Raw genomic sequence first — 55380 nt, 5'->3', positions numbered from 1 at the left:
GGCAGCGGGGTGATGCCGGCCGCGAGGAGCCCGTCGACCAGGCGGTCGTAGAAGTCGAGCCCGGCGGCGTTGGCGGGGCCCCGGCCGGTGGGCTGGACGCGCGACCAGGCGAGCGAGAACCGGTAGGTGTCGAGCCCGAGTTCACGCATCAGCGCGATGTCTTCGGGCCAGCGGTGGTAGTGGTCGCAGGCCGTCCGGCCGCTGTCGCCGTTCTTCACCGCGCCGGGGCGGTCGCAGAAGGTGTCCCAGACCGACGGGCCCCGGCCGTCCTCGTCGACCGCCCCCTCGATCTGGTAGGCGGCGGTGGAGGCGCCCCAGCGGAAGCCGGCGGAGAGGTCGTAACGGTCCGTCATGAGGGTCCTTCCACACAACACGAGTCACAAAATGCGAGCAGTGCTCATGTTAGGAAGGCGGAGAGTGCAGGTCCAGAGGCGAGGACACCCGATCCACCAACGCGCCACCGACACCACCAACACCCCGCCAGGACCGATCCGCGCCGGCGGTCATGGGCTCCGACCGAAGAACCCGGCCACAGGCCCCCCAGTGCTTCGATCGCAAGCATGGTTCGCCCCCCCACGCACGCCGCCGGCACCTCGGCCCCCGCTCGACCCCGGTGCCGCAGGTCGGTTCGCTCCTTTCAGGTCGGCGACTCGGCCGCGCGGCGGTTACGGGGTGCGCGCGTCAGTCCTCGGGGTGGCGGACAACGACGACCGGGCAGGGCGCGTGGTGGACGCAGTGCTGGCCGACCGAGCCGAGCAGGGCGGCGGTGAAACCGCCGTGGCCCCGGCTGCCGACGACCAGGAGTTCGGCGCCGCGGGCCGCGTCCAGCAGGCACTCGGCGGCGCCACCCTCCTGCACCCGGGTCCTGATCTCGACCGGGGCGTCGGAACCGGTCGCCTCGCTGACGCTGTCGTCGAGGGTCTTCCGTGCGATGCCCGGGAGGTCCTCGTAGGACTCGATCGGCACCGTCCACCCGGTGGCCACCGGATGCTGCCACGCGATCAGCGCCTCCACCACGGCGCCCCGCGTGCGGGCCTGGCCGACGGCCCACCGGAGCGCGTCGACCGATGCCGGCGATCCGTCGACACCGACCACGATCCGCTGCTCCGGTCCGGTCTGCTCGCTCACGTGTCTTCTCCTTCGTATTCCCGTTCGGTCTCAACCATCGGCATTGCAGCGACTGTTGCGAAGGACCGGACGGGTCCCGGAGGCCGGGACCTTCAGCCCGGCCCTTGCCCGGCACATGGCCGTGAGTTCCTTGCCGAAGGGAGTGCCGTGCGGTGCGGTCTCGGGGCCGCCGGTCCCGCCCGGACCGCGTGAGCGGCCGAGGCCGGAAATCCGCGCCATGCCCCTCAGCGCCCCTTGCGCGGGGGGACGACGATCAGTGGACGCTCCGCGCACTCGGCCGGAGCGTGGCTCACCGACCCGAGGAGCAGCCCTCGGAAGCCGCCGAGGCCCCGCGAGCCGACGACGAGCCACCGGGCCCGAGCGGCCTCGCCCAGCAGTGCTCCCCCGGCCGGGGAGCCCGGCGATCCGTCCACTCCGAAGACGACCAGCGGCCTGGGGGCATTCGCGGTGGTGTCCGCCGTCTCGCGGACGACCGCCACCTGGCAGGGGGCGGGGGAGCTGAGCGGGACGCCGATCGGCGGGAGCGAGAGCACCTGCTCGACAACCGGCCTGCGCTTGGCTCCGACGACCAGGAGCGAGGCGTCCGCGGCCTGCTCCAGCAGCCCGCGCGCCCGCGGCCCGTCGACCGCGCGGGTCTCGGTCGCCAGGCCGGGGTGCCACTGCTCGACAAGCCTGCGTGCCTGTGCCAGGACGATGTCGCCCCCGACCCCGAGGTGATCGTCCAGCGGTCGCGGGGTGTCCTCATCCACGTTGCCATGCGGCAGGACCCGAAGGTCCCGGTCCGCCGGTCCCGCGAATCCGGGACGCCATCGGGACCGTCGTTCCACCACCGGCGCCCAACGGCCCAACGACCCGTCGGCCGGCCCGGGAGCAAGCTGTCGTCAGCACCCCCGATCGATGGACTCGATCGCCCGGCACCAACCGCCGGGGTCGCCACTCATCCAGCTGATGGCGGTTCAGTGCACGACAGTTGAGGAGACATCCGATGCCCAAGGCCCATCTGGTCGGAGGCGGCATCGCCGCCCTGTCCGCAGCAGCCTTCCTCATCCGGGACGCGGGTTTCGCCGGCGGCGACATCCACGTCTACGAGGCGCAGGACGAAGTCGGCGGCAGCCTGGACGCGGGCGGTACGCCGGAGGCGGGGTACACGATGCGCGGCGGCCGGATGTTCGAGGCGCAGTTCCGCTGCACGTTCGACCTGTTGTCCGGCATTCCGTCGCTGGACGACCCGTCGAAGTCGGCCACCCAGGACATCTTCGACTCGCACGACGAATCCCCTTGGGACGACACCGCCCGCCTGGTGCGCGCAGGTGGCGAGATCTGCGACGGACACGCCATGGGATTCTCCGAACACCACCGGCTCGAACTGGTCAAGTGCCTGGCCACGCCCGAGCGGCTGCTGGACGGCAAGCGCATCACCGACTGCTTCGACGAGGGATTCTTCACCACCGACTTCTGGTACATGTGGTGCACCACCTTCGCGTTCGAGCCGTGGCACAGCGCCATCGAGTTCCGGCGCTACCTCAAGCGCTTCGTCCACCTCTTCCCGGAGTTCGAGACGATGTCCGGGATCTACCGGACCCGCTACAACCAGTACGACTCGATCGTCCGACCGCTCACGGCCTGGCTCCTGGAGCAGGGGGTCCACATCCACATCGGCCGCCGGGTCGCGGACCTGGCCTTCCGGAGCGGGCCGGGCACGAGCGTCGAGCGCATCCACTTCGCAGGCGCGCACGCCGACCTCCCCGTAGCCGAGGACGACCTCGTGTTCGTCACCAACGGCTCGATGACCGCCGACTCCGTCCTCGGCTCCCACACCGCCCCGCCGCCCGGCCCGGACACCTCCCGCAGCCCCGACTCCTTCCTGCTGTGGCACCGGATCGCCCACGGGCGCGAGGACTTCGGCAACCCCGAGGTGTTCGACCGCAGCCCCAAGGACTCCACCTGGGAGTCCTTCACCGTCACCGCCAAGGACCCCGCCTTCCTCGACTGGATGGAGACGTTCACCGGCCGCCCGACCGGCCGCGGCGGCCTGCTCACCCTCACCGACTCCCCGTGGCTGCTCACCGTCGTCGTCAACCGCCAGCCGGTCTACCAGCAGCAGCCCGAGGACGTATCCGTGTGGTGGGGCTACGGCCTCTTCCCCGACAAGCCCGGCACCTTCGTCCAGAAGCCGATGCGGGAGTGCAGCGGCGCGGAGATCCTCCAGGAGGTCCTCCAGCACCTGGCCGTCGATCCCGACACCGCCGAGAAGATCGCGGGAACCTCGACCGTCGTCCCCTGCCTGATGCCGTACATCACCAGCCAGTTCCTGGCACGGAGCCACGGCGACCGGCCCCAGGTGGTCCCGAAGGGCTCCACCAACCTCGCCTTCATCGGCCAGTACGCCGAGGTACCCGACGACGTCGTCTTCACCGTCGAGTACTCCGTACGCACCGCCTGGACCGCCGTCGCACAGCTCCTCGACCTCGACCGGCAGCCCCCGGCCGTCCACAAGGGCCACCACGACCCGCACATCCTTGGCCAGGCCCTGCACACCATGCACCGCAAGTAGCCCCGGCCGGCTCACACCGGGGAGGCGGGCACCGACCGCCTCCCCGCTCCACCCGCTCCACCCGCACGACCCGGCCCCGGCACCTCGGGGCCCGGCCGACGGTCCTGTCCCAGCACCACAAAACGACCGATCCACCGTGAAATCGACAAGGAGAGCTCGCCATGGCCGTCCACCACCCGCACCTCCCCCGATTCACCCACCGTCTCACCACGGGCCGGCGCCCGGTCGCGACCCGGCGCTCCGGGGAGGCATCAGGCACTGTCGCCCTGACCACCGGGGCGGGTCTCGCGGTCGCGGGCGCCAGGATCACCGTCGGCTCGGTCTTCCTCTGGGCTTTCCTCGACAAGACGTTCGGCCTCGGCTACGCCACCGGAGAGGCCGGCTCCTGGCTCAACGGCGGCTCCCCGACGAAGGGCTTCCTCAGCCACGTCTCGGCCGGTCCGCTCCAGTCCACCTTCCACGCCTGGGCCGGGCAGGCCTGGGCCGACTGGCTGTTCATGCTCGGCTTGCTCGGCATCGGCCTCGCCTTCGTCGGCGGCGTCGGGATGCGCGTCGCCGCCGGTGGCGGCACCCTGCTGCTGGCCATGATGTGGGCCGCCGAGTGGCCGCCCGCCCGCCACCTCGCCAACGGCGCCGCCAGCGGCTCCAGCAACCCCGTCGTCGACTACCACGTCGTCTACGCTCTGCTGCTCCTCGCGCTGGCCGCCCTCGGCGCCGGCGACACCTGGGGGCTGGGGCGCCGCTGGGCCGCCCTCCCGGTCGTCCGCGAGCACGCCTGGCTCCGCTGAGCCCCCACCGCCGTCCCGGAAGCACCGCACGCCGAGGCCCCGCTGCCGCAGCCGGCGGCACCGCCCCCGCCACGGGGAAGGTGTCGTCGGCTGCGTGCGACCCAGGGTGTCCGGAACGGACTCGCGGTCGCCCCGGGGCGGTCACCGAGGCCGAGCAGCCCTCCGGTACCGCACGAAGGTCCCGCTCACGCGTCCGGGACGACGGCGACCGGGCAGAGCGTGTGGTGCAGGACGGCGTGGCCGACCGGGCCGAGCGCGCCGACCAGGAGCACGGGCCGCCTGCCCAGCACCAGCAGTCGGGCCTTGGCCGACGCCTCCACCAGTGCCGGGCCCGCTCCCGCGCCTGTGCTCTCCGGGACGGCCTCGACCTCGGGGTGGGCGGCCTGCCACGGTGCGAGGACGCGGGCGAGGAGTTCGGCCTCGTCGTCCGGCAGGCCGGTGGCCGAGGCGTGCACGACCCGCAGCGGCAGTCCGTGGCGGTGCGCGGCGGCGAAGGCGAACTCCAGGGCCGCCTCGGCGGGTCGGCGGGCGTCCAGCCCGAGCACGATCTGCTCGCGCGGATCCGGACCCGGCGGGTCCACCGGCAGCACCACGGTCGGGCAGCCGGCCCGGGCGGCCAGGTGCAGGGCGGTGGACCCGACCCGCAGATCCGGGAAGCCGCCGGTACCGCGGGCGGCGACGACGAGCAGTTCGGCGTCCTCCCCCGCGGCCAGCAGCGCCGCGGGGGCGAGGTCGTGGACCTCGTCGGAGCGGATCTCCAACCGGGGGTACCGCACCGCCAGAACATGGCAGACCTCGTGCAACAGGGCATCAGGGTCCGGCCGGCGCCCGGCGGGCCGGCCGGGGAGCGGCTGGGGCGTCAGGGGCAGGGCGTGCAGGACGCGCAGCGCGCGGCCGAGCAGCAGTGCCTCGCGGGCGGCCCAGTCGGCGGCGGCCAGGCTGGGGTCGGAGCCGTCCACTCCGACGGCGACGGGTAGGTCCACGGTGCTGGTCTCCTGACGGTCGGCCCCCCTGGTTGGACGTCAGCTCTACCAGGTCCAGTCGGTGATCTCGGGCAGGTCGGTGCCGTGCTCCCGAATCCAGTCGTGGTGGCGGGTGCGCCGGTCGGCCATCTCCTGGCGCAGGGCGGCGGCCCGGGCGGCGAGGCCGGGTACCCGGTCGATGACGTCCATGACGAGCCGGTAGCGGTCGAGGTCGTTGCGGACCACCATGTCGAAGGGCGTCGTGGTGGTGCCCGACTCCTTGTACCCGCGCACGTGCAGGTGGGGGTGGACGGCGCGGCGGTAGGCGAGGCGGTGGATCAGCCACGGGTAGCCGTGGTACGCGAAGATCACCGGTCGGTCGCGGCCGAACAGGGCGTCGAACTCCGCGTCGGGCATGCCGTGCGGGTGCTCCTCGGCGGGCATCAGCCGGGCCAGGTCGACCACGTTGACCACCCGGACGGCCAGGTCGGGCAGATGGGTACGGAGCAGCTGGGCGGCCGCGAGGACCTCCTGGGTGGGAACGTCCCCGGCGCAGGCGAGCACGACGTCGGGTTCGCGGGTGCCGTCCTCGGTACCGGCCCACTCCCAGATCCCGGCGCCCCGGGCGCAGTGGACGCGGGCCTGGTCGAGGGTGAGCCAGTCGAAGCAGGGCTGCTTGCCGGCGACCACGACGTTGACGTAGTCGCGGCTGCGCAGGACGTGGTCGGCGGTGGCGAGCAGGGTGTTGGCGTCCGGCGGGAAGTAGACCCGGACGGCTTCGGGGCTCTTGTTGAGGACGTGGTCGACGAAGCCGGGGTCCTGGTGCGAGAAGCCGTTGTGGTCCTGGCGCCAGACGTGCGAGGTGAGCAGGTAGTTGAGCGAGGCGATGGGGGCGCGCCAGGGCAGGGCACGGGTGGTGCGCAGCCACTTGATGTGCTGGTTGACCATGGAGTCGACGATGTGGACGAAGGCCTCGTAGCAGGAGAACAGGCCGTGGCGGCCGGTGAGGAGGTAGCCCTCCAGCCAGCCCTGGCAGGTGTGTTCGGAGAGGATCTCCATCACCCGGCCGTCGGGGGCGAGGTGTTCGTCGACGGGCAGGGTCTGCGCCTGCCAGGCCTTGCCGGTGGCCGCGTAGACGGCCTGGAGCCGGTTGGAGGCGGTCTCGTCCGGGCCGACCAGGCGGAAGTCGCGGCGCTCGGCGGTGTCCGCCATCACCTGGGCCAGCAGGTCGCCCAGGACCCGGGTCGGCTCGTGCAGGGTGGCGCCGGGCTTGTCCACGGGTACGGCGTAGCGCTCCAGCGGCGGCATCGGCAGGTCGCGCAGCAGCAGGCCGCCGTTGGCGTGCGGGTTGGCGCCGAGGCGACGTTGGCCTTCGGGGACGCAGTCGAGGACCGGCGCCGCCGGGTGGCCGTTCTCGTCGAAGAGCTCCTCCGGCCGGTAGGAGCGCAGCCACTCCTCCAACTGCCGCAGGTGCGCGGGGTTGTCGCGGACCTGGTCGAGCGGGACCTGGTGAGCGCGCCAGGTGCCCTCGACCGGCAGTCCGTCCACCACGGCCGGGCCGGTCCAGCCCTTGGGGGTGCGCAGCACGATGAGGGGCCAGTGCGGTCGGCTGGTGCTGCCCTCGGCGCGGGCCTCGTGCTGGAGGGCGGCGATCCGCTCCAGTGCGGTGTCCATGGCCTCGGCCATGGCCCGGTGGACGGTGAGCGGGTCCTCGCCGGTGACGTACAGCGGGTCGTGGCCGTAGCCGCGCAGGAGTGCGTCGAGTTCCGCCTCGGGCAGCCGGGCCAGGACGGTCGGGTTGGCGATCTTGTAGCCGTTGAGGTGCAGGATCGGCAGGACGGCGCCGTCGTGCACCGGGTCGAGGAACTTGTTGCCGTGCCAGGAGGCCGCCAGAGGTCCGGTCTCGGCCTCGCCGTCGCCGATGACGCAGGCGACCAGCAGGCCGGGGTTGTCGAAGGCGGCGCCGTATGCGTGCGACAGCGCGTAGCCGAGTTCTCCGCCCTCGTGGATGGAACCCGGTGTCTCGGGGGCGACGTGGCTGGGCACGCCGCCGGGGAAGGAGAACTGCCGGAACAGCCGGGCCATGCCGTCCGCGTCCCGGGTGACGCTCGGGTAGGTCTCGGTGTAGCTGCCGTCGAGCCAGGAGTTCGCCAGCACGGCGGGCCCGCCGTGCCCGGGTCCCCAGACGCAGACCGCGTCCAGGCCCCGGGCCTTGATCACGCGGTTGAGGTGGGTGTGGACCAGGTTCAGGCCGGGCGAGGTGCCCCAGTGGCCCAGCAGGCGGGGCTTGATGTGCTCCGGGCGCAGCGGCTCGCGCAGCAGCGGGTTGGCCATCAGATAGATCTGGCCCGCCGCGAGGTAGTTGGCGGCCCGCCAGTGGGCGTCGAGCGCCCGGACCTCCTCGTCGGACGGTCCACCGGGGGCCGAACTGGGGGTTTCGGACATGGCTGCGCTCTCCTCGGAGTCTGCCGGCTTCACCGACCGCCGGCGGGCGGTCGGCCCTCATCGTCGCCCCGCGGCCGGATCCTCCGCAGGGCCGAACAGGCCACATTCTGCACGGGGAACGGGCCGGTGGTCCCTGCCCGTCCTGTGCCTCGCTCAAACGGCCCCGGCCCACCGCCCGCCGCCGGGACGTAAGGCCCGGGAATGGGGACCTAGCGGTGCTCGTCCTGGCCATGCCGCGGCACGACCAGCGTCTGCTCGACCTGGCCGGCGGCAATGGCGCCGGAAGCGGTCGAACCCGCTTCCGGCGCTCCGCTCCGGCGCGGTCAAGTCCCCGTAGTCGAGCCCGCTTTCACCCGCGTTACTGGTCGGCGGGAGTGATCAGGCCGTAGTGGCCGTCGTACCGGTGGTACAGGATGTTGCCGCGACCGGTCGTGGCGTCCGTGAAGAAGACGAACGGCAGGCCGCCCAGGTCGAGGCGGGCCACCGCCTCGGTGACGGTGATCTCGGGGACGCCGACGGTGCTCACCGGGATGCCCGGTTCGGCCTCGGGCGCCGGGCCGGCGGAGGAGATCCGGTACTCCCCCGTCGTCGCGTCCCGGTGGACGACGCTGTCGCGGCCCGTCGCCGTGTCGGTGTACAGGTGGAAGTCGTAGTCCATCGCCTCCAGTTCGAACACCGCCGCCCCCGCACTCTGCCGCGCGAGGCTGTAGGTCTTGTGCCGCTCGATGCGGCGCTCCTCCGTGCCCAGCACGCGGCGCTGCGGCCGGTGTTCGTGCCCGGGGGCCGCGGGCGCCTCGCTGTGGTGGCGGTGGTGGCGGTGGGTCCGCAGGCGAGCGATCCTGGCGTTCAGGCGGTCCTGGAGCAGGTCGACGGCCTCCTGCATGGTGGTGGCGGCGACGTGGGCGCGCACGGGCCGTCCGTTGAGGTCGACCGTGGCCTGGGCGATCGACGGCTTGGCGACCGCGTGGTTGGCCTCCTGGGTGAGCTTCACCCGGGCCGCGAGGACGGGCTCGTCGAGGCGTTCGAGCACCGCGAGCAGCTTGGTCCGGGCGTATTCGGGCGCGGCCAGGGAGACTTCGCCGCGGGTCGCGACCAGGACCTCGGTGGCGGGTCGGCTCTGCAGACGGGTCATCGCAGTTTCCTTTCCGGGTGGTTCTCAGACTGCCGCGCGCTGATCGGCCGGGCCGGGGGCTGACGGTCCCGTCGGCAGCGCCTTGGGTTCCGGTCCTGCGGCCGTCGGCAGTGCGCGGACCGTGGTGCCCGTGGTGCCGAGGATCGTGCCGAGGGCGTTGTCGAGGGGGCCGATGGCCGCGAGGCCACCGGTCCGTTCGGCGAAGGTGGCGGCGGCGTCGGCCTTGGGGCCCATCGAGCCCTCGGGCAGGTCGAGTGCGCGCAGGCGCTCGGGGGTCGCGGTGAGCAGCGGCTCGGGATGTGCCGAGCCCCAGCCGGCGAACACGTGGGTGACGTCGGTGAGGATCAGCAGCACGTCGGCGTCGAGCTGCTCGGCGAGCAGCGCCGCGGCCAGGTCCTTGTCGACGACGGCCTCGACGCCGCGGACCCGGCCGGTGTCCGGGTCCCGGGTGACGGGGATGCCTCCGCCGCCGGCGGCGATCACCACCGCTCCCGTGCCCAGGAGGGCCTGGATGGCGGGAAGTTCGACGATCGCCGTGGGTCGGGGCGAGGGGACGACCCGGCGCATCCGCGCACCGTCCCGGGCGGTGGTCCAGCCGCGTTCGATCTCCATCAACCGGGCCTGGCGGTCGGTGAGTTGGCCGCCGATGAACTTGGTCGGCCGGTGGAAGGCGGGGTCGTGGGGGTCGACTTCGGTGTGGGTGATCAGTGCGGTGACGGCGCGGCCGGGCAGCAGGCCCGTCAGTTCGCGGGCGAGCAGGGTGCCGATCATGCCCTGGGTCTGGGCTCCGAGGACGTCCAGCGGGTAGGGCGCGGTGAGCGCCGGGTCGGCCTCGCTCTCCTGGGCGAGGAGGCCGATCTGCGGGCCGTTGCCGTGCGTGATCACGACCTCGTGTCCGGCGGTGACGAGTGCGGCGAGCGAGCGGGCGGCGTCGTGGACGTGGTGCTGCTGGACGGCGGCGTCGGGGTGTTCGCCCCGCTGGAGGAGGGCGTTTCCGCCGATGGCGGCGACGATGCGCATGGTCACTTCTTCCCGAGGGTGGCGACGAGGACGGCCTTGATGGTGTGCAGCCGGTTCTCGGCCTGGTCGAAGACCAGCGAGGCGGGCGATTCGAAGACCTCGTCGGTGACTTCGAGGCCGTCGAGGCCGTGTTCGGCGGCGAGTTCGGCGCCGAGGTCGGTGCGGCGGTCGTGCAGGGCGGGCAGGCAGTGCAGGAACGCGGTGTCGGGGTTGCCGGTCGCCGTCATCGTCTTCGCGTTGACCTGGTAGGGCAGGAGCAGGGCGATCCGCTCGGCCCACCGGGCGTGGTCCTCTCCCATGGACACCCACACGTCCGTGTAGAGGAAGTCGGCGCCGCGCACGGCTTCCTCCACCTCGTCGGTCAGCAGGAACCGGGCGCCGCTCTCCTGACCGAGCAGCAGGCACTCGGACACCAGCTCCGGGTCGGGCCACAGCTCGCGCGGGGCGGCGATGCGGACGTCCATCCCGAGGAGGGCGCCCATGGCCATCAGGGAGTGGGCGGTGTTGTTGCGGGCGTCGCCGAGGTAGCAGAAGGAGATCTCCTCCAGCGGCTTGCGGCTGTGCTCGCGCATCGTGAACACGTCGCACAGGCTCTGGGTCGGGTGCCACCGGTCGGTGAGGCCGTTGTAGACGGGGACGCCGGCGTGGGCGGCGAGTTCGGTGACGGCGTCCTGGTCGAAGCCGCGGTACTCGATGGCGTCGTACATCCGGCCCAGGACGCGGGCGGTGTCGGCGATGGTCTCCTTGTGGCCGATGTGCGATCCGTCCGGGCCGAGGTAGGTGGTCATGGCGCCCTGGTCGGCCGCGGCGACCTCGAAGGCGCAGCGGGTCCGGGTGGAGGCCTTCTCGAAGATCAGGGCGATCCGGCGGCCGGTCAGCCGGGGTGTTTCGGTGCCCGCGCGTCGGGCGGCCTTCAGTTCGGCGGCGAGGTCGAGGAGGTGGTGGATCTCGGCGGCGGTGAAGTCGAGTTCACGCAGGTAGTGGCGGCCGTTGAGGTCGACGGTCATGACGGGTTCTCCTTGCCGGTCGGTTGGCGTCGGTCGGTTGGCGTCGGTCGGTTGGTGTCGGTCGCGGAGGGTCAGTTGGCGGGGTCGCGCTGGATGGGGCAGCTCATGCAGCGCGGGCCGCCGCGGCCGCGGCCGAGTTCGGAGCCCGCGATGGTGGCGATCTCGATGCCCTGCTTGCGGAGGTAGGTGTTGGTGGTGGTGTTGCGTTCGTAGCCGACGACGACGCCGGGTTCGAGGGCGAGGAAGTTGCTGCCGTCGTCCCACTGTTCGCGTTCGGCGGCGCGGGTGTCCTGGTCGGCGGACAGGAAGCGGACCTTGTCCAGGTCGAGGGCCTCGGCGAGGGAGGCGGCGAGGTCGGTGTCGGGCCGTACGTCGAAGCCGGACGGGCGTTCGGGGGCGGGGGTGAGGGTCCAGGAGCGCAGCTGGTCTGCGAGGCCGGGGTAGAGGGTGAAGGTGTCGCGGTCGATCATCGTCATGACGGTGTCGAGGTGCATGAACGCCCGGCTCTGCGGCAGGCGCACGGCTATCACCCGGTGTGCGGTGCCGGTCAGGAACAGTTGCTGGGTGAGGGTTTCGACGGCGGTGGCGGTGGTGCGTTCGCCCATGCCGATCATGACGATGCCCGGGGCGAGGACGTGGACGTCGCCGCCCTCCACGGTGAGGCCCGCGGGTGCGGTGGTGCCGTCGAGCAGCGGGGGCGCGGTCTCGGCGAACAGCGGGTGGAAGCGGTAGATCGCCGCGGTGTGCAGGGTCTCGCGCCGGCGGGCCGGCTTCGCCATCGGGTTGAGGCTGTAACGGGCGCCGATCCAGCAGGAGTTGTCGCGCGGGAAGAGGTGGTTGGGCAGTGGCGGGAGGGCGAAGTCCTGGTCGCCGAGGGTGTGCCAGTGCAGGCTGTGCGGGTTCTGCAGGGGGAGGTCGTTCTTGAGGACGCCGCCGATCAGGTACTCGGCGAGCGTGGCGCCGTCGAGCTGTTCGCACAGGTCCCGGACCGGTTCGACCAGGGCCGGGCCGACGACCGCGGGGGCGGCCACCCGGTCGAGGAGCCAGGACCGGGCCGGGGCCAGTTCGAGGGTCTCGGCGAGCAGGTCGGTGTAGTGGTGCACGCGCACGCCGTGGTCGCGCAGCACCTGGGCGAAGGCGTCGTGCTCCTCCCGGGCGCGCTTGGCCCACAGGATGTCGTCGAACAGCAGGTCGTCGACGTTGCCCGGGGTCAGCCGGGCCAGCTCCAGACCCGGTCGGTGCAGGATCACCTGGCGCAGGCGGCCGGCCTCGGAATCGACACGAAGGGTGGACATCGGTGGCGCTCCTCTCAAGGGAGTTCAGTACTGCAGGGGTTGTCGGTGCCGGTGACGCGCGGTCAGGGCGCGGCGCAGGACGGTGGGCAGGCCGGGCGGCCGGGCGGTGAGGGCCGCCTACGGCAGCTGCGGCGCCTCGGCAGGGCCGGTCTTGGCGGCCGGGCCGGGCACGGCGGTGGGGTCGGCCTCGGCGGCGGTGCCGTGGGTCGGGTGCGGGCGCTTCACCCAGATGTAGGCGGGGATGCCGAGCAGGATCGTGAACAGGCCGTAGTAGACGGTCTGGTAGCCGCTGCCCTGGATCGACCAGTAGGAGAAGGCGAGGGCGAGCACCGTGATGGTGATGTCCTTGATCAGCCGCCGCCGGTCGAGCTGCTTGCGGTCGTGCTGCACCAGCCAGTAGAGCTGGGCGGCCGCCGAGATCAGGTACGGGATCACCGCGGTCAGCACGCTCAGCAGCACGATCTCGGTGAACACCTTGGTGAAGCGGGTGTAGCTGACCACGGTGAGCACCGAGGCGAGCACGGTAGCCGAGATGATGCCGAAGGCCGGCACCTCGCCGCGCCCCTTGGTGCCGGCGAACACGGGCGGGAAGAGGCCGTCGCGGGCCGCCGCCATCGGCATCTCCGCGCAGATCATCGTCCAGCCGTTGAGCGCGCCGACCCCGGAGATGATCGCCGCGGCGGCGACCAGGTTGCCGGCCCAGTGGCCGCCCGCGATGTTGTTCATGGCGTCGGTGAACGGCGCGCTGGAGGAGGCGAGTTGGTCGTGCGGCACGGTGCCGAAGACGGCCAGGGTGCCGAGCAGGTAGATCGCGGCGCAGGCCAGCGTGCCGTATATCGTCGCCCTCGGCACGTTGCGCCGCGGGTCGCGCACCCGCCCGGCCGCCACCGAGGCGGTCTCCAGGCCGATGTAGCTGAACAGCGCGATCGCCCCGGCCGCCGAGATCGCGCCCAGCGCCGAGCCGCCACTGGCGTTGAAGGCCCCGAAGTTGCCGGACTTCACGAACAGCAGCCCGGCGGTGGCCATGAACGCCAGCGGCAGGAACTTCAGCACCGTGGTGACCACCTGGAAGGCACCGATGTTGCGCACCCCGGTCAGGTTGACGATCGCCGGCACCCACAGGCCGATCAGCGCGATCGCTGTCGACGTCCAGGTGTGGTGGCCCTTGTTGACGAACACCTCGACATAGCCGACCCAGGCCACCGCGATCGCCGCATTGCCGGCCCAGGCGGTGATCCAGTAGGACCATGCGGTCAGGAAACCGGCGAACTCGCCGAACGCCTCCCGGGCGTAGACATACGGACCGCCACTGCCCGGCACCCGCTCGGACAGCCGCCCGAAGGTGACGGCCAGCGCCAGCGCCCCGATGGTCACCAGCACGAACGCGACCAGCGCAATCGGCCCGTAGGGCGCGAGCGCGGACGGCAGCGCGAACACCCCGGTACCGATGATGCTACCGACCACCAGCGCAGTCGCCGCAGGCAGCCCGAAGGTCTTGTTCCCCTGCGCGGGTGGCTCGGCTGCTGGTCTTGCACGGTCGGGCGCGGACATGATCTGACTCCTTGGGCGATGGGCTGGGAGGACGGGACGGGACGCGGTGAGGGTTTGCCGTCCGCCGATAAAGATCTTCGATCGGCGAGGCGAAGCGACCCAGGGACCTACGGGCCCTGATCGTGCCGCCACCGGTCCCAGCCGCAACGGCCTGAAAGCCCCGGTCCCCGACCGGCAGCCGCTGTGACAGGTCTCGAACTGAAGGGCCGCCACCTGCTGGTTCGCCCCTGCCACACCCCGTCGAGGGCCTGTTCCACCTGCGCGCCCATCCGGTCCGGGGCCCGTGGCCTTTGCTGCGGACCCGTAGGTCCCTGTCAGGCGGGTGCCGGGGCGCGAGAGCAGCGGGGCGGTCGGCAAGCACAGGACGCCGCTTCACCCCAGCACTTGAGAGGGAGGAGGCCGCGGACCACCCGGGCCGCCTGCGGCAATCGGCAGGCGTCACCGCGTGGTGACTCACATCCCGGCTACGTCACCCCGAGGCAAGTGGGGCAGTCCAGTCATCTCAGACGATCTTCAGCTATGACAGGCCGCCGGGGTAGATTGTTCTGTCCGCTGCGGGAGCGGGCACGGCACATGGAGATGACATGGCGGACAACGTGGCAGGTCAGACGAATGCCCCGGTGAAGGTGTTCCTGTTGGATGACCACGAGGTGGTCCGCCGCGGCGTCCACGACCTGCTGGACGCTGAGCCCGATCTGACCGTGGTCGGCGAGGCCGGCACCGTCGCGCAGGCGCTGGCCCGGGTGCCGGCGCTCCGCCCCGATGTGGCGATCCTCGACATGCGGTTGCCGGACGGCAACGGGGTGACGGTCTGCCGGGAGCTGCGTTCCCAAATGCCTGAGCTGGCCTGCCTGATCCTGACGTCGTTCGATGACGAGGAGGGCCTGCTCGACTCGATCCTGGCCGGCGCCTCGGGCTATGTCCTGAAGCAGGTCAGCGGCACCGACCTGGTCTCCGCCGTGCGCACCGTCGCCTCCGGGCAGTCCATGCTGGACCCGGGCGCCGCCACCCGGCTGATGGCCCGGCTGCGCGCCGACGCCGCCCCCGAGCCGTCCAACGTGCCCCAACTCACCGACCGCGAACGGGAGATCCTCGCGCTGATCGGCGAGGGCCTGACCAACCGGCAGATCGGCCAGCGCCTCTACCTCGCCGAGAAGACCGTGAAGAACCACATCTCCCGGCTACTGGCCAAGCTCGGCGTCGAGCGGCGCGTCCAGGCCGCCATCATTGCCACCCAGACCCTCGCCGGCCCCGGCCACCACCACAATGCGGGCCGCCCGGCCTAGCGAACCACGCCCGTGCAACGGCTGGCGGCGCGAGCTGGGCGACCTGGGCGACCGGCACATCGTCAGCGAGTGCCGGTCGCGTCAGGGACTTCCGGTCAGCTGTGACTGCCGCTGAGGGGGACGATCCATTCGAGAACGGTGCCGGCCGGCTGATTCGCGACGAGGGTGAAGGTGCCGCCCAGTTCCTCGGCACGCGAGCGCAGGTTGGCCAGTCCGCTGCGGCGTGTGACGGCCGGGTCGATGCCCCGGCCGTTGTCGCTCACTCGCAGGCACAGATCCGCGGCGGTGACTTCCGCACTGACATCGACGGCGGTGGCGTGGGCGTGCCGGGCCACATTGGAAAGGGCCTCGCCCAGTACGGCCAGCAGTTGGTCGGCGAACTCGGTGGACACGTCGGTGTCCAGGAGGCCGGTCATCCGCAGCGCCGGGGCGAAGCCGAGCGCCTCGGTGGCCCGCTCGGTGGTTGCCACCAGTCGCGAGCGCAGACCCTTGCCATCCCTGTCCTGCTTCTGCTCGCGCAGGGCATAGATCATGGAGCGGATGACCCGGATGGTGTCGTCCAGGTCGTCTCTGACCCGCCGGACCCGCTTGTGCACCTGCGGCCGGTCGGCAAGCAGGCCCAGGGTGGACTCCAGTGTCAAGGCGCCGCCGAACAGCCGCTGGATGACGAGGTCGTGCATGTCGCGGGCAATACGGTCGCGATCCCCCTGTACCTCGCGTTCGGCACGGGCGGCGGCCAGCTCGGCCTGGGCGGCGAGCTGCGCGGTGATGTCCCGTGCCACGGTGGAGAAGCCGATCAACGTGCCGTCGGCGCCGGACATCGCCGAGACGGTGACGGCCACATCGACCTCGGTGCCGTCCGATCGGCGCCACCGGGTCTCGTGCGGCTCCGCGCGTCCACCGGCGCGGATCTCCGCCACTGCGGCATGGAGAGCGTCCATCGCCCCACCGGGCAGGAGTACGCCGGCCGGCTGCCCGACGATCTGCTGCTCGGTATGGCCGAACAGGCGTTGAGCGCCCGGGTTCCAGGTCTGGACGAGGTGGGTGGGCGCAGGATCGACGCAGATCATGGCGTCATCCGAAGACGTCACGATGGCCGCGAGCCGGGACGCCGCGCGCTGGGCCGCCTCGAGTTCGGTGTGCAGCGCGATCAGGCCCCGGTTGGTGTCGTCGAGCTCCTGGCGCAGGTCGGCGATCAGCTCCGCGCTGTCGGCGGGCTGGGTGTCGCGGAGCTCTCCGATGGCCAACTGTCCTCCGTCGTCTGTCATATGCCGGGCATCATCATGGCATGCCGCTGCGATCGCGGACCACGAGCACGGTGGCGTCGTCAGAGGGCCGTGCGTGGTCGCGGTGCACGACGGCGGCGATGATCGCCGGGTGGTGCTCCAGCAGGCGGGGGTGGTCTTCCAGGTTCCAGCCGGAGCGGATCCCGTCGGACGTCAGCACCAGGGTCGAGCCGGGTTCCCAGCGGCAGTGCTGGAGGTGTGTGCGCGGAACGGGGAGATGGGTACCGAGGGTGCCCGGGCGGTCCAGTAGATGGACCGAGCGGTGACCGTTGGTGATGATCCGTCCGGTGATGTTGCCGACCGCCGCGTAGCTGAGCTCGCCGTTCGCAGGGTCGATGACGCACGCGCCCAGGACACCGCCCCGGGTGGCGCGCATCGCCTGATGGGCTCGCCGGATGAAGTCGTCGAGGGCGGTGACCGGGCCGTGCTCGAACGTGGTGATCGCGGCGCTGGCCGCCAAGGCAGCACCGGCGCCGTGGCCGAGGCCGTCGACGACCAGGGCGGTCAGCCGCTCGCCAGGCGTGACCGACCACGCGTCTCCGGACTCGCCGTCACCGCCCAGCGGGACATTGACTCCGCCGAAACGCCAATGCCCTGCCGTGCCTGAGGGGTTGGCGCCCAGCCGGGCGTAGACGACCGTGCCTCCCCGGGTGGAGTACCAGTCGAACTCGGCGGAGTTGCGCCGCACGACGCCCAACCCGGCATTCAGACCGCCACGACGGTTCGAGGACGGCACCAGGTCCACCGGGGGAGTGAGGGACGCCGCTGTCATTCCCGGGCCGCGGTCGACAGAGATGAGCTCGATCCCGTCTGCGGTCTTGCGGGCCAGCACGTATCCCCCGGGGTGGGCGTGCCGCACGAGGTTGGTGCCGAGCTCGGTTGCCACCAACTCGGCCACGCCCGTAGGAAGGCCGTGCTGGCCGACTGCCATCCGGGCGACCGCCCGGCGCAGGGCACCCACGTCCTCCTCTGCCTCGATTGCATGGAGGCGGTGTTCGTTCTCGCTCATTGCCGCACTCCTGTTACCGCTGCCACTTCACGATCACCACGGTCGTGCCCGAGTCGGCGTCCGATGTGAGGGTCAGGTCGTCCACCAGCCGTCGCGACCCCGGCAGGCCCAGGCCCAGGCTGCCCTTGGTGCTGAAGCCGTCGGTCATCGCCGCCTCGATGTCGGCGATGCCCGGACCGTCGTCGGCGAAGGTGACTCGCACTCCCCGGCGCCCCTGCTCGTACACCTGCTCGGCACGGATCCGGCCGCGGCCCCCGGTGGCGTAGTTGAGGATGTTACGAGCCAGCTCGCTTCCGGCCGTGATCAGTTTGGTCGCGTCGACCAGGCCCAGACCCACCGCCTCGGCCTCGGCACGCAGGACCTTGCGGACCCGGATCAGATCGGCCTCATGGGCGATCGCGAAGACGGCCGGCTCGGCGTCCGTTGTGGTATTCCAGGTCACGGCCGGACCGCACCGTTCTCGGCGCGGCGCAGCCGCTGCAGCAGTGCCAGGCCCTGCTCGGCGTTGAGCGCCGTGTCCAAATGGCCCATCGGAACACCCAGTTCCACCAGTGTGATGGCCACCGCGGGCTGAATTCCCACGATCGCGGCTTGGGCTCCCAGTAGCCGGATCATCGCCACGATTCGCGCCAGCACCCGTGCGATGAACGAATCGACCATGGTCAGCCGGCTCACATCGATCAACATCCCGGATGCACCGGTGCGCGCGACCTCCCGGGTGAGCTGCTCCTCGATCTGGACCACGGTCGTGTCGTCCAGGTCGCCCTGCAACGCCACCAGCAGCGTGTCACCGATCCGCATCACCGGTACGACGTCGTCGCTCACAGCGAACCCCCCATGGACAGCGCCCGGGTGGCGGTCTCGGCGGTCCCGGCCCGCTCGGCCAGCAGCGCCAGCGCCAGTTGCAACGCGTCCTGCAAGGTGTTGCGCGACCGCAGGCGCCCCATGTCGATGCCCAGGTGCACCATGGACTGCGCGGTCTCCGGCCGCACCCCGCTCAGAATGCTCACCGCCCCCATCAGCGCAGCCGCCTGGACGGTCTTCAGCAGATGCTGGGCCACCTGGGTGTCGATGGTGGGCACCCCGCTGATGTCCAGGATCGCCACCTCCGCCTGAGTCTGGGCGATCTTCTCCAGCAGGCCCTCGGTCAGCCGGGTGGCTCGCAGGGTGTCCAAGGTCCCGATGATCGGCAACGCAAGTACCTTGTCCCACACCTGGATCACCGGCGTGGACAGCTCCAGGATCTCGTCGCGCTGGCGCTGCAGCCGCTGCTCGGTCTCCCTGCGCTCGGTGACATCGCGGATCGCTGCGGCAACCAGCAGACCCTCGGCCGTCTGGAGCGGGCTCAGGCTGATCTCGAGGGGGAACTCCGTGCCGTCCCTGCGCATTCCGGACAGCTGGAGTCCCGCGCCCATCGGCCGCAGCCGGGGGCCGGTGAGGAAGCCGTTGCGGTGGCCTACGTGGCGGTCGCGGTACCGCGGCGGTACCAGCACCTCTATCTCCCGGCCGACCAGTTCCCCGCGATCGAAGCCGAACAGCGTCTCGGTCTGCCGGTTGACCAGTACGATGCGCCCGTCCGGGCCGACGATCACCATGGCGTCCGGGGCCGACTCCAGCAGACCGTGGAACATCGACTCGGCCCGCGCACTTTCAGTGACATCCCGCAGGGCCAGGACGAAGCCGGTCACTGCGCCCTCTTCGCCCAGAACCGGCGTCAGAGCGACCCTGGCCAGGAAACGCTCGCCCCCCTTGCGGATCCGCCAGCCTTCAAAACTCCACCGGCGCTCTTCGCGTGCCGCGGCCAGTTCCTGATCCAGCAGTCCGGCGTCGCGATCCTCCGCGGTGTGCAGCACCGACACCGACCGCCCCACCATCTCGGCGCCGGTGTAACCCGTCATCGACGCGGCAGCGCGGCTCCAGCGAACCACCTGCCCACTTGGGCTGATCTTGATCAAAGCCTGATCGGTGACCGCGTCCAGCATGGACTCAAGCTCACGCACAGTCGCCTGGGGCTCCTGCTCACCTATCGACGGCGTCGTCGTCATAGTCGGCCCCATCTCCCCTCTCATACGGCCCGGGTCGGGCATCCACGGGCGACGTTGCGGTCCCGTCCGCGCTGATGGTACCGGGCGGACCCAGCATGCCGACGACCGACCACCGCGTCCCTGCTCGGCAGTCGGCCGCTGCTCCAACGGGCACCGGGTCGCGCCAGGTCACCGGGCCGTAAGGTGGCGGACGAGCAGCTCAACGCCCTCCGGGTCGAGGGTGGCGACCCGCCAGGTCGGCGAACAGGTCGGTGGCGGTGCGGGCCGTCTCCTGCCGGTGACTGGGAGCTCGGCGGGGAGGGTCGACGTACGACGGGCAGTCACCCCCGTTCCCCCGCCGGAGCGCCCTCACCGGTCGCCGGCCGGAACGGGCCCTCGGCGGCGAAGGCGTGGGCGGCGAAGCGTTCGCCCATGCGGCGGTAGGCGGCGGCGGAGGGGTGCAGGCCGTCGGGGAGGTCGGCCGTCTCGGTGGGGCCGAGCAGGTCGCGGCCGTCGAGGTGGTGCAGGTGAGGGTCGTGTGCCTGACGGAGTGCGACGATCCTTGCCAGCTCGTCGCGGACCACCTGCAACGACAGTGCCCCGCGGGCCAGTTCGGCCGGGTCGCCCAGTGCGGTGACCTTTCCGTCGCGGCCCGTCGTGGTCGGGCCGGGGTGGGTCTCGAGTGCGGGGCAGCTGACCGGGGAGATCACCAGCAGCGGGGTATCGGGGTGCCCGTCCCGGATGGTGTCGAGGAATCCGTGGACGGCCGGACCGAACGTCCGTAGCCGGAAGGTGGCCAGGCCCACGATGTTGATGCCCGTTTTGATGCTGATCAGGTCGGCGGGCAGGTCGCGGATGGTCCGGGCGACGTAGGGGTCCAGCATGTCGTTGCCGGGCTGGCTGAGGTTGGTGACTTCCACGCCCCCGAGCGACGCCGCCACCACGGGCCAGGTGCCGGTGGGGCCGTCGGCCTCGAGGCAGTGGCTGATGGAACTTCCGTGGTGCACCCACCGGCGACGACCGTCGGGCAGCGGCGCCAGGACCTCACCGTCGGCCCGGAGCGCCACCAGTTCGGTGGGGGTCTGCTGCGGCAGCCACAGTTCGACGTTCTTCATCCCGGCCGGCAGCCCGGCGAAGCGTGCCGTCCCAGGTTCTCCCGGGATCAGCCGCGGCGCTGCCCCAGGGGCCGCCATCCGCCACACGTTCCCCAACGGTGCTCGTCGGCGACCCAACAGCACACCGTCCACCGTCAGTTCGAGCATCCCGGTCGGCCGGGGGCGGGGGTCGCTGTCGAGCTGCCCGGTGGAGGTGAGGACCACGAACTCCAGCACCCGCGCATCGGTGCGGAACACCAGCCGCACCCCCGACGGCATCACCGTGCCCCCGTAGACCGACGGGTCCTGGTACTGCTCCTTCGTCCAGGCGGGCAACCGTCGCGGCATCACCCCCGCCGCCGTCGCCTCCAGGTCCAGCGCGCCCCGTACCTCCACCGGCCCGCCCGCCAGCGGGTACTCCCGCATCGTCACTGCCACCCCTCCTCGCCTCGGCCCCGTCCGGCCGGGCGGGTGCCCGGCCGGAGCCATCTGGCCCCTCCCCGAACCTAGCGACCCGAGTTGGAGATTTCGTGCTGATGGGACGGGAGTACTGGTCCGATGATCGGGGCCCGCGGGGATGATCCCCGGTGCGACCCGCAGCGGCCGCCCCCGTCCGGCTGCTCCCCCGGGGCCCGGCCGAAGCGTGGGGCCGCGGCCGTCGTCTAGCGCCGCACGTGCGGTGTGCTGCCCAGTACCCGCCGGCCCCTCGCTTCATCCGTGCGGCGGAACACCCGAAACCGGTGCTCCTGAAGCTCGTTGTCCTACGGATCCATCACCACCCGAACCGGGACAAACGGGAGAGCACCCTCATGAAGACCGCTTTCCGCGGCACCCTGCTGGCCTCCGCCCCACTGCTCGCCACGCTGCCGCTGATCGTCGACACCTCCGCCCGCGCCTACTCCGCCACACCCACCACCGATGCCACGTGCGTCCTCCGCGGCCACGGGGTCTTCACCGGCGCTGTCGATGCCGGCGGCACCAACCTTCCGGTCCCCGACACACTGGCGATGACGGGGACCGTGACCTGCGTGGATCCCGCCGGCGCGCCCGTGGCCTCCGGCGCCTTCGAACGGACCGTCACCATGCCGGCCACGGAGTGCACCGGCGACGAGCACGGGGACACCTCCACCACGACCGTCCACTGGAGCGACAAGACCGCCTCCACCTTCAAGTTCGACAAGACCGACGTCGTGAAGGTGAACGGCACCGCCTCACTGGTCGTCAGCGGCGAAGTCACCGGCGACAGCGCGGAGTTCGCGGGCGACACCCTCAAGGCGGTGGGCACCAGCTACGGCGCCGGCTGCGGCACCCCGGCCGGCGAAACCGCGCTCGACTCGACGCTCGTGCTCCGCCTCACCCACTGAAACGGCTCCTGAACGACCCCTCGACGCCCGCACCACGAAGGACGACCCGACATGCTCCCGGCCCAACTCACCAGCCCCAAGGCCCGCGTCTACGCGATGCTCGACACCGACGGCGACGGAACCGCCTCCCGGCACGACTACTTCGTCCGCATCGAACGAGCCCTCCGGGCCACCGACCGGACGCCGAACGACCCCCTGGTCCTCGCCGCCCTCGCGGCGGGCGAACGCGCCTGGGCCGCGATGGACGCCAACGGCGACGGCGTCATGACCTTCGCCGAGTACGACGCCTGGGTGGACGCGGACAAGTTCGACCACGTCTGCCGCCACGCCCTCGCCGCCCTGTTCGACCTCGCCGACGCGGACCAGGACGGCGCCCTGCGACGCTCCGAATTCACGGCGCTCCGCCAGGCCCTCGGCAACCGGCCCGACCACGCCGACGCCGCCTTCGACGCCCTGGACACCGACGCGGACGGCCTGGTCGGCCGCGACGAGTACCTGGCCTCGATCCGCGCCTACGTCACCGGCGACGGCTCCCCCATGGGCGACTCCCTGTACTGACCGCCCGCCCCCGGCACGTTCGGCGCCGGCGGACGATCACGGAAGGCAGCCGCCGGAGCGCGGCGGGCTGGTCGACCCGGCCCGGGCGGAGGGATCAGCCCCACGGCGGTCGGCCGGTTCCTTCCGCCCACAGCGCCAGGGCCCGGCGGTCAACAGCGCGGATCCCGACCTGGGCACAGAACGCGGCGGCGGCCTTGGTGAAGGTGCTGGTCGTGACGACCAGTGCGAGGTCGCAGCGGTGGACATCACGGTAGGTGCCGTTGACCTTCTGCACGTCCTGGGAGCCGACAAGCGTCTTCGGCCCGTACCGCTTGGCCTGGATGAGGATTCGCTGCCCGGCCGGGGTGGTCGCCAGGACGTCGGCGGCAAGGTCGCCGGCGCCGCCGACGACGGTGACCTTGGTGCAGCCGTCGCGCCGGCACAGCACCGCCAGCGCGTGCTCGAACTCCTTCGGCCCCATCGACAGGAACGCCCCGATGTGCCGCAGTTGCGCGACCTGCCCCTCGTGCTCCCGCCTCGACGCCGCCACCCGGCCGCGCACCACCACCACCGCGACGGCCAGGGCGGCGGCGAGCAGGCAGAGCAGGAGCATCAGGTGGTGGAGGAGCCAGCCGAGCATGAGCACGGCCAGAACGACCGCGGCGGTCGTGAGGGTGAACAGGACGATGCCGTGGTTGCGGGCCTGCGCGCGGCGGGCTGCACTGCGACGGCGGCGACGGACGGGCCTGCGTGCCACGATGCTCCCCCTCCGGACCAGGCTGCTGGCGGTGATCGTAAGGGGGTGGCGGCTTCCTGCGGTCGGATTCAGGCCCAACCGGCCGGGAGTGCAGGCGGGTTGGCCGGATCGAGGCGGTCAGCGGCCGAACGGCCGGCGACGGAAGCCGCTTGGGCGACGGACCGTCAGTTCTGCTCGGCGCGTGAGAGCGCCGGGAGCAGGTGGACCATCCACGGCAGCGCGACGCCGAGGAACAGCACGCAGGAGGATTCGCCCAACGCGGGGAACCAGCCCCAGCCGAACTCAGGGCCCTGCTGCTGATGCCAGGCATGGTGGTGCAGCACGACCGTCAGCACACCGACGGGGACCAGCAGCAGCCGCTGCCGGACGGCGAAAGCGGCGAGGGCCGGCAGGACCGCGGCCACGGCCCAGGCCTCCACGGGCCCGAATCCCGTGGCACGAAGGCCGGGGGCGAGCCCGGCAACGAGGCAGGCCCACACCGCCGCCGCTGCCGCGGTGGCGATGCCGGTTGCCAGCCAGGCCCAGATACCGCGGTGCGGTCGATCGGCGGGAGCGGTGGGAGCAGTGGGAGCGGTGGGAGCGGGGTAGGTGGTCACGGCCGGACCGTACCCGCCGCTGCCCCGTCACCGGCCGCGCCGCGCGCCCGGCTCGCCCGACCGAGCTACCCGGCTTCGGAGTCGGGGACGACACACCGGTGCGGAGGACGCGGATCGTGGCTGGCCCGCCACGCTCCTGAACGCGGGTACGTCACCGGCCTGCACCGCAGCCGCGCACCCTCCGGAAGGGGCGTGCGGGGCCGACGGGTTGACCCTCTCCTGGCGTCAGGGTTCAGCATGGGGGTGCGCGAGAGGAGACGGGTGTGACTGAGCGCGGCGCGAGTTATTCGGTGGGGCAGGTGGCGGGATTCGCGGGGATAACGGTGCGGACTTTGCACTATTACGACCGGGAAGGATTGCTTTCGCCGAGTGAGCGGAGTACGGCAGGATATCGGCTGTACAACGACCGGGATTTGGCGCGGCTCCAGCAGATTCTGTTCTACCGGGAGCTCGACTTCCCGGTGGAGGAGATCCGCAGCATCCTGACCGACCCGCAAGCCACCGCGCTCGGCCCGCTGCGCGAACGGCACCGTCAACTCAATGAACAGATAGCCAAGTTGCAGCGAATGGTGGAAGTCGCCGAGCAGGCCATCGAGATGGAACGGACGGGCGTGCGGCTCTCGCCGGAGGAGCGGTTCGACATCTTCGGTGAGGTTCGCTGGGATCTGAGCTATGCGACGGACGCGCAGCTGAAGTGGGCGGACAGTGCGCGGCAGCGGGAGTCGATGGAGCGGGCGGCCCGGCACAGCAAGGAGGACTGGCGGCAGCTGATGGCCGAATCGGCCGCGTGGCGGCGGGAGTTGATCGTCGCGTTCGAGGACGGTCAGCCGGCCGGGGGTGAGCGGGCGATGGATCTCGCGGAGCAGCACCGGGCGCATGTGGAGCGGTGGTTCACGGCGTGTCCGCCGGAGTCGCACCGGATGATCGCGGGCGACTACCTGACCGATCCGCGGGCGTTCGCGATGCTCGTCCCGCCGTCCGAGCAGCTGCCCGGGCTGGCGCAGTTCCTGCACGCCGCGATCGAGGCCAACGCCCGTCGCATCATGGAGGGTTGAAGCACAGATGCGCATTCTGATCACGGCGGCGGGTTCGCACGGCGACGTCGCACCGTACACGGGCCTCGGCGTCCGGCTGGCGGAGGCGGGGCACGAGGTCGCGCTGGCCACGCACGACAACTACCGGACGATGGTGGAGGGGTGCGGGCTGGAGTTCCGGCCGCTGCCGGGTGACCCCCAGGGCGGGCAGGGCCGGGGCGGGCAGGGCCGGGGTGGGATGCTGCGCCGGGCGAAGGAGTTCGTCGGGGAGCTCGGGCGCGGGATCGCGGAGGTGGCCGAGCCGGGGGCGGACGTGCTGCTGCTGTCCACGTCGACGGCGCCGCTGGGGTGGCACGTGGCGGAGGCGCTGGGGGCGGCCAGTGCGGGCGTGTACCTCCAACCGGTGGAGCCCACGGGGGAGTTCGGGCCGGTGGTGGGTGGCACCAGGTCGCTCGGACGGTGGGGGAACCGGGCGGCGGGACGGGCCGCGCTGGGGGTGGTCGACCGGCTGCACCGGGACGCCGTGGCGGAGCTGCGGGCCCGGCTCGACCTGCCGCCGCTCTCCGGGGCGGCGATGCGCCGCAGGCTGGTCCGCGAGCAGTGGCCGGCGCTGCACGGGTTCAGCACCGCGCTGGTCCGCCGCCCGGCGGACTGGCGGCCGGGGCTGGAGGTGGTGGGCAACTGGTGGCCGGCCCCCACCGGTGAACTCCCCTCCGTAGTAGAGGAGTTCCTCGCGGCCGGCCCGGCCCCGGTGTTCATCGGATTCGGCAGCATGGGCGCGGGCCAGGGCGAGCGCCTGGGTCGCCTCGCGGTGGAGGCGCTGCGCACGGCGGGCCGGCGGGGCGTCCTCCAGGCCGGCTGGGCGGGCCTGACGGCGGACGCGGACGACGTCCTCACGGTGGGCCGGCTCGACCACGCCGCGCTCTTCCCCCGGATGGCAGCCGTCGTCCACCACGCGGGCGCGGGCACCGCAGCGGCGACGCTCCGCGCCGGAGCACCCTCGGTCCCCGTCCCGGTGACGGCCGATCAGCCGTTCTGGGCCCGCCGGTTGACGGCAATCGGCGCCGCGGTGGCCCCGATCCCGTTCGCCGGTCTCACGGCGGACCGCCTCGCCGCCGCGATCCGCCTGGCGGTCGCCGAACCCTCCCACCGGGAACACGCGGCAGCGGCAGCCGACCGGATGGCGAAGGAGGACGGCGCGGCCCGCGCGGTCGACCTGGTCGCCCGACTGGCCCGAGCCGCCGCGTGAACGTGCCCCCGGTGACCCGGCAGAAGGCACCGAGGCCGGACGGAATCCGGCCCGGCAGGACGCCTCAATTCACCACCGCGGGACGGACGTTCACGGCGGGGCCGTGCCGGTCGCGCTCAGGCGTCGGAGTAGCTGAGGTCTCCGACCGACCAGGCGCTGATGTCGCCGATCGCGATGCGGTACATGCCGCCGGTGTGCGGGAGGCCGAAGTCGCCCTGGAGGATCCTCGCGCGGTGCAGGTGGAGGTGGGTGGGGCGGGCCGGCGGGGCTTCGGCGGGTGGGGCGAAAAGGGCGGCAAAGGGCTTCAGGTGGTCGGAGGCCTGGAGGACGTCGGCCACGCGTTCCCACCACAGGGCCACAGGGGCGAGCCTGCCGGTGATCACGGCGCCTGGGACGACCACCGTGAGGGACATCTGGTTGCTGTGCTCGGATTCGACCATCGCGGCGATCTCGACGAGCAGCCCATCGGGGTTCGACATGCTGTCCAGCGTAGGACACCCCCGAGCCCCCGGGCCGAACCGCCCGCCACCGCCACCGCCCCACAGCCCACCCCACGGCCCGCCGCACCGTCCGCGGCGAGCCCGTCGACAACCCCTCGACAGCAGGCATCGCACCAGGTCAAGGGCCGAACGTCCCTCCTCCGGGCGGCCGAACAGTCCATGATCAACTCATCTTCGCGGGTGGTTAACCTGACGTTCATGGAGTACACCAGCAGCGGCGCTCCGCGCACCGCCACCCTCACCCCCACCCCCATCGGCTCCCACGACGAGGACGCTTTCAGCCCGGAGTACGATCGCCTGCTCGCCCGCCACCACGCGATGCGATTGCGCCGCAGCATCCTCTCCCCGACCGGACAGTCATCCGGCCCGCGGCGGCCGGCTGTGCAGCTTCCGGAGCCCGGGGACCGGGACCTGATCGTGAGCCACCTGGCGCCGCTGCTGCCGTTCGACGCACTGATCGAGGTGCTGTACGACGCGATGTTCGTCCGGCGGCCGTTCCTGCGGCGGCTGTTCCCGGAGTCGATGGAGTTCCAGCGCCAGCACCTGGGGCACATGTTCCAGCACCTGATCGACCACCTCGACCGCCCCGTCGAACTCGACGCCAGGCTGCGGGCGCTGGGCGCGGACCACCGCAAGCTCGGGGTGTGGCCGGCGCACTACGAGGCGTTCGAGGAGTCGCTGATCACCGCGCTGCGGGTGCGCGGCGGGCGCGCCTGGACGGTGCAGGTCGAGGAGGCCTGGACGCGGATGCTGCGGTTCGCGGTGGCGGCGATGGTCGCGGGCGCGGAGGGCGCGGCCACCGAGCCGCCGTTCTGGCACGGCGAGGTGGTCGGGCACGAGCGGCGCCGCCCGGACCTGGCGGTGCTGCGGGTGCGCACCGGCGAGCCGTACCCGTATCGGGCGGGGCAGTACGCGGCGCTGGAGTCGCCGTTGCTGCCGCACAGTTGGCGGCCGTACTCGGTGGCGTGCGCGCCGCGCGAGGACCGGGTGCTGGAGTTCCACGTTCGCCGGACCTCGCCGGGCGGGCTGAGCGCGGCACTGGTGGAGGGCACGGGTGTCGGCGACCAGGTCCGGGTGGGGCCGCCGCGCGGCTCGCTCTCGCTCGACTTCGACGGGGCGGACCTGCACGGCGACGTGCTGATGGTCGGCGGCGGGACGGGCCTGGCGCCGATGAAGGCGCTGGCGGAGGAGTTCGCGGCGGCACACCGGGCCCGCGGCCGCCGGGTGCGGCTGGTGGTCGCGGCGCGCGGCCGGGAGGAGCTGTACGACTGGCCGTCGCTGGTCGAACTCGCCGCCAACCGTTCCTGGTTGGAGCTGACGCCGGTGCTCGGCCCGGACCTGGAGGGACTGGCGGCCATGCTCCGCGGCCACCAGAGCGTGCCGGGGCTGGCGCTGCTCAGCGGCCCGCCGCGGATGGTCGCCGTGGCGCGTTCGCTGCTGCTGGACGCGGGTGTCCCGGACGAGCGGATCCGCTACGACGGGGTGACCCGCGCCGAGCACTGACGGCCCGGGGCGGCCGGACGGCGACCGGAAGGCGACCGGAAGGCGACCGGAAGGCGGTCCAAAGACGGCCCAAAGGCGGCCCATTGGCGGGTCGGCCCGCCGTCAGGCCCCGGCGGACGGGGCCGTTCGGCCCTTCCCCCGCCGTTTCCGACTTGGGGACAGTGACACCCAGGTCAACAGGTCAGCGTTGTCTGTGTCCGGCCCGCATTCGGCGGGCCGGTCGGGTTGGGCGTGGGTGCCCGGAGAGGCCGAGCGATGGAAACCGACGAGGTCATGCTGGCTGTCCGACTCACCACCCAGGACCGGACGCTGCTACGGCGTCTGGCACACGGACACCGCGGCGACGTGTCCGAGGTGGTGTCGGACGCCCTGCTGGACGTACTGCCCTTCGTGCTCACCGGCGGCACGCCCCAACTCGCCGACGAGCTTCGGCGGTTCGCGCCCTGCGCGGTGACGGTGTGGCTGCCGCCGGAGCTGGCCGAACTGCTGCCCGCGCTGGCCGACCGGATGACGGAGCTGAGCGGCGTCCGCCCGCGCACCCCGTGCGAGGCGCTGGGCGCGGCGGTCCGGCTGTGGCTGCGTCAGGACCCGGCGCTGCTGATGGCCGGCCTGCGCACGCTGCACGGCGCGGACGCCCGCCACAGCCACCACCACCCCGTCGCGGCCTGACGGCCCGTCCACCCTCCTGCGGCGCACAGTCCGCACCCCTGCGCACCCAACGGGCGTCCCTGCGACGCCCGTTCGCGTCCCCGCAGCACCACCCGGCGCCCGTTCGCGTCCCCGCAGCACCACCCGGCGCCCCTCCCGCGCCCCCTCGACACCCCTCCCGCGTCCCCTCGACGCCCCGTCCGCGTCCCCGCTGTGCCGATGGCGCCGCACATTCGCGCCCGCCCGGCCCCTGATCTGGTGGTCCCTGGTGGTCCGTCAGTCCCTCCCGCCCCCGGGCCGTTCGGCTCGGAGGGGCCCGTGGACCGGGGACGTCGGGCCGCCAGGGGCGGGACCATCGGCCCTGGGGCCCGGACCCGCCCACGAACGAGCATGGAGCGCCGCCGCTCGGCGAAGGTGCTCCACTCCCCGGAAGCACCCCGCGGACCGGGTGGTCCGGCATTGCGCCGCCGCCCGATCGCGGGCGTCGCGTCGTCCGTCTCCTGTCATGGCGGGTGACGGCCCGTCGGGCGGCGGCGCCACCAGGTTCGGCAAGGACGAAGGAGGGCGGCCGATGGCTGCCATCGAGGCGAGTCGAGGGACGGCTGAGTCCGCTCCACGACGCACACCGGGCAGCGCGATAGTGCGGATGCTCACCACAACCGATCACAAGACGATCGGCACGATGTATCTGGTCAGCGCATTCGCGTTCTTCCTGATCGGCGGCGTGCTGGCGTTGGTGATGCGGGCGGAGCTGGCCCGCCCGGGGACGCAGATCCTCTCCAACGAGCAGTTCAACCAGGCGTTCACCATGCATGGCTCGGTCATGCTGCTGCTGTTCGCGATGCCGCTGTTCACCGGTTTCGCGAACTGGATCATGCCGCTGCAGATCGGCGCGCCCGACGTGGCGTTCCCGCGGCTGAACATGCTGTCGTACTGGATGTTCATGTTCGGCTCGCTGATCGCGGCGGCCGGCTTCCTCACCCCGCAGGGCGCGGCCGACTTCGGCTGGTTCGCCTACGCGCCGCTGTCCGACGCCATCCACTCCCCCGGCGTCGGCGCCGACATGTGGATCATGGGTGTGGCGTTCAGCGGCTTCGGCAGCGTGCTCGGCGCGGTCAACTTCATCACCACGATCATCTGCATGCGCGCGCCCGGCATGACGATGTTCCGGATGTCGATCTTCGCCTGGAACGTGCTGCTGACCTCGCTGCTCGTGCTGATGGTCTTCCCGGTGCTGGCGGCCGCGCTGCTCGCCCTGGAGATGGACCGCAAGTTCGGGTCGCACGTCTTCGACCCGATGAACGGCGGGCCGATGCTGTGGCAGCACCTGTTCTGGTTCTTCGGCCACCCCGAGGTGTACATCCTGGCGCTGCCGTTCTTCGGCATCGTCTCGGAGATCGTCCCGGTGTTCAGCCGCAAGCCGATGTTCGGCTACTCGGGCCTGATCGCCGCCACCATCGCGATCGCCGGCCTGTCGGTGACGGTGTGGGCGCACCACATGTACGTCACCGGCCAGGTGCTGTTGCCGTTCTTCTCGTTCATGACCTTCCTGATCGCGGTCCCGACCGGTGTGAAGTTCTTCAACTGGGTCGGCACCATGTGGAAGGGCTCACTGTCCTTCGAGACACCGATGCTGTGGGCGACGGGCTTCCTCGTCACCTTCCTGTTCGGCGGTCTGACGGGCGTGCTGCTGGCCGCGCCGGTGCTGGACTTCCACGTCTCCGACTCGTACTTCGTGGTCGCGCACTTCCACTACACGCTGTTCGGCACCGTGGTGTACGCGATGTTCGCCGGCTTCCACTTCTGGTGGCCGAAGTTCACCGGCAAGATGCTGGACGAGCGCCTCGGCAAGATCACCTTCTGGACGCTCACCATCGGCTTCCACCTCACCTTCCTGGTCCAGCACTGGCTGGGCGCCCAGGGCATGCCGCGCCGCTACGCCGACTACCTGGCCGCGGACGGCTTCACCACGCTCAACATGATCTCCACCATCGGCTCGTTCCTGCTCGGCCTGTCGATCCTCCCGTTCATCTACAACGTGTGGAAGACCGCCAAGTACGGCGAGAAGGTCAACGCCGACGACCCGTGGGGCTGGGGCCGTTCGCTCGAGTGGGCGACCTCCTGCCCGCCGCCGCGGCACAACTTCAGCAAGCTGCCGAAGATCCGCTCGGAGTCCCCGGCGTTCGACCTGCACCACCCGGAGATCGCCGCGCTCGACTACATCGAGAACCACGGCAAGCCGGCTCCGCACCTCGGCGACGTCACCCCGGCCAAGCTCTCCCTCTCGGAGCGCGACCGCCGAAAGCTCGCCGCGTCCTCCTCCGAGGACTGACCGTTGCAACCCCCGCCGGCCCCCGCTCCCGGGCCGGCGGACCCACAACCGCCGTCCCCGCCCCGCCGTATCTCCCGGCACGGGCGGGGCGGGGACGGCACCCCTCAGCTCTGGAGGACCCGCCATGGCCCACCCCGTCCTGGCCCTCGGCACCGCCGCACTCACCGCCGCCGGCAGCGCCTGGTACCTGCCCGCGCTGCTCGACCTCCGGGCCGGCGCGGACCGCCCGCGCGCCGCCCGCCTCGCCGCCACCGGCTGCCTGCTCTGGTGGTCCGGACTGGCCGCCGCCGCGATCCTGCTCACCACCCCGCTCAGCTGGCACGTCCCGCTCGGGGCGGCCCTCACCGGTGCCCTGTCGGGTGCGGCGCTGCGGGTCCTCGCCGCAGCCGAGAGGAGCGCCGACCGGCGCGAACAGGACCGCGCCTGGGGCAGCCTGCCGTACGACCTGCCGACCGTCCGCGGCGTGCGCCCCTCCGCCGCCACCGTCGGCTGGGTGACCGGCGGACTCGCGATCGCCGCCGCGACCGCTGCCGCGACCCTGCTGGCGGGACGCCCCGGGCCGGCCGGCTCCGCGGTGGTGACCGTCGCCGGGTCGGTCGGCCTGTGCCTGCTGATCCTGCTGGTCGCCCTGAACCGCACCCGCCCGCACTGAACCCCTTCTCCCCCCGGAGGAAGCACAGCCATGGACGTCGCCGAGTCGATCCCCCTGCACCCGGCCGGCCTGCCGGGCGAGGCGGCCGCCCTTGCCCGGGCCCGGGTCAACGCCGTCGCGCGGGACGCCTCCGCGCTGGTCGAAGCCGTCCGGATCCGCCTGGCCGGCGCGCCGGGACGGGTGCTCGCCCAGGTCAACGCCGAGGTCGACGGGCGCCGGGTCCGGGTCCAACTGGCCGCGCGCACCATCGGCGACGCTGCCGACCGGCTCGCCGAGGAGCTGAGCCGGCGCATCCGCACCGTCTCCTCCAGCTGGCGGCCCCGGCCCTGGCCCTCCGAGAACGACCGCGCGATCGGCGTCCCGGCCACCGGCACCGAACGCATCGTCCGGATCAAGTCGGCCCCGCTGGTGTGGTGTTCACCCGACGCGGCGGTCCGCACCCTGGACGCCATGGACTACGACATCCACCTCTTCACCGACCCGGCCACCGAGACCGACGCCGTCGTCCACCGCGTCGGCCCCACCGGCTACCGCCTGGCCCGCACCCTCCCCGCCGCACCCCCGACCCACCCCGCCACCCCCCTCACCCTCAGCCCCCACCCCGCCCCACCCCTCACCGCCGCCCAGGCCGCCACCCGCCTCACCACCGCCGAACTCCCCTACCTCTTCTTCACCGACCCCACCACCCGCCGCGGCCGCCTCCTCTACCGCCGCCTCGACGGCCACCTGGCCCTGGTCGTCCCGGCCTGAAAACCCGGCTGTCACCCACTACAGTCCGATCTGCCAGCACCTCGGGGGAGATCGATGAAGCAGCGGGTGACGGTCCAGCGCGTCCGCACGGGCCCAACCTCACACCGAGTGATCCAGGCCGCCGCCGGCCCCGGACGGATCGCCCTGTACGTGCGCCGAACTCGTGGCCGCCCCCGGCACCCCCACGCCGTCCGCCACTCCCCCGTCGCCCGCCAACTCCACGTCCAGTACTGCCCGGACTGGACGCTGTGACGGTCGGTCACTTCTCGCAGGAGCCGTCGCACGGCCGACTCCGCATCACCCGAATCGCGAACACCGACCCGTCCGGGTGGACGGAAACGGGACCGCCCCACTCCTTGTCCCGGCCGAGCCAGGGCCGGATTCTGTAGGTCTCATGCACGGCGGCGCGATACTCCTCCACTCGCCCTCTCCTCAGCAGGTCGAACAGCTCCGCGTCCACACCGGAGTACGCCTCGACCCGGCGGCCGTTCAGCCGGAAGACGTGATCGGTGCCGACGTACGGAACTCCGAGGAGCGTCTTCTCGATGCCCCGGCGGCCGACGCCGGCGGCGTGCTCGTAGCCGTCGAAGCGCTTGGCCCCCTGAGGGTCCGTCAGATACTGCGCGGTGCCGTCGCCCGAGTCGGTGAACGCCATCAGGCCGGCCGCCTCGGTCCGACCGAGGGCCTCCTGGAACCAGCGGAAGTCCTTGGGCCCGAGGTGCCACGCGGGTGCGGCATCGTGGCCGCCCTCGACCGGTGGCCGGTCCCTGGCTTGTCCGTCCAGACTCACCGGCTGTTCTCCGGCCGACAGGTGGAGCCAGCCGCCCCGGCCCGGGGCCTGAAGGGCGTGCACGGTCACCACGCCGGCCCGCGCCAGTTCCGTGCTGAACAGCAGCCCCTGGGTCTCGTTCCACTCGCCGATGTGCATCCCTTCGGCATGCGCGGAGGCGGAGGCGAGCTGTTCGGCCGACCTGACGGCATTCCCGTGGTTGCCCTTGGAGACGATCGGCACCACCAGGGACGCCTCCCCGGGGCGCCAGACCTCGGCCAGGTACTGCGGGCGGTACTGATGGCTGGAAGTACGTCCCTCCCCCGTCTTCTTCCGCCGGTCGGTCGGCACCGGACCCGCGCGCAGCACCGTCTCGGCGGGCAGGATCGACACGCAGTGGTCGGGGTACCGCTGCCCCAGCACGTGCTTGGCGATCGTGAGGGCCAGCCCGGTGCCGAGGTCGCGCGACTGCTGGTGCTTGTAGTACTCGCCTATCCCCCGGCCTTCGCCGGTCAGTTTGAGGTACTGGCCGGGGCCGAGCAGTTGAAGCTGCCCGCCGACGCCGAGCGCCTGGTTGTAGTTGAGTGCGCCCCAGTGCTCCGCCAGCCCCCGCCCCGCACCCTTCTCCGACAGCGCGGTCACCGACGCCAGGGTGTGCAGGACATCCCACATGGCGACGGTCAGGTCCCCGGACTCCGCAGGGGCCAGTGGCGCGAGGAGCGGTTTACGGCGCAGCGGGTCCTCGTCCTTGTCCGCCCGTTTCCTGTCGTCGGCCGCGATGACCGCCGCCGCGGCTACAGCCAGTTGCGCTTCTTGAAGATCAGGTAGAGGCTCCCGCAGACCACACCCATCAGGCCGATCGCGAACGGGTAGCCGAAGGCCCAGTGGAGTTCGGGCATTTCGTCGAAGTTCATGCCGTAGACGGTGCCGATGAGGGTGGGGGCGAAGAGGATGGCGGCCCAGGAGGAGATCTTCTTGATCTCGTCGTTCTGGACGTGGCCGGCTTCGGCGAGTTGCTTCATTTCCTCGTTCTGGCGCTGGGAGACCAGGGTGGCGTTGACGGTGAGGATGTTCTGGAGCATCTGGCGGAAGCCGTCGACGCGTTCGGCGGCGTAGGTGGCGTGGTCGGCGACGTCGCGGAGGTAGCGCTGGAGTTCTTCGTCGGTGCCGTACTTCTGGAAGCCGGCTTCGAGGGCGCGCATGATTTCCAGGAGGGGGCCGGTGGCGCGCTGGAGTTCGATGACTTCGCGGGAGAGTTCGTAGATGCGGCGGGAGACGCGGGGGTCGCCGCCGAAGACTTCGGTCTCGATTTCGTCGATGTCGTGCTGGAGGCCGGCGATGACGGGGGCGTAGCCGTCGACGACGGCGTCCAGGACGGCGTAGAGGACGGCTTCGGGGCCGAGGGCGAGCAGGTCGGGGTCGGCTTCGAGGCGGCCGCGGATCCTCGAGAGGTCGGGCGACTGGGAGTGCCGGACGGTGACCACGAAGTCGGGGCCGACGAAGAGGTGGATCTCGCCGAAGTCGACTTCTTCGACGTCGTCGAGGTAGCGGGCTGCGCGCAGCACGACGAAGAGGGTGTCGCCGTAGCGTTCCAGCTTGGGGCGCTGGTGGGCGACGATGGCGTCCTCGAGGGCGAGTTCGTGCAGGTCGAACTTCTCGGCGGCTTCGACGAGTTGGGCTTCGGCGGGGCGGTAGAGGCCGATCCAGGCCATGGTGCCGGGCTTGCCGGGGAGGTCGCGGTAGATCTCGGCGAGGCTCGCGGGGGACTCTATTCGGCGGCCGTCGCGGTAGACGGCGGCGTCGACCACGGAGCGTTCCGCGGTGGCGGGCTCGCGGTCGTCGGCGTTCTGGTCGGAGCGCGGGTCCATCGAGTGCTCGGGGGCCACGGAGTGGTCGGAGACGAGCCGGGGGCTGCGGCCGAACGGTCGCTTGCCTGCGCGCACGGCGCGCACACGCCAGTCGGACATGGCGGGGTACCTCCACGGGTCTGGGTCCGTCACACCCCGCACGGGGGGCGACGGCCGGCCCCGGTGGTCCGTCCGCGTGGCAGGGCCGGGGAACGCGGGGCGTTCAGCGGGCGGTGCGTGGACGGAGGGTCCGGGGGCCGGGAGCGGGTGAGAACTTCCCGGAGCGGGGCCGACTTCGACCCGGACTACTGCACTCCACGGCTCTCACCTCCTCACACTCCGGACGCACCCTGGCGTCGCGACCGCCGCCAGTCTAGCCCCGCGTTCCCCCACCCCCCGGCCCCGGGGGACGTCGTGGGCTCCGCCAGGCATGCCGCGGCCCGGCCACGCGGGTGCGTGTCCGGGCCGTGCGGGTGGTGTGCGGCGTCAGGCGGTGAGGGCCTGGTGGAGGGCGTCGAGGCCGTCCGCGTAGATGCCGGTGAACAGGTCGACGACCTGCTGTTCGGTGGCGCCGACGGGGTTGAAGCGGCCGGACCACTGGACCTCGGCGAGGTCGTCCCGGCCGGGGACGGCGTGGACCCGGATGGTCGAGACGTAGCCGTCGACCGGGAACGGCGCCTGCAGGATGGCGTAGCTGTAGTGCCGCTCGGCCTCGTTGAAGTCGACGAGCCGTTCGACGATGACCTCGCCGTCGGGGTTGGTCAGGCGCCGGACCCGGCCGCCTTCGAGGGCGGTGCTCTCGGGGATGTAGGGCAGCCAGTCGGGGAGGGAGTCGAAGCCGCCGATCAGGTTCCAGACCTGCGCGGGGGTGGCGGGGACGGTGCGGCTGACGGAGGTGGAAGCCATGGTCGATCCTCCTGGATCGGGGAGAGACGGGAATCAGGCGCCCGCGGGCAGCGGGGCGGCGGCGCTGACCAGGCCTGCGGCACGCAGGTCGCGCCAGAACGCGGCGGGGACGGTCTCGTTCAGCGCGGCGGTGTCCTCGGCGATCCGGCTGGGCCGGGTCGCGCCGGGGACGGCGGCGGCGGCCACCGGGTGGGCGAGGGAGAACTGGAGCGCGGCGGACTTGATGCCGACGCCGTGCTGCTCGGCGAGCGCCTTCAGCCGGGCGACCTTCGCGACGATCTCGGCGGGCGCCTGCTGGTACTCGAAGTGGGTGCCGCCGGCCAGGATGCCGGAGCTGTAGGGGCCGCCGACGACCATCTCGGCGCCGTGTTCCTGCGCCATCGGCAGCAGGCGCTGGAGGGCGTGCTCGTGGTCGAGCAGGGTGTAGCGGCCGGCGAGGAGGAAGCCGTCGGGCTGCGGCTCGTCGAGGGCGAGGGTGAGTTCGATCGGCTCGGTCTTGTTGACGCCGAGGCCCCAGGCCTTGATGACGCCCTCGTCGCGCAGCCGGGACAGCACGCGGAAGGCGCCGGTGCGGGCCTCTTCGAACTTGGCGAGCCAGGCGTCGCCGTGGAAGTCCTGGGCGATGTCGTGGACCCAGACGATGTCGAGGCGGTCGGTGCCGAGGCGCTTGAGGCTGCCCTCGATGGAGCGTTCGGTGGCGTCGGCGGTCCACTCGTGGACGATCCGGTTCGGGTTGCCGTGTTCGAACAGGCCACCCTTCTCACCGAAGTCGGGGACGTCCGTCTCGTGCTCGTCGAGGATGACCCGGCCGACCTTGGTGGACAGCACGTAGGAGTCGCGCGGCTTGGTGGAGAGCACCTCGCCCAGGCGTTCCTCGGCGAGGCCGGCGCCGTAGAAGGGGGCGGTGTCGTAGTAGCGGATGCCCTGGTCCCAGGCGGCTTCGACGGTGGCGCGGGCCTGCTCGTCGGGGATCGCGCGGAACATGTTGCCGAGCGGGGCGGTGCCGAAGCCGAGCTTGCCGGGGAGGAGGTTCTTGAGGATCACAGCGTTGCCTTTGCGAAGGGGTCGAAGGGCGGAACATTTGATGCAAGCGCCCCTTACTTGCGCCCACAATAGTTGCAGACGCTGGCTAATCCAAGGTGGCCTCCACCACAGATCGACATCAACCCCGACGGATCACGCGTTGGCGTCGAGCAGCTCCCGGGTGCGCCGCACCAATGCCTGCCGCACCTCGTCCGGCGCCAGCACCCGCAGCGGTGTGGCAAGGCCGAGCAGGTAGCCGGCCAGGCCGTCCGCGTCGGGGCCGCCGATCTCGGCGATGGTGGCGTCGGGGCCGTCGGGGCGGTGGGTGCCGACGGTCGGTGGGATCAGGCGCAGCGCCCGGTCGAGCGGCAGTGGGAGCCGGATCGTCACGTACAGCGGGTACTTGGCGCGTCCGAGCGAGTCGGCGACCAGCAGTGCCGGGTCGGGCGGGTCGACGATCTCCACCGGGCGTCCGGTGGGCCGTATCCGGCCGACCCGGTCCGCGCGGAAGGTCCGCCACTCGGCGCGCGCCACGTCCCGGGCGACGAAGTACCACCGGCGCCCGGTGCTGACCAGCCGGTACGGGTCGACGTCCCGGACGGTGGCCTTCCCGTGCTGGTCGCGGTACGACAGCCGGCTGCGCTCGCCCCGCCGGCAGGCGGCGGCCAGCTCCAGCAACTGGCCCGGCGCGAGCGGCGGTTCACCGTTCCTGGGGGTGTGCACCAGCGCCGCGTCCAGCCCGCCCAGCCGTTCCGCGATCCGCGGCGGCAGGACCTGGCGCAGCTTCAGCAGCGCCGACAGCGCGGCCTGGTCGCCACCGAGGACGCCGCTGAGCGCGGCCTCGCGCAGCCCGACGGCCACCGCGAGCGCCTCCTCCTCGTCGAGGATCAGCGGCGGCACCCGCGCCCCCGGGCGGAGCCGGTAACCGCCCCACGGGCCCGCGTCGGACTCGACGCCGTAGCCGAGCTCCCGGAGCCGGGCGATGTCCCGTCGCACCGTGCGGTCGGTGACGGCCAGCCGCTCGGCCAGTTCGCCGCAGGTCCAGGACGGCCGGGTGGAGAGCAGGGAGACCAGGCGCAGCAGCCGGGCGGAGGTGGTGAGCACGCCCCGAAGTGTGCCGCACGACCAGGACCGAACCTGTCCTGGTCCGGTCGTAGCGTCTCCCCCATGAGCACTGGAAACACCTCCGAAACTGCAATCCGCTACGCCGCCGTCACCTTCGACTGCGCGGACCCGGCCGAACTGGCCCGCTTCTACGGCGACGCCCTCGGCCTGCCCGTCGTCTACTCCACCGACGACTTCGTCCTGCTCGGCCAGGAGGGCGCGGCCGGCCTCGGGTTCAACCGGGTGGCCGACCACCGCCCGCCGTCCTGGCCGGACGAGTCCGGGGCGAAGCAGGCCCACATCGAACTGGACGTCGCCGACCTGGACGCCGCCCAGGCCCGACTGGTCGAACTGGGCGCCGTCGTCCCCGAGTTCCAGCCGGACGAGCGCTGGCGGGTCCTGCTGGACCCGGCCGGCCACCCGTTCTGCGTCACCCGTCTGAGCTGATCGCCACGCCGCTCAGCCGAGCAGCGCGCCGAGCGGCCCGGCGATCAGGTGGTACCGGGCCAGGAAGGCCGTGAACGCGCAGCACGCCAGCGCCGTCACCGTCATCGCGAGCCGGCCGGGCAGGCGCCACCAGTGGCGCAGCCAGCCGGCCACCGCGCCGGCGGTGACGGCGAGGGCGGCGAGCGGGAAGGCCGCGCCCCACCAGGTGGGGGCGAGGGCGAGCGGGGTGCCGAGCGGGACGGCCTCCATCATGGCGTTGCCGTCGGAGACCAGGGCGAGCAGCGCGGCCAGGAATCCGGCGGCGAGCAGCCCGGCGAGGGCGGCGGCGGCGCGGGCGGCCTGCGCGGGCCGCGGGTGGGCGGGGCGCCGGCGCAGTCGGCGACCGATCGCGGTGGCGGGGACGGCGACGGCGGCGCCCAGCAGCACGGTCAGGGCGACGCCGAGGACAGCCAGCCGCGGGCCGGGATCCTGCCGCCAGGTCAGTGCCTGGTAGGCGGTGGACGGGTTGTCGGACGCGGTCAACACCCCGTCGCGGAAGGCGATTTCGGCCTGCCCGTCGCGTTCCCGGTAGCGGTCGCCGCCGAGCGGCAGCCAGTGCTGTTCGGGGTGCCGGGGGTCGAGTGCGAGTCCTTCGGTGCGCAGGCCGCTGCCTTCGGCGGTGACGGTGACGGAGCCGAACAGTTCCTCGGTGCGCATCAGGCTGTCCCGGCTGACCCGGGCGGCCCGGTACGTCCCGGTGACCTTCCCGGCCTCCGCCGCACTCCCCGAACTGCCGCTTCCCGAACTGCCGCTTCCCGAAGGCGACTTGGCGCCGGGGAGGGCGTCGACCACGGCCCGGATCAGCTCCTTGCCGTCCCAGTTGGCGGCGCCGTCCACGCCGTCGCCGTTGTACACCACGTAGATGCCGAGGCCCTGTTCGGGCAGCACCAGCAGGTTGCCGTGGAAGCCGGGCAGGTCGCCGTCCTTGAACCAGCCGGTGAAACCGTCGCGGGTCCAGCCCTCGTAGGCGTAGCCCATGCCGGGCAGTGCGGGGTCCTGCCGGTAGTGGGTGGTCTGCATCAGCCGGCCGGCGGCGTCGGGGGCGAGTTGGGCGCGCAGCCAGCGGGCCATGTCGGCGGCGGTGGTGATCCCGCCGGGGCCGCTGGGCGTCCACGGGCCGTACTGGCCGCGGTCCTCCACCCAGCCGTTCGCGCCGTCGGGCCGGTAGCCGCGGGCGGGTTGCAGCCCGCCGGGGTGCGGCTGGGCGAACGAGGTCCGGGTCATCCCGAGCGGGTCGAGGACCCGGGTGCGCACCTGCTCGGCGAACGGGCGTCCACTGACCCGCTCGACCACCAGCCCGGCGAGCGCGGCACCGTAGTTGTCGTACGCGATCACCGTCCCGGGCGGCCGGACCCGGGCCGGGCGGTGCGCGGCGAGACTGTCGGCGAGGCCGGAAATCCCTTGCGGCGTGGTGGAGTTGACGCCGACCAGGTCACTGTCGAAACCGGCGGTGTGGGTGAGCAGGTGGTCGGTGGTGACGGGGTGCCCGGGGAAGCTGTCGGGGATCCGGTTGCCGGCCGGGAGGTAGCGGTTGACGTCGGCGCCGGGGTCGAGCCGCCCGTCCACGATCAGCTGGGCACCGGCCTGGGCGGTGAACAGCTTGGCCAGCGACCCGAGGTAGAACCCGGTCCGGTCCGGATCGACCGGCGTCCCGGCAGCAACATCGGCGACGCCGTAACCCCGGGTGAACACGCCCCCGTCCGCACTCACCACGGCCACAGCGGCACCCGGTATCCGGTCCCGGCCCAACTGCTCGGCCACCGTCCGGTCGATCAGCCCGGCCAGCGTGGCGGGGGCGACGGGAGCGGCGGCGTGCGCGGCGGTCGGCAGCAGGGCGGCGGCCAGGGCGAGGCCGAGAACGGCGGCGGTTCGGCGATTGATCATGCATCAACGATCGCGCCGGGCACGGGGGCCGGTGCAGTGCCTGACGCACCTCCCGGCATGCATTCTGCACATCCCCGCACCCCGCCCTGCGGCACGCACCCTGCCCCCCCCCGCGACACTCCGGCGCGCGCCGCACCGTCCACCCGCAGACCGGGGCACGAGCCCGGCCTTCCGACAGTTCAGTACAGGCAGTACCGGACACAGAACTCGTGCGGCGGATCACCGCCGAACTCGCAGCACGGCGGCTCGTCCTCGCCGTTCCCGAACTCGTCGCGGCTGCGGAACTCGGTCACGATCCGGTCCCCCTCGATCCGCGACACCCCGACCTGCTTCGTGATATCGACTCCCAGTACTTCGGCCTCAAGGGCCAGGCACCGCACGGAGTATCTCCTCGACGCCCCCGGGTGCTTCGCGAACACCTCGGCCACGTCCTTGAAGAACTCCGGGTCCCGCTCCGGCCCGCACTTGGCCTTGTGAGTCATGGCAACCTCCTACGAGTCCGCGCTGCTGCGAGTTCAGAGCCCGCAGTAGCAGACACAGAACTCGTGCGGCGGATCGCCGGCCAACTCGCAGCACGGCGGTTCCTCTTCACCCTCGTGCGGGAACTCGTCGCGGCTGCGGAACTCGGTCACGATCCGGTCCCCCTCGACGCGCGACACCCCTACCTGCTTCGTGAAGTCCACCCCGAGCGCCTCGGTCACGGCGGCCAGGCACCGCACGGAGTATCTCCTCGACGCCCCCGGGTGCTTCGCGAACACCTCGGCCACGTCCTTGAAGAACTCCGGGTCCCGCTCCGGCCCGCACTTGGCCTTGTGAGTCATGGCAACCTCCTACGAGTCCGCGCCTCCTCTCCAGCGTCTCGCCCCCGGCACATCGGCGCGCGCCGCGCCGTCCACCCGCCGACCGGCGCGCCACCCGGATGATCAACTCGGGCACAATGGCTGGGTGTTCGGGGGAACGAAGGACGAGGACGAGGGCCTGCCCGGCCCGGTGGTGCTGTCGCTGGTGCTGCTGGGCGCGATGTTCGGGATGGCCGCACCGGCCGCCGGCGGCTGGTGGCCGGCGCCCGCCGCGCTGCTGGCCCTGGCCGTGCAGGCGGTGCACTGCCTGCCGTGGACGACCCGGCTGCGCGGAGCATGGACGCTGGCCGCCCAACTACTGCTCGCCCCCTGGTCGGGCGTCCCGGGATTCGCCGCCGCATCGGTACTCCTCCTGGTCCGCCGCCCGGTGCGCTGGGTGCTGTTCGCGCTGGTGGTGGCGGGCGCGGCGGCCCTCGCCGGGGACGGCGGCTACCGGGCGGCGAACGGCGCGAGCAACGCCCTCGCCCAGGGCCTGACGGTCTACGCGCTCACCCGGCTGTTCCACCTGTACGCCGAACTCCACGCCGCCCGCGACCAGTTGGCGGCCGCACAGGTCGCGTCGGAACGGCAACGCGCGGCCCAGGAACTGCACGCCGCGATCGGCGTCCCCCTGGCGGCCATCCTGCGACTCGCCGCCGACGGCGACGCCACCGCCGTCGCGGCCACCGCCCGCCGCGCCGCAGCGGGGGTCCGCGCGACACCGGACCCCCCGTACCCCGTCCCCGCGCCGGACGGCCCGATGCCCGCCCTGGTACTGCCCATCCTGGTCGCCGTCCACCTCGGCTACCTGGCGGTCGGCATCGTCTACCTCACCGACCTCGCCCTCACCCCCCTCCAACTCACCTCTGCCCTCGGCGCATTGACGCTCGTCACCGGCCTCCAGGTCCACCACTCACTCCCCCGCCCACCGGGGATCCACCCACCCGGCTACCTCTGGACGTGGGCACTCCAGTGCGCCCTCGCCGTCGCCGTGCTGTTCGGACCGGACGGCCCGCACCCGCAACTGCTCGCGTTCGCCGCCGCCTCCGCACTCGTCCTGCTGCCTCCCGCCGCCGGCTGGCCCGCGTTCGGCGCGGCGGTGCTCGCGGCCGGCACGGTCAGCGGGACGGCGGCCGTCGACGTCGTCACCATCGCACTCGTTTACTACGGCCTGACGCTGCTCACCACCCTGGTGCACCGCGTCCGCGAGGCCCGCCGGGCACTGGCCGAACTGGCCGTCGCCCGCGAACGCCGACGCATCGCCCGCGACGTCCACGACCTGCTCGGCTCCGGCCTGACCGCCATCGCCGTCACCGCCGAACTCGCCCTCCGCGAACCCGACGCCGACCACCTGCCACAGGCCGCCGCCCTCGCCGAACGCACCCTCGCCGAACTCCGCGCGATCCCCGCCGATCACACCGGACTCGACCTCACCCGCGAACTCGCCTCCGCCCAGGCCCTGTTGACCGCCGCCGGAATCACCCTCCAACTCACCGGCACCCCCGACACCACCCCCACCGCCGCCCGCCCCCTCCTCGCCGCCGCCCTGCGCGAGGGCATCACCAATCTCCTCCGCCACAGCCGCGCCACCCACTGCACCCTCACCCTCACCCCCACCGGCCTCCGCCTCACCAACAACCACCCCCACCCCGGCCCCCACCCCCCGGGCAACGGCACCCCCAACCTCACCACCCGCGCCACCACCCACCACGCCACCTTCACCACCGGCCCGGACACCCCGAACCACTGGACCCTGGCGGTCACCCTCTCGACGTGAGCGGGTGCGAAACCAGGCTCGCGCCCTTACGGACGGGCTTGCGCTTGTCGCGCAGTCCCCCGCGCCCCTGTTCTCGCACCCTCACTCATCAGAGCGCAGCCTCGACCGCCGCCGCCGCATGGATCCGGGTCGTCGGGAACACCGGCACCGAACTGTCCTCCGCCCCGACGAGCAGCTCGATCTCCGTACAGCCGAGGATGACCCCCTCCGCCCCGGCCGCCACCAGCTCCGCGATCACCTTCCGGTAGGCCTCGCGGGACTCCTCCCGGACCACCCCGACGCACAGCTCCTGGTAGATCACCCGGTGCACCAGCTCCCGCCCGGCCGCGTCCGGCACGATCACGTCCAGTCCGTGGCCGGCCAGGCGCTCGCGGTAGAAGTCCTGCTCCATGGTGAACGCGGTGCCGAGCAGTCCGACCCGCCGAACTCCCGCCGCCAGCACGGCTTCCGCGGTGGCGTCGCCGAGGTGCAGCAGCGGGATGCCGACTGCCCCGGCGACCTGTTCGGCGACCTTGTGCATGGTGTTGGTGCAGATCAGCAGCAGGTCCGCGCCGCCCGCCTCGACGGACCTCGCGGCGTCCGCGAGCATCTCGCCGGCCGCCTGCCACTGCCCGGTGGCCTGGAGTTGCTCGATCTCCGCGAAGTCCACGGAGTACAGCACGCACTTGGCGGAGTGCAGGCCGCCGAGCCGGTCCCGGGTGAACTCGTTGAGCAGCCGGTAGTACTGCGCCGTGGATTCCCAACTCATGCCGCCGAGCAGGCCGATCGTCTTCATCGCGCCACTGTGCCACACCGCACCGGCCCGCCGACCCCACGCCCGCGCCCGCGCACGCCCCCTCGTCGGAGCTCGCACCTCTGTGCGCCGGTGGGTCGGGCGGTGTGGAACGTTTTCGCCGGGAATGCCCCTGGATGAACCAATCGCACGACCCGGGAGAGTGTCCGGTGACCGAAGTGATCCCCCCGAACGGCAGCCTCACCCCACCCGAACCCGCCGAGCCCGTCGTCGTCTTCGACGCCCCGTTCTCGGACAGTTCGCAGTGGGCGGCCGGCGCCTCGTCCGCGTACCCGCCCGACGGGCGCAACAGCGGCGACAACAAGCTGGACCACCTGGTGGCGGGCTTCGGGCCGGACGGCGACACGTTCACGGCGGTGCGCGAGAACCCGTTCAGCTGGCGGACGCCACTGGTCACCACGGAGAACACTCGGGGCGGCTTCGAACTCCGGCCAGAAGACGTACTGGAGGCGCAGTGCCTGCTGACGTCCACCCAGGGCGCGTGGCCGGCGATCTGGACGTGGGGACGGGACCTCGCCGCGGGCCGGTCCCAGCCGGGGCACGGCGAGGTGGACGTCCTGGAGTACCACCCGGACCACCCGCGGATGCTGGAGCTGAGCAACCACGTCAACCCGGGCAACCCGGCCTACCTGGACGGACTCGTCACCCCGGGCACCTGGTTCACCGTCAGCTGCCGTTTCGGGACGGGCTCGGTGGTCTGGTCGGTCGACGGCCGCGAGGTCCACGCGGACGGCCAGGGCGTCGGCACCGACTGGTGGGCCTGGATCATCGTCAACCTGTCCGTCTCGGCCGGCCAGTGGGGCCACCTCCGCCCCCGCCCCGATGTCCGCCGGATCTCCTGGCAGGTCCGCGATCTGCGCGTCCTGCGCAACAGCCCGTCGCCAACCGCGCTCTGACAGAAAGCCGGCCTCCCGGTCGGCCGAAACAACTCCCTTACCCCATCCGCCACTTGAGGCCGGACGACCGGCTACCTGGCGGGCAGCCAACCGGCCTCGCGGGCGATCCGGACGGCGTCCAGCCGGGTGCGGGCGTCGAGCTTGACCTGGGCGGCGGCCAGGTAGTTGCGGACGGTCCCGGCCGACAGGTGGAGGCGCTTGGCGATCTCCCGCGGCTCGCAGCCGTCCGCCGCCAGCGCGAGGGCCTGCGCCTCGCGCTCGGTGAGCGGGCTGGCGGGCGCGGTGAGGGCGCGGGCGGCGAGTTCGGGGTCGATCGCGGTACCGCCGGCCGCGACCGTCCGGATCGCTTCGGCGAGACGTTCCGGCGGGGCGTCCTTCGGCATGAAACCCGTCGCCCCGGCGGCGAGCGCCGCCCGCAGCACCTCGGGCCGCCGGTGCGCGGTCAGGATCAACACCCGGCAGCCGGGCAGCCGTTCACGCAGCGCGCCCGCGTTCGTCAGACCGTCCGTCCCGGGCATGTCGACGTCCAGCACGGCGACATCGGGCCGGTGGGCGAGGGCAGTGGCAACCACCTGATCACCGTGCCCGGTGTCGGCCACCACCTCGATGTCACCGGCGTCGGAGAGCAACGCCCGCAGGGCGCCGCGCACCAGGTGCATGTCCTCGGCCAGCAGCACTCTCACCATGGCGCCCCGATCCCCCCGTCGACACAGAGCGCCCAGAATACCCACGCCGCACCTGACCCCCGGCCGGGCCGCCGGACGGTCCGCAGCCGGGCGGGAACGGGAGGTCGGACCCCGATTCCCGGCCCCCGTCGCACGGCCGCCGGACCGGAATGATGAACTTGACGGATGAGCACCGACCTGAAAACCACCGAGCCACCGCTGCCGGGGACAGCCGTCGAGCGCCGCCCCGCCCCGGTCGTCCGGTGCCGTCGGTGCCACCGGCCGCTGCGCGCACCCGAATCCAGGTGGGAGAAACTCGGCAAGCACTGCGCGGACGCGCCCGAACGCACCCGGATCTACGTCATCGACCAGGACCGCCTTCCCGGCACCTGACCGCGCCGCAGCCGGAAAGCGTCAGCTCGTCACCGACCAGCACCGGCTTCCCAGCACCTGACCGCGCCGCAGCCGGAAAGCACGTCGGCGAGCTCGCAGCCCGGAACCGTCGCCGGGTGCACCGGCGGCCCGTCCCACTCCGCGCGGCGCTCGCGGTCCCGCACCGCGCCCTCGAACACCGCCGCACGCACCGCCCGCGCCAACCGCGCCCCCCAGTACGAGCGCGGGCCGCCGAACGGCTCGACGGGCGCACCGGCCACCGGCGTCCGGACGGCCACGCAGACCGCGTCCGACGGGGTGCCCGAGCAGTCGTAACCGGCCTCCAGCAGGGCCTGCACCTTCGCCTCGGTGGCCGTCGCCAGCAGGTTCACCAGCCCGGCGTCCGACACCGCGGCGGGGACCACCGCCAGCACGTTGATCGTCCCCGGAACGTAGGCAGCATCAGACGGGGTTGACGGTACGTCGGATTCGGCAGCCGCCCACGTCGGCACCCCGATCCCGGTGGTGACCACGGCCGTCACGCCGCCGTCCTCCGCCCAGCTGCAGGCGTCCACCTCGGCGGCCGTCATCAGACCCACGCCGGGGCCCACCAAGCCTTGCGCGGCGGCGAGTTCGGCCAGGTGGGCGTCCGGGTCGAGGCGTCCGTACCCGGCGCGGACCTGCGCGTTGAGGACCCAGTGGCGCTCGCCCAGGCCGCCGCCGAGCACCCCGGAGCTGACCATCCGCCAACCCGGGCCGGCCCGCCACACCAGCAGGTGCCGGCAGCCCCCGTCCTCGATCCGCCCGGCCCGCTGCACCGTCACCGGCCGCCCGTCCACGCCCGCCACCTCCGCCACCCACTCGCCCCACCGGCCGTCCCGAGCGCCGGAACGTTCCGTCGTCGAACGGCCACCCAATCACACCGCCCCGCCGGCCCGGCACGGGGATTGGCCGCGACGCGACCGGATGCGGCAGAGTGTCCGCCATGACCGCGCAGCCCTCCACCCCCGTCTCCGTCACCCGCGTCCCAGCGGTCGGCGCCCGCCGCCGCCCGGTGCAGCAGCGCAGCCAGGAGCGGTACGGGCGGCTGCTGGACGCGTGCGCGGGCCTGCTGGACGAGGTCGGCTCGGCGGGGCTGACCACCAAAGAGGTCGCGCTGCGCGCCGAGGTGCCGATCGGCACCCTGTACCAGTTCTTCTCCGGCAAGGAGGGCCTGCTCGCCGCGCTCGCCGAACGCAACCTGGCGTCCTTCCTGGACGGCCTGGCCCGCCGGGTGGACGCCGCCGGCCGGCCGGGCATCGCGGAGTTCACCGACCTCGCGGTCGAGGAGTTCGTCGCGATGAAGCGCACCCTCCCCGGCTTCGGCCACCTCGACTTCGGCCTGGTCGACGCCATCCCCGCCGAGATCGACGACCTGCACCTGCTGGACGCCGAACTCGACAACAACGCGGCCGTCGCCCTGCGCCTGCGCACCATCAGCGGCGAACTGTTCGCCGCCCCCGGCTACGCCCTCGCCCTGCGGGTCGCCATGGAGTGCGCGGACGCCGTGCTCAAACTCGCCTTCCGCGCCGACCCGGACGGCGACCCGCAGCTGATCGCCGAGTGCAAGCGCCTGGTCCGCAGCTACCTCGCCACCCCGCCGACCGGCAGCTGAGCCCTCAAGCACCCCGTCGACCGGCAGCTGAGCCCTCAAGCACTCCACCGACCGGCAGCTGAGCCCTCAAACACCCCGCCGACCGGCAGCTGAAACCACGGACACCGAGCGCCCCCGCCCTGTGACCGCGCCGCCGCGCACCGTGGGCTGACCGGTTCCGCCATTGCACGGCCCGGAGCGTCGCCGCACAGTGGAAGCAGGGGCTCGCCCCCCGTCCCACCGGTCCGCCGAACCGCAGGAGCAGCGATGCAAGCCACAGTGGGAGACCACGTCCACATGTACAGCAGGTCGGTCGGCATGCACGACCGCAAGGGCGAGATCGTCGAGGTGCGCGGCACCGACGGCGAACCGCCGTACCTGGTCCGCTTCGAGGACGGCCACTCCGGCCTCGTCTACCCCGGCCCCGACTGCGTCGTCGAGCACCGACTCGCCGAGGAACAGCGCTGATCCCGGGCCACGGCCCGGTGGGAGGAACGGTCCGCCTTGCCCCCACCCCTGCCGGGCCCACTGGCCCAGCTCGCCCCGCTGCTGGACGACTACGGCTATCTGGCGGTGGGCGTCCTGGTGTTCGTCGACAACTGTGTGATCCCGGTGCCCGGCCAGACCATCCTGGTGCTGGCCGCGGTCTACGCGGGCGCGGGGCAGCTGTCGCTGCCGGTGGTACTGACCGTCGCGGTGCTGGCCGCGTTCGCCGGTAACGGCCTGGCCTACCTGATCGGACGCACTGGCGGCCTGGCGTTCGTCCACCGCTGGGGGCGTTACGTGCGGCTCACGCCGGAGCGGATGGCCCGCGCCGAGGACTTCTTCCGCCGCCGCGGCATCCTGCTGGTCACCGGTGCCCGTTTCGTGGACGGCCTGCGCCAGACCAACGGACTGGTGGCAGGCACGACCGAGATGCCGTGGCGGCGCTTCCTGCCGGCCAACGCCGCGGGCGCGGCGCTGTGGGCGGGCGTCTGGACGGCCGTCGGCTACTTCGCGGGCAGCAACATCACCGTCCTGTACCGGCAGGCCGTCCGCTACCAGGTGCTGCTGCTGGTCTCCGTGCTCGCCGTGGTCGCGCTGCTCGTCACCCGCGCCTGGCTGCGCCACCGCCGCCGCCGCCCACCACAGGACACCACCGGCCGGATCCCGCACCAGGACAACGGCGACGACGTCCCGGCCGACGGCAACGGTCACCGCTGACACACCGTCAGAACCTCGAACGCCGATCAGTCTGTCCCGGCCCGCAGGCTGTCCGCAATCATGGTGCGCATGCAGGAGTTCGACGGTTCGTACGTGGTCCGGTGGGGGTGGACGCGGCGCGCCGTGCTCGTTGTCGCCCTCCTCACTCCGGTCATCGCGCTGGGCTTCACGCCGTTCGCCGCAGAGCTGGATCACATCGCGCTGGTGCTCGTCCCGATACCGCTGTCGATCGTGGCAATCTGCTCCAGTCGCCGCAAGGTCTTCGAGCTGGACCGGTACGGCGTCACCTTCTTCCGGTTCGGTAAACGGTTCGAGTTCGTTCCCTGGTCCGAGGTGATGGCCGTGGAGTGGGGGCCCAGACTGGGTACCGACATCCTGACCGTGTGCCGCCGCCGCCCCCGGACGGCCGCCGCGCTCCCGCCGCTCGACCCCACCGGGTCGCCGATCGACGGCTACCTCGTCGACACCGTCGGGCAGGAGTTCCTCGACGACTTCCGGGGTGTCCGCCGACTCCAGGCCGCCACCGGCCTGACCGACTTCGACCCCGACCTGCTGACCGCCTCGCTGGTCATGCACGCGCCCAAGGTGCAGTTCTTCGGCACGCTCGCCCACCTCTGGCCGGACTGGCCCCAGGACGACCCCACCGGGGACGGGGACGGCCCGGCCCCGGGACTCAGCGGAACGTGATCACCTCGAAGGACGCGGCGAACGCGGTGCCGAAGCGGCTTCCGGCCGCACGGCCCATGGACTCCAGGAACTCGGCGGCGTTGGCCATCTGCCCGCCCAGGCCCTCCAGGTAGGCGCGGTGCGCCTCCAGCGAGGCGACTCCGGCGGCGAACGTGTCGGTGGTGTCGACGGCGTGCAGCCCGTCCGGTGAGCCGGCCGCCCAGAGCTGGCGGACGCCGTTCCACGGCTGGTGGCCCGAGACCATGAGCTCGCGGAACACCCAGCGGTTCCCGGCGTCCCGCACCGCGTCCAGCGTGGCCCGGCCGACGGCTATGTGGTCGGCCTGGTTGGGGAACACGCCGCCGTAGGTGTCCCGGAAGTTGGTGGTGATCACGATGTCGGGGCGGTGCCGGCGGATCGCCCGGGCCAGGTCGCGGCGCAGCGGCAGGCCGTACTCCACGATGCCGTCCGGGTAGCCGAGGAACTCGACGGTGTCGACGCCGACCACGGCCGCGGACTCGACCTGTTCGCGTTCGCGGATCGGCCGGCACTGCGCGGGTTCCAGGCCGTCGATGCCGGCCTCGCCGCTGGTGACCATCAGGTAGCTGACGCGCTTGCCCTGGCCGGTCCAGCGGGCGACGGCGGCGGCCGCGCCGTACTCCATGTCGTCGGGGTGGGCGACGATCGCGAGTGCGCTCTCCCAGTCCTCGTCCAGCGGGAGGTACGGGGGCTGCTCGGCGGGGGTGCTCATGGTGGCGCCTCTCCTGGTGTTCGGACTCGGCTCAGTTCGCGGTGCGGATCGAGTAGTTGAAGTCGGCGTGGCCGTAGTGCCGCATCAGGCGCATCCAGAACGGCATCAGCATCTCCATGCCCCGGGCGGCGTCGATCCCGCCGAGGTCGAGGACCCGCTCGGCGGGCCAGCCGAACTCGCCGAGCAGCGCCGTGACCTGGGCCTTGGCGTCGGCGTCCTCGCCCGCCACGAACAGCTGGTGCTCGCCGGGAATCCGGTCGGGGTCCACCATCACGGCCACGTTCACGGTGTTGAGCCCCTTCACCACCCGCGTACCGGGCAGGGCCCGCTGCAGCTGCTCGCCCACGCTGTCGTCGTTGACCGGGTCGAGCGTCATCTCCCCGGTCGGCGAGAACACCAGCGGGTTCGAGACGTCCAGCAGGATCTTTCCGGCGAGGTGCTCCGGGCCGGCGAGTTCGACGGCGGCGAGCGCGACGGTGCCGCCGGTGGCATTGATGACGAGTTCGCCGAACTCGGCGGCCTCCGCGAACGTCCCGGCCCGGCCGCGCGGTCCGTTGCGCTCCGCCCAGTCGGTGGCGGCCGCGTTGCCCTTGCCGCGGGAGCCGAGGACGACGTCGTGGCCGAGTGCGGCCAGCTTGCTGCCGAGCGTCTGCCCGACCGTGCCCGTTCCAATGATTCCGATCTGCATTGCTACTCCGTCCCCATCCGTCCCCGCCCGTCCCACCGACCCACCCGGGCCGATCCCGGAAGGCCGGTCCCGAAAGGCCGGTCCCGAAAGGCCGAACGCACCCTACCCGAGCGCACCTTGACGTGCGGTCAGATATCCACACCTGACCGCCCCCGCACACCGACCCCTCACACCACCATGCGACCCCCGCCGCCCGAACGCCACCCGCACCGCTCACACCCGGCTCGGAGCCAGGTGCGCCGCCTCGCCCGCAAACCTGCACGCCGAAGGGCTGGAAAGCGCTTACCAATTGGGCGCCCGACCCGTTGACGTCCCAACGGGAAAGCGCTTACCGTCGGCACCCGGAAAGCGCTTTCCCGCTCCTCCCCCCGCGCCCACTCCCCCTCCCGGAGGCGTCGTGTCCCTGCCTGCCCTGTCCCGCCGCACCCTGCTCCAGGCCGGCACCGCCGGCGCCCTCGCCCTGGCCGTCACCGGCACCACCCCCGCCGCCGCCGCGACCGCCGACCCCTACGAGACACTCCGCCTGCGCTGGCGCGCCCTGCTCACCGGCACCGGCTTCGACCCGGCAGCCGAGCCCTTCGGCTCCGCGCTGCGGGCACTCGGCGACCGGGCCCGGGCGCAGCAGCAGGCGATGGCGCCCACGGCGGGATCGCTCTGGCCGGACCTGCCGCTGGGCGCGGTCTCGGCGAACATCACCGGCAGTTTCGTCCGGCTGCGCACCATGGCGCTGGCCTGGGCGCAGCCCGGCACCGGTCTGACGGGCGACGCGGCGCTGGCGGCTGCGGTCGCGGCGGGCCTGGACCAGCTGTGCGCCTCGGCGTACACCGCGACGGCGACGGCGTACGACAACTGGTGGGACTGGCAGATCGGTTCGCCGCAGGCCCTGCTCGACACCTGCGTCCTGCTCTCCCCGCAACTGACGTCCGCCCAGCTCACCGCCTACTGCGCCGCCGTCGACCGCGCCGTCCCGGATTCCAAGGTGGCCGCCTACACGGGAACGAGCACCGGCGCGAACCGGGTGGACCTCTGCCGCGTGCTGGCCCTGCGCGGAATCGTCGGGCGCAGCGCGGCGAAGCTGGCGACGGCGTCGGCGGCGCTGTCGCCGGTGTTCCCGTACGTGCTGACGGGCGACGGCCTGTACCCGGACGGTTCGTTCGTCCAGCACACCTGGGTGCCGTACACGGGCTCGTACGGCGAGGTGCTGCTGAGCGGGCTCAGCCGGTTGTTCGCGCTGCTGGCGGGTTCCTCGTGGGAGGTGACGGACCCGCAGCGGCAGAACGTGTTCGACGCGGTGGATTCGGCGTACGCGCCGTTCCTGTTCAATGGTCTGGTGATGGACTCGGTGGTGGGCCGGGCGAGCAGCCGCGGCCTGCAGGCGTCGGATCTGCTGCACCTCCAGCAGGACGACCACGGCCGCGGCCACACCATCATCGGCCACATCCTGCGGCTGGCGGATTCGGGTGCGGCGCCGGCCGCGCAGTCGGCGCGCTGGCGGGCGGCGGTGAAGGGCTGGATCGGCCGGGACTACTACCGCCCGTACCTGTCCGACGCGGCCGTCGACGTCCCCGAACTGGCCCGCGCGCAGGCCCTGTTGGCGGACGGCGCGGTGTCGGCGTCGACGGAGCCGGTGGGTGCGCGGGTGTTCGCGATGGACCGTGCGGTGGTGCGCCGTCCGGCCTGGGCGGTGTCGCTGTCGATGTGTTCGGCGCGCACCACGTTCTACGAGACGGGCAACGGCGAGAACGTCCGCGGCTGGCACACCAACAGCGGCCTGCTGGCCTGGTGGAACGCGACCACGGGCAACGGCCAGTACGCGGACGCCTTCTGGCCGACCGTCGACCCGTACCGCCTGCCCGGAACGACCGTCTCCACCAAGAAGCTGGCGGACGCGGCGGGCGGCGCGTGGGGCGCGGCCCGGCCGGACGCCGTCTGGGCGGGCGGCGCGAGCGACGGCACGTACGCGGCGGTCGGGCAGGCGGTGCGCGGGTTGTCGTCCACCCTCTCGGGCTGGAAGTCCTGGTTCCTGCTGGACGATTCGGTGGTCTGCCTGGGCGCGGGCCTGACCTGCACCGACGGCGTTCCGGTGGAGACGGTGGTGGAGAACCGCAACCTGGGTCCGTCCGGCACCCACGCCCTCACGGTGGACGGCACGGCGCAGCCGGTCACGCTCGGCTGGTCACAGCAGTTCACCGACGCGAAGTCGATGGCGATCGCGGGCTTCGGCGGCTACGTCTTCCCGGGCGGCGCGACGGTGCGTGCCAAGCGCGAGGCGCGGACGGGCAGTTGGCACGACATCAACTCCGGCGGCACCACGGAGGCGTTGACCCGCCGCTACCTGACCCTCTGGTTCGACCACGGCACCGACCCGTCCAACGCCGGGTACGCCTACCTGCTGCTGCCGGGCGCGGACGCGGCGGCGACGGCCGCCCGGGCGGCGTCCCCCACCGTGAACGTGCTGTCCAACTCCCCCTCCGTGCAGGCCGTTTCCGACTCTGCCTCCGGCATCACCGCCGCCAACTTCTTCGCCGCGGGCAGCGCCGGTCCGATCACCGTCTCGGCGCCGTGCTCGGTGCTGGTCCGCGAGTCGGGCGGCACCCTGAGCATCTCGGTGGCCGACCCCTCCCGCACCGTCGCCACGGTGCAGGTGACGGTGACCCGCCCGGGCTACGTCTCGGCAGACCCGACAACCGGCGTCACGGTGCTGGCCACCGGCTCCTCGGTGCAACTGCTGGCGGAACTCGGCGGCACCCAGGGCGCGAGCCGCACCGTGACCCTGCGCACCTCTGGCACGGCGGCGGGCGCGAACGCGGCGCTGCTGGCCCCGGCGCAGGACACGTACGTGCGGGACGGCTCGTACGCCGACACCAACTACGGGACGGCGAACATCCTGACGGTGAAGAACACCAACACCTCGGGCTCCGGCTTCTCCCGGCGGGCGCTACTCGCCTTCGACACCTCGCAGTTGACGGGGACGGTGCAGCGCGCGGTGCTCTGGGTGCGCGGCGCGGTCGCGGACTCCGGCGGCACCGAGACCGACCTCCAGGCCTTCGCCACCGCCCCCGGCGCCTGGCAGGAGACAGCAGCCACCTGGAACCGCTGCCCCGCCCCCGGCGCGGCGCTCGGCACGGGCCGGATCTCCACCGCCGCCGACTGGGTGGCCCTGGACGTCACCTCCGCCGTCACCGCCGACCCGGCACTCACCCTGACGGTCGGCCAGCCGGCGGGCCGGGTGGGCCTGGCGGTGAACCTCAACAGCCGGGAGAACGCCGCGTACCCGCCGGTCCTCCAGGTGGTCACCACGGGCTGACCCCGTACCAGTGTTGACGCCCAACTCCGCGCCCCACACGCGGAGTTGCGGCACGAACAAGTGGCCGCACCGTCCCCTGATCCGGTGAATTCAGGGATGCTTTGTTGTCGGCCGATCCCGCCGCTCCTACCGTCGATCGCATGGCAATTCGTTGGCGTTCCGTCACCCGCATCGCCGCCATAGCGGCGACCGCCACCGGCGCCCTCACCCTCGCAGCAGCCCCGGCCAGCGCGTTCTCCCAGTCCTTCGGCAGCGGTTCCTACCACGCCAGTACGGACTTCGTCCCCGCCAAGAGCACCATCAGGATCGGCGGAAAGGGCTGCTCCGGCGGCGCGGCCCGCAGCTTCTACGTGCAACTCGTCCGGACCCACAACAGCACCAAGGTGTTCTCCAGCTACAGCTACGGCGCCGACGGCCGGAACCACACCGACCCGCGCGGCATCCGCGTCAACACCGGCACGTCCTACTACCTGCGGTGGTTCGGCAAGGACAACGGCGGCCACGACGCGTCCGCCCCCTGCGCGTCCGCGTACACCGCGTAACCCCACCGCCCAACCTCCTGCGGCCGGCCCCGGCCTCCTCGACACCGGGGCCGGCCCCCTTCTACCTGCCTCAACCGCCCGGAGGAACCCGTGACTTCGAGGCGCGGCCTGCTCGCCCTGTCCTGCCTGACGGCACTCCTGACCGCCTGCGCCCCGACCCGCCCCACCGACCCGCCCACCGTCGACATCTCCACCTCCGCGGCCCCCGTCGCACTGATCGGCGAGGGCACCCAGGACGGCGTCCCGTGGCGGGTCGACCTGGTGTCCGTCGCGGGCGAACTCTGCACCCAGGCCACCGTCGACGGCCACCCCGCCGGCAGCGGCTGCGAACCCCCCGTCTCCCGAACGGCCCCCCTCAACATCGCCCTGGACGCCTTCGACCCCCGCGTCCTCCTCATCTACGGAGCCGCTGACCCCACCGTCGCCCACCTCACCGCCAACCCCCCACAACCCGTCCCCCTCACCCGCCCCCACAACGGCCGCACCTTCTTCGCCTACGCCGTCACCCCCGGCACCGCCGTCGACCTGGCCGCCTTCGACGCCGACGGCCAACAGGTCTGGTCGGCCGCCGACAAGATCCACGACTTCGAGACCCCCTGACACCCCTGTGCGCTGCGGGCGGCTAAACACAGAAAAGCCCCTGCCCGGTTTCCCGGACAGGGGCTTTTCTGAATGATTGTTCGGCGGCGTCCTACTCTCCCACAGGGTCCCCCCTGCAGTACCATC

Annotated in this window: 56 protein-coding genes (1 of these 56 only partly in view); 24 read left to right on the top strand and 32 right to left on the bottom strand. The window is 72.4% G+C overall.

Features of this window, described 5'->3' with window-relative positions:
* The 3 genes from ACFYS8_RS34595 to ACFYS8_RS34585 form a co-directional block, all read right to left on the bottom strand.
* Nucleotides 1-353, bottom strand: the 5' end (the start) of a protein-coding gene (locus tag ACFYS8_RS34595; RefSeq protein ID WP_387649080.1) for a GH1 family beta-glucosidase. 985 nt of this gene lie to the left of the window's left edge; only the first 353 of its 1338 coding nucleotides appear in the window; its start codon is at nucleotides 351-353; the stop codon falls past the left edge of the window.
* A 328-nt stretch (nucleotides 354-681) separates the two neighbouring features.
* On the bottom strand, nucleotides 682-1128 hold the full coding sequence (locus ACFYS8_RS34590; RefSeq protein ID WP_387649078.1) for a universal stress protein: 447 nt from the start codon (nucleotides 1126-1128) through the stop codon (nucleotides 682-684).
* Between the two features lie 224 nt (nucleotides 1129-1352).
* Nucleotides 1353-1877: a universal stress protein gene (locus tag ACFYS8_RS34585; protein WP_387649075.1), complete on the bottom strand. Its 525-nt coding sequence runs from the start codon at nucleotides 1875-1877 to the stop codon at nucleotides 1353-1355.
* A 236-nt stretch (nucleotides 1878-2113) separates the two neighbouring features.
* On the opposite strand from ACFYS8_RS34585, the gene ACFYS8_RS34580 reads away from it, so the two are divergent.
* On the top strand, nucleotides 2114-3682 hold the full coding sequence (locus ACFYS8_RS34580) for an oleate hydratase (protein WP_387649072.1): 1569 nt from the start codon (nucleotides 2114-2116) through the stop codon (nucleotides 3680-3682).
* A 161-nt stretch (nucleotides 3683-3843) separates the two neighbouring features.
* The gene (locus ACFYS8_RS34575; protein WP_387649070.1) at nucleotides 3844-4470 is read left to right on the top strand and encodes a hypothetical protein; all 627 of its coding nucleotides are present in this window, start codon (nucleotides 3844-3846) and stop codon (nucleotides 4468-4470) included.
* 185 nt (nucleotides 4471-4655) lie between these two features.
* Here ACFYS8_RS34575 and ACFYS8_RS34570 read toward each other — a convergent pair whose 3' ends face one another.
* The 7 genes from ACFYS8_RS34570 to ACFYS8_RS34540 form a co-directional block, all read right to left on the bottom strand.
* Nucleotides 4656-5453, bottom strand: a complete 798-nt coding sequence (locus ACFYS8_RS34570; protein WP_387649067.1) for a universal stress protein — start codon at nucleotides 5451-5453, stop codon at nucleotides 4656-4658.
* A gap of 45 nt (nucleotides 5454-5498) precedes the next feature.
* Complete coding sequence (locus ACFYS8_RS34565) at nucleotides 5499-7877, bottom strand: phosphoketolase (RefSeq protein WP_387649064.1); 2379 nt, start codon at nucleotides 7875-7877, stop codon at nucleotides 5499-5501.
* Nucleotides 7878-8235: 358 nt separating this feature from the next.
* Entirely contained in the window at nucleotides 8236-9009 is a 774-nt protein-coding gene (locus ACFYS8_RS34560; RefSeq protein ID WP_387649062.1) for an HPF/RaiA family ribosome-associated protein, read from the bottom strand.
* Nucleotides 9010-9033: 24 nt separating this feature from the next.
* Nucleotides 9034-10029 carry a carbamate kinase gene (locus ACFYS8_RS34555; protein WP_387649059.1) on the bottom strand — a complete coding sequence of 332 codons (996 nt, stop codon included), beginning with the start codon at nucleotides 10027-10029 and terminating at the stop codon, nucleotides 9034-9036.
* A gap of 2 nt (nucleotides 10030-10031) precedes the next feature.
* A complete protein-coding gene (gene argF, locus ACFYS8_RS34550; protein ID WP_387649056.1) occupies nucleotides 10032-11036 on the bottom strand; it encodes an ornithine carbamoyltransferase in 1005 nt (334 codons plus the stop codon).
* 71 nt (nucleotides 11037-11107) lie between these two features.
* The gene (locus ACFYS8_RS34545) at nucleotides 11108-12331 is read right to left on the bottom strand and encodes an arginine deiminase (RefSeq protein WP_387649054.1); all 1224 of its coding nucleotides are present in this window, start codon (nucleotides 12329-12331) and stop codon (nucleotides 11108-11110) included.
* Between the two features lie 117 nt (nucleotides 12332-12448).
* Complete coding sequence (locus tag ACFYS8_RS34540; RefSeq protein ID WP_387649177.1) at nucleotides 12449-13795, bottom strand: APC family permease; 1347 nt, start codon at nucleotides 13793-13795, stop codon at nucleotides 12449-12451.
* A 671-nt stretch (nucleotides 13796-14466) separates the two neighbouring features.
* Between ACFYS8_RS34540 and ACFYS8_RS34535 the strand changes: the two genes are divergently transcribed.
* Nucleotides 14467-15168: a response regulator gene (locus tag ACFYS8_RS34535; RefSeq protein WP_387649051.1), complete on the top strand. Its 702-nt coding sequence runs from the start codon at nucleotides 14467-14469 to the stop codon at nucleotides 15166-15168.
* A 95-nt stretch (nucleotides 15169-15263) separates the two neighbouring features.
* On the opposite strand, the gene ACFYS8_RS34530 is transcribed toward ACFYS8_RS34535, so the two are convergent.
* The 6 genes from ACFYS8_RS34530 to ACFYS8_RS34505 form a co-directional block, all read right to left on the bottom strand.
* Nucleotides 15264-16415, bottom strand: coding sequence for a PAS domain S-box protein (locus ACFYS8_RS34530; protein WP_387649049.1), 1152 nt, complete (start codon nucleotides 16413-16415; stop codon nucleotides 15264-15266).
* Between the two features lie 34 nt (nucleotides 16416-16449).
* Nucleotides 16450-17463 carry a SpoIIE family protein phosphatase gene (locus ACFYS8_RS34525; RefSeq protein WP_387649047.1) on the bottom strand — a complete coding sequence of 338 codons (1014 nt, stop codon included), beginning with the start codon at nucleotides 17461-17463 and terminating at the stop codon, nucleotides 16450-16452.
* 13 nt (nucleotides 17464-17476) lie between these two features.
* Nucleotides 17477-17905 (bottom strand): anti-sigma regulatory factor, encoded by a 429-nt coding sequence (locus ACFYS8_RS34520; RefSeq protein WP_387649044.1) that lies wholly within the window; start codon nucleotides 17903-17905, stop codon nucleotides 17477-17479.
* Complete coding sequence (locus ACFYS8_RS34515) at nucleotides 17902-18264, bottom strand: STAS domain-containing protein (RefSeq protein WP_387649174.1); 363 nt, start codon at nucleotides 18262-18264, stop codon at nucleotides 17902-17904. Before ACFYS8_RS34515 ends, ACFYS8_RS34520 begins: the two co-directional genes overlap by 4 nt.
* A 20-nt stretch (nucleotides 18265-18284) precedes the next feature.
* Nucleotides 18285-19445 carry a PAS domain S-box protein gene (locus tag ACFYS8_RS34510; protein WP_387649043.1) on the bottom strand — a complete coding sequence of 387 codons (1161 nt, stop codon included), beginning with the start codon at nucleotides 19443-19445 and terminating at the stop codon, nucleotides 18285-18287.
* A gap of 383 nt (nucleotides 19446-19828) precedes the next feature.
* Nucleotides 19829-21007 (bottom strand): GDSL-type esterase/lipase family protein, encoded by a 1179-nt coding sequence (locus tag ACFYS8_RS34505; RefSeq protein WP_387649172.1) that lies wholly within the window; start codon nucleotides 21005-21007, stop codon nucleotides 19829-19831.
* Between the two features lie 383 nt (nucleotides 21008-21390).
* On the opposite strand from ACFYS8_RS34505, the gene ACFYS8_RS34500 reads away from it, so the two are divergent.
* Together ACFYS8_RS34500 and ACFYS8_RS34495 are read left to right on the top strand one after the other, a co-directional pair.
* A complete protein-coding gene (locus tag ACFYS8_RS34500) occupies nucleotides 21391-21945 on the top strand; it encodes a hypothetical protein (protein WP_387649040.1) in 555 nt (184 codons plus the stop codon).
* A gap of 51 nt (nucleotides 21946-21996) precedes the next feature.
* Nucleotides 21997-22503: an EF-hand domain-containing protein gene (locus tag ACFYS8_RS34495; protein WP_387649038.1), complete on the top strand. Its 507-nt coding sequence runs from the start codon at nucleotides 21997-21999 to the stop codon at nucleotides 22501-22503.
* Between the two features lie 94 nt (nucleotides 22504-22597).
* Here the strand turns inward: ACFYS8_RS34495 and ACFYS8_RS34490 are convergent, their stop codons facing one another.
* Both ACFYS8_RS34490 and ACFYS8_RS34485 read right to left on the bottom strand, forming a co-directional pair.
* A complete protein-coding gene (locus ACFYS8_RS34490; protein WP_387649036.1) occupies nucleotides 22598-23239 on the bottom strand; it encodes a restriction endonuclease in 642 nt (213 codons plus the stop codon).
* Between the two features lie 164 nt (nucleotides 23240-23403).
* Entirely contained in the window at nucleotides 23404-23835 is a 432-nt protein-coding gene (locus tag ACFYS8_RS34485; protein ID WP_387649034.1) for a hypothetical protein, read from the bottom strand.
* Nucleotides 23836-24098: 263 nt separating this feature from the next.
* On the opposite strand from ACFYS8_RS34485, the gene ACFYS8_RS34480 reads away from it, so the two are divergent.
* Nucleotides 24099-24890: a MerR family transcriptional regulator gene (locus tag ACFYS8_RS34480; RefSeq protein ID WP_387649032.1), complete on the top strand. Its 792-nt coding sequence runs from the start codon at nucleotides 24099-24101 to the stop codon at nucleotides 24888-24890.
* A 7-nt stretch (nucleotides 24891-24897) separates the two neighbouring features.
* On the top strand, nucleotides 24898-26118 hold the full coding sequence (locus tag ACFYS8_RS34475) for a glycosyltransferase (RefSeq protein ID WP_387649030.1): 1221 nt from the start codon (nucleotides 24898-24900) through the stop codon (nucleotides 26116-26118).
* Nucleotides 26119-26234: 116 nt separating this feature from the next.
* Here ACFYS8_RS34475 and ACFYS8_RS34470 read toward each other — a convergent pair whose 3' ends face one another.
* Nucleotides 26235-26597, bottom strand: coding sequence for a hypothetical protein (locus ACFYS8_RS34470; RefSeq protein WP_387649027.1), 363 nt, complete (start codon nucleotides 26595-26597; stop codon nucleotides 26235-26237).
* Nucleotides 26598-26816: 219 nt separating this feature from the next.
* Between ACFYS8_RS34470 and ACFYS8_RS34465 the strand changes: the two genes are divergently transcribed.
* The 6 genes from ACFYS8_RS34465 to ACFYS8_RS34440 all read left to right on the top strand — a co-directional run bounded on the left by ACFYS8_RS34465 (nucleotide 26817) and on the right by ACFYS8_RS34440 (nucleotide 32755).
* A complete protein-coding gene (locus ACFYS8_RS34465) occupies nucleotides 26817-28121 on the top strand; it encodes a globin domain-containing protein (protein ID WP_387649025.1) in 1305 nt (434 codons plus the stop codon).
* A gap of 255 nt (nucleotides 28122-28376) precedes the next feature.
* Nucleotides 28377-28790, top strand: a complete 414-nt coding sequence (locus ACFYS8_RS34460) for a hypothetical protein (protein ID WP_387649022.1) — start codon at nucleotides 28377-28379, stop codon at nucleotides 28788-28790.
* A gap of 550 nt (nucleotides 28791-29340) precedes the next feature.
* On the top strand, nucleotides 29341-31101 hold the full coding sequence (ctaD, locus tag ACFYS8_RS34455) for a cytochrome c oxidase subunit I (protein ID WP_387649019.1): 1761 nt from the start codon (nucleotides 29341-29343) through the stop codon (nucleotides 31099-31101).
* Between the two features lie 124 nt (nucleotides 31102-31225).
* Nucleotides 31226-31753, top strand: a complete 528-nt coding sequence (locus tag ACFYS8_RS34450; RefSeq protein ID WP_387649016.1) for a hypothetical protein — start codon at nucleotides 31226-31228, stop codon at nucleotides 31751-31753.
* Nucleotides 31754-31783: 30 nt separating this feature from the next.
* Nucleotides 31784-32503 carry a sigma 54 modulation/S30EA ribosomal C-terminal domain-containing protein gene (locus ACFYS8_RS34445; RefSeq protein WP_387649013.1) on the top strand — a complete coding sequence of 240 codons (720 nt, stop codon included), beginning with the start codon at nucleotides 31784-31786 and terminating at the stop codon, nucleotides 32501-32503.
* 108 nt (nucleotides 32504-32611) lie between these two features.
* Entirely contained in the window at nucleotides 32612-32755 is a 144-nt protein-coding gene (locus ACFYS8_RS34440; protein ID WP_387649011.1) for a hypothetical protein, read from the top strand.
* Between the two features lie 7 nt (nucleotides 32756-32762).
* Here the strand turns inward: ACFYS8_RS34440 and ACFYS8_RS34435 are convergent, their stop codons facing one another.
* The 5 genes from ACFYS8_RS34435 to ACFYS8_RS34415 form a co-directional block, all read right to left on the bottom strand.
* A complete protein-coding gene (locus ACFYS8_RS34435) occupies nucleotides 32763-33944 on the bottom strand; it encodes a hypothetical protein (RefSeq protein ID WP_387649009.1) in 1182 nt (393 codons plus the stop codon).
* A gap of 122 nt (nucleotides 33945-34066) precedes the next feature.
* Complete coding sequence (locus ACFYS8_RS34430; protein ID WP_387649006.1) at nucleotides 34067-35239, bottom strand: magnesium and cobalt transport protein CorA; 1173 nt, start codon at nucleotides 35237-35239, stop codon at nucleotides 34067-34069.
* Nucleotides 35240-35605: 366 nt separating this feature from the next.
* On the bottom strand, nucleotides 35606-36025 hold the full coding sequence (locus ACFYS8_RS34425; protein WP_387649004.1) for an SRPBCC family protein: 420 nt from the start codon (nucleotides 36023-36025) through the stop codon (nucleotides 35606-35608).
* Nucleotides 36026-36058: 33 nt separating this feature from the next.
* Nucleotides 36059-37069: an aldo/keto reductase gene (locus ACFYS8_RS34420; protein WP_387649001.1), complete on the bottom strand. Its 1011-nt coding sequence runs from the start codon at nucleotides 37067-37069 to the stop codon at nucleotides 36059-36061.
* Between the two features lie 132 nt (nucleotides 37070-37201).
* Entirely contained in the window at nucleotides 37202-38152 is a 951-nt protein-coding gene (locus tag ACFYS8_RS34415; protein WP_387648998.1) for a helix-turn-helix transcriptional regulator, read from the bottom strand.
* Nucleotides 38153-38215: 63 nt separating this feature from the next.
* Between ACFYS8_RS34415 and ACFYS8_RS34410 the strand changes: the two genes are divergently transcribed.
* Entirely contained in the window at nucleotides 38216-38599 is a 384-nt protein-coding gene (locus tag ACFYS8_RS34410; RefSeq protein WP_387648995.1) for a VOC family protein, read from the top strand.
* A 12-nt stretch (nucleotides 38600-38611) separates the two neighbouring features.
* Here the strand turns inward: ACFYS8_RS34410 and ACFYS8_RS34405 are convergent, their stop codons facing one another.
* The 3 genes from ACFYS8_RS34405 to ACFYS8_RS34395 form a co-directional block, all read right to left on the bottom strand.
* The gene (locus ACFYS8_RS34405; RefSeq protein ID WP_387648992.1) at nucleotides 38612-40522 is read right to left on the bottom strand and encodes a serine hydrolase domain-containing protein; all 1911 of its coding nucleotides are present in this window, start codon (nucleotides 40520-40522) and stop codon (nucleotides 38612-38614) included.
* A gap of 179 nt (nucleotides 40523-40701) precedes the next feature.
* Complete coding sequence (locus tag ACFYS8_RS34400) at nucleotides 40702-41004, bottom strand: hypothetical protein (protein ID WP_387648989.1); 303 nt, start codon at nucleotides 41002-41004, stop codon at nucleotides 40702-40704.
* 33 nt (nucleotides 41005-41037) lie between these two features.
* A complete protein-coding gene (locus tag ACFYS8_RS34395; protein WP_387648986.1) occupies nucleotides 41038-41343 on the bottom strand; it encodes a hypothetical protein in 306 nt (101 codons plus the stop codon).
* A gap of 124 nt (nucleotides 41344-41467) precedes the next feature.
* On the opposite strand from ACFYS8_RS34395, the gene ACFYS8_RS34390 reads away from it, so the two are divergent.
* A complete protein-coding gene (locus tag ACFYS8_RS34390) occupies nucleotides 41468-43138 on the top strand; it encodes a sensor histidine kinase (RefSeq protein WP_387648983.1) in 1671 nt (556 codons plus the stop codon).
* 88 nt (nucleotides 43139-43226) lie between these two features.
* Here ACFYS8_RS34390 and ACFYS8_RS34385 read toward each other — a convergent pair whose 3' ends face one another.
* Nucleotides 43227-43913: an aspartate/glutamate racemase family protein gene (locus ACFYS8_RS34385; protein ID WP_387648980.1), complete on the bottom strand. Its 687-nt coding sequence runs from the start codon at nucleotides 43911-43913 to the stop codon at nucleotides 43227-43229.
* Between the two features lie 167 nt (nucleotides 43914-44080).
* On the opposite strand from ACFYS8_RS34385, the gene ACFYS8_RS34380 reads away from it, so the two are divergent.
* Nucleotides 44081-44827 (top strand): beta-glucanase, encoded by a 747-nt coding sequence (locus ACFYS8_RS34380; RefSeq protein ID WP_387648977.1) that lies wholly within the window; start codon nucleotides 44081-44083, stop codon nucleotides 44825-44827.
* A gap of 71 nt (nucleotides 44828-44898) precedes the next feature.
* On the opposite strand, the gene ACFYS8_RS34375 is transcribed toward ACFYS8_RS34380, so the two are convergent.
* Nucleotides 44899-45513 (bottom strand): response regulator, encoded by a 615-nt coding sequence (locus tag ACFYS8_RS34375; RefSeq protein WP_387648974.1) that lies wholly within the window; start codon nucleotides 45511-45513, stop codon nucleotides 44899-44901.
* A gap of 165 nt (nucleotides 45514-45678) precedes the next feature.
* Here ACFYS8_RS34375 and ACFYS8_RS34370 point away from each other — a divergent pair, with 165 nt between their 5' ends.
* A complete protein-coding gene (locus ACFYS8_RS34370; protein ID WP_387648972.1) occupies nucleotides 45679-45885 on the top strand; it encodes a DUF6011 domain-containing protein in 207 nt (68 codons plus the stop codon).
* Between the two features lie 29 nt (nucleotides 45886-45914).
* On the opposite strand, the gene ACFYS8_RS34365 is transcribed toward ACFYS8_RS34370, so the two are convergent.
* Nucleotides 45915-46721 carry an adenosylcobinamide amidohydrolase gene (locus ACFYS8_RS34365; RefSeq protein ID WP_387648969.1) on the bottom strand — a complete coding sequence of 269 codons (807 nt, stop codon included), beginning with the start codon at nucleotides 46719-46721 and terminating at the stop codon, nucleotides 45915-45917.
* A 128-nt stretch (nucleotides 46722-46849) separates the two neighbouring features.
* Between ACFYS8_RS34365 and ACFYS8_RS34360 the strand changes: the two genes are divergently transcribed.
* From ACFYS8_RS34360 to ACFYS8_RS34345, 4 genes are all read left to right on the top strand, one after another.
* Entirely contained in the window at nucleotides 46850-47518 is a 669-nt protein-coding gene (locus ACFYS8_RS34360) for a TetR family transcriptional regulator (RefSeq protein ID WP_387648966.1), read from the top strand.
* 246 nt (nucleotides 47519-47764) lie between these two features.
* On the top strand, nucleotides 47765-47965 hold the full coding sequence (locus ACFYS8_RS34355; protein WP_387648964.1) for a DUF1918 domain-containing protein: 201 nt from the start codon (nucleotides 47765-47767) through the stop codon (nucleotides 47963-47965).
* A 36-nt stretch (nucleotides 47966-48001) separates the two neighbouring features.
* Nucleotides 48002-48700 carry a DedA family protein gene (locus tag ACFYS8_RS34350; RefSeq protein WP_387648962.1) on the top strand — a complete coding sequence of 233 codons (699 nt, stop codon included), beginning with the start codon at nucleotides 48002-48004 and terminating at the stop codon, nucleotides 48698-48700.
* Nucleotides 48701-48769: 69 nt separating this feature from the next.
* The gene (locus ACFYS8_RS34345; protein WP_387648959.1) at nucleotides 48770-49387 is read left to right on the top strand and encodes a hypothetical protein; all 618 of its coding nucleotides are present in this window, start codon (nucleotides 48770-48772) and stop codon (nucleotides 49385-49387) included.
* On the opposite strand, the gene ACFYS8_RS34340 is transcribed toward ACFYS8_RS34345, so the two are convergent.
* Together ACFYS8_RS34340 and ACFYS8_RS34335 are read right to left on the bottom strand one after the other, a co-directional pair.
* A complete protein-coding gene (locus tag ACFYS8_RS34340; protein WP_387648957.1) occupies nucleotides 49374-50117 on the bottom strand; it encodes a PIG-L deacetylase family protein in 744 nt (247 codons plus the stop codon). The genes ACFYS8_RS34345 and ACFYS8_RS34340 overlap by 14 nt on opposite strands.
* Before the next feature lie 31 nt (nucleotides 50118-50148).
* Nucleotides 50149-50805, bottom strand: a complete 657-nt coding sequence (locus ACFYS8_RS34335; RefSeq protein WP_387648955.1) for an NADPH-dependent F420 reductase — start codon at nucleotides 50803-50805, stop codon at nucleotides 50149-50151.
* Between the two features lie 397 nt (nucleotides 50806-51202).
* Between ACFYS8_RS34335 and ACFYS8_RS34330 the strand changes: the two genes are divergently transcribed.
* From ACFYS8_RS34330 to ACFYS8_RS34320, 3 genes are all read left to right on the top strand, one after another.
* Nucleotides 51203-54112: a polysaccharide lyase family 8 super-sandwich domain-containing protein gene (locus tag ACFYS8_RS34330; protein WP_387648953.1), complete on the top strand. Its 2910-nt coding sequence runs from the start codon at nucleotides 51203-51205 to the stop codon at nucleotides 54110-54112.
* Nucleotides 54113-54252: 140 nt separating this feature from the next.
* Nucleotides 54253-54654, top strand: a complete 402-nt coding sequence (locus ACFYS8_RS34325; protein WP_387648950.1) for a hypothetical protein — start codon at nucleotides 54253-54255, stop codon at nucleotides 54652-54654.
* A gap of 90 nt (nucleotides 54655-54744) precedes the next feature.
* The gene (locus tag ACFYS8_RS34320; RefSeq protein ID WP_387648949.1) at nucleotides 54745-55254 is read left to right on the top strand and encodes a hypothetical protein; all 510 of its coding nucleotides are present in this window, start codon (nucleotides 54745-54747) and stop codon (nucleotides 55252-55254) included.
* The last annotated feature ends 126 nt before the right edge of the window (nucleotides 55255-55380 follow it).

Origin of the sequence: Kitasatospora sp. NPDC004615 (assembly GCF_042873545.1) — a bacterium.
Classification (GTDB): Bacteria; Actinomycetota; Actinomycetes; order Streptomycetales; family Streptomycetaceae; genus Kitasatospora.
This window is presented reverse-complemented; position numbering and strand designations above follow the sequence as displayed.

What these genes read in the sequence shown, in the direction of transcription:
- ACFYS8_RS34525 (WP_387649047.1), bottom strand. Translation starts at nt 17,463, where the DNA reads ATGAGCGAGAACGAACACCGCCTCCATGCAATCGAGGCAGAGGAGGAC.
- ACFYS8_RS34445 (WP_387649013.1), top strand. Translation starts at nt 31,784, where the DNA reads ATGGACGTCGCCGAGTCGATCCCCCTGCACCCGGCCGGCCTGCCGGGC.
- ACFYS8_RS34515 (WP_387649174.1), bottom strand. Translation starts at nt 18,264, where the DNA reads ATGCGGATCGGTGACACGCTGCTGGTGGCGTTGCAGGGCGACCTGGAC.
- ACFYS8_RS34535 (WP_387649051.1), top strand. Translation starts at nt 14,467, where the DNA reads ATGGCGGACAACGTGGCAGGTCAGACGAATGCCCCGGTGAAGGTGTTC.
- argF (WP_387649056.1), bottom strand. Translation starts at nt 11,036, where the DNA reads ATGACCGTCGACCTCAACGGCCGCCACTACCTGCGTGAACTCGACTTC.
- ACFYS8_RS34335 (WP_387648955.1), bottom strand. Translation starts at nt 50,805, where the DNA reads ATGCAGATCGGAATCATTGGAACGGGCACGGTCGGGCAGACGCTCGGC.
- ACFYS8_RS34565 (WP_387649064.1), bottom strand. Translation starts at nt 7,877, where the DNA reads ATGTCCGAAACCCCCAGTTCGGCCCCCGGTGGACCGTCCGACGAGGAG.
- ACFYS8_RS34345 (WP_387648959.1), top strand. Translation starts at nt 48,770, where the DNA reads ATGCAGGAGTTCGACGGTTCGTACGTGGTCCGGTGGGGGTGGACGCGG.
- ACFYS8_RS34450 (WP_387649016.1), top strand. Translation starts at nt 31,226, where the DNA reads ATGGCCCACCCCGTCCTGGCCCTCGGCACCGCCGCACTCACCGCCGCC.
- ACFYS8_RS34580 (WP_387649072.1), top strand. Translation starts at nt 2,114, where the DNA reads ATGCCCAAGGCCCATCTGGTCGGAGGCGGCATCGCCGCCCTGTCCGCA.
- ACFYS8_RS34410 (WP_387648995.1), top strand. Translation starts at nt 38,216, where the DNA reads ATGAGCACTGGAAACACCTCCGAAACTGCAATCCGCTACGCCGCCGTC.
- ACFYS8_RS34505 (WP_387649172.1), bottom strand. Translation starts at nt 21,007, where the DNA reads ATGCGGGAGTACCCGCTGGCGGGCGGGCCGGTGGAGGTACGGGGCGCG.
- ACFYS8_RS34465 (WP_387649025.1), top strand. Translation starts at nt 26,817, where the DNA reads ATGGAGTACACCAGCAGCGGCGCTCCGCGCACCGCCACCCTCACCCCC.
- ACFYS8_RS34375 (WP_387648974.1), bottom strand. Translation starts at nt 45,513, where the DNA reads ATGGTGAGAGTGCTGCTGGCCGAGGACATGCACCTGGTGCGCGGCGCC.
- ACFYS8_RS34370 (WP_387648972.1), top strand. Translation starts at nt 45,679, where the DNA reads ATGAGCACCGACCTGAAAACCACCGAGCCACCGCTGCCGGGGACAGCC.
- ACFYS8_RS34560 (WP_387649062.1), bottom strand. Translation starts at nt 9,009, where the DNA reads ATGACCCGTCTGCAGAGCCGACCCGCCACCGAGGTCCTGGTCGCGACC.
- ACFYS8_RS34555 (WP_387649059.1), bottom strand. Translation starts at nt 10,029, where the DNA reads ATGCGCATCGTCGCCGCCATCGGCGGAAACGCCCTCCTCCAGCGGGGC.
- ACFYS8_RS34385 (WP_387648980.1), bottom strand. Translation starts at nt 43,913, where the DNA reads ATGAAGACGATCGGCCTGCTCGGCGGCATGAGTTGGGAATCCACGGCG.
- ACFYS8_RS34510 (WP_387649043.1), bottom strand. Translation starts at nt 19,445, where the DNA reads ATGCTGGACGCGGTCACCGATCAGGCTTTGATCAAGATCAGCCCAAGT.
- ACFYS8_RS34425 (WP_387649004.1), bottom strand. Translation starts at nt 36,025, where the DNA reads ATGGCTTCCACCTCCGTCAGCCGCACCGTCCCCGCCACCCCCGCGCAG.
- ctaD (WP_387649019.1), top strand. Translation starts at nt 29,341, where the DNA reads ATGGCTGCCATCGAGGCGAGTCGAGGGACGGCTGAGTCCGCTCCACGA.
- ACFYS8_RS34400 (WP_387648989.1), bottom strand. Translation starts at nt 41,004, where the DNA reads ATGACTCACAAGGCCAAGTGCGGGCCGGAGCGGGACCCGGAGTTCTTC.
- ACFYS8_RS34355 (WP_387648964.1), top strand. Translation starts at nt 47,765, where the DNA reads ATGCAAGCCACAGTGGGAGACCACGTCCACATGTACAGCAGGTCGGTC.
- ACFYS8_RS34435 (WP_387649009.1), bottom strand. Translation starts at nt 33,944, where the DNA reads ATGTGGGATGTCCTGCACACCCTGGCGTCGGTGACCGCGCTGTCGGAG.
- ACFYS8_RS34475 (WP_387649030.1), top strand. Translation starts at nt 24,898, where the DNA reads ATGCGCATTCTGATCACGGCGGCGGGTTCGCACGGCGACGTCGCACCG.
- ACFYS8_RS34470 (WP_387649027.1), bottom strand. Translation starts at nt 26,597, where the DNA reads ATGTCGAACCCCGATGGGCTGCTCGTCGAGATCGCCGCGATGGTCGAA.
- ACFYS8_RS34575 (WP_387649070.1), top strand. Translation starts at nt 3,844, where the DNA reads ATGGCCGTCCACCACCCGCACCTCCCCCGATTCACCCACCGTCTCACC.
- ACFYS8_RS34430 (WP_387649006.1), bottom strand. Translation starts at nt 35,239, where the DNA reads ATGTCCGACTGGCGTGTGCGCGCCGTGCGCGCAGGCAAGCGACCGTTC.
- ACFYS8_RS34405 (WP_387648992.1), bottom strand. Translation starts at nt 40,522, where the DNA reads ATGATCAATCGCCGAACCGCCGCCGTTCTCGGCCTCGCCCTGGCCGCC.
- ACFYS8_RS34545 (WP_387649054.1), bottom strand. Translation starts at nt 12,331, where the DNA reads ATGTCCACCCTTCGTGTCGATTCCGAGGCCGGCCGCCTGCGCCAGGTG.
- ACFYS8_RS34360 (WP_387648966.1), top strand. Translation starts at nt 46,850, where the DNA reads ATGACCGCGCAGCCCTCCACCCCCGTCTCCGTCACCCGCGTCCCAGCG.
- ACFYS8_RS34500 (WP_387649040.1), top strand. Translation starts at nt 21,391, where the DNA reads ATGAAGACCGCTTTCCGCGGCACCCTGCTGGCCTCCGCCCCACTGCTC.
- ACFYS8_RS34495 (WP_387649038.1), top strand. Translation starts at nt 21,997, where the DNA reads ATGCTCCCGGCCCAACTCACCAGCCCCAAGGCCCGCGTCTACGCGATG.
- ACFYS8_RS34325 (WP_387648950.1), top strand. Translation starts at nt 54,253, where the DNA reads ATGGCAATTCGTTGGCGTTCCGTCACCCGCATCGCCGCCATAGCGGCG.
- ACFYS8_RS34395 (WP_387648986.1), bottom strand. Translation starts at nt 41,343, where the DNA reads ATGACTCACAAGGCCAAGTGCGGGCCGGAGCGGGACCCGGAGTTCTTC.
- ACFYS8_RS34460 (WP_387649022.1), top strand. Translation starts at nt 28,377, where the DNA reads ATGGAAACCGACGAGGTCATGCTGGCTGTCCGACTCACCACCCAGGAC.
- ACFYS8_RS34340 (WP_387648957.1), bottom strand. Translation starts at nt 50,117, where the DNA reads ATGAGCACCCCCGCCGAGCAGCCCCCGTACCTCCCGCTGGACGAGGAC.